This window comes from Aquitalea pelogenes (genome assembly GCF_001515305.1).
Lineage (GTDB): Bacteria > Pseudomonadota > Gammaproteobacteria > Burkholderiales > Chromobacteriaceae > Aquitalea > Aquitalea pelogenes.
The window spans coordinates 57,672-114,712 of the sequence record NZ_LNQV01000007.1 but is presented as its reverse complement, the minus strand read 5'-3'; the positions used below and the strand labels follow the sequence as shown (position 1 = coordinate 114,712).

The following is a 57,041-nucleotide window of genomic DNA, read 5'->3' as shown; positions in this document are numbered from 1 at the left end:
CTGTTTTCCACTGCCGCCGCGCCGGTTGACTGCAAGGAAGCTGTCGCACTGCTGTGGCAGCACTATGGCTTGCGTGGGGTTGCCAGCCCGCTCAATAGCGAGCGCGATGCCAATTTCCATATCCGGGCGGAGGATGGCCGCGAGTTTGTCCTCAAGCTCACTCATCCGGCGGAAAACCGTGCTGTCACCGACTTTCAAAGCCGGGCGCTGCTGCATGCACGGGCTGCGGACCCAGGCCTGCCCATTCCGCAGCTGATACCCAGGCTGGATGGCCAGCCTTATGCTGCGGTGAGCATGGCTGATGGCAGCCAGCGCGTGTTGCGCCTGCTGAGCTATCTGTCCGGTCAGCCTTTGCATCAGGTCAGCCGTTCGCCCGCCCAGCGCGCCCACCTGGGGCAAACGCTGGGGCGGCTGGATAATGCCTTGCGCGACTATGAGCATCCGGCGGCGCACCATCCGCTGCTGTGGGACATCCAGCATGCCGAGCGGCTGCAAGCGCTGCTGGCCGAAACCCCGGACAGCCCGCAAAAGGCAGTGCTGAGCGACTGGCTGGCCCACTTCATGCAGCAGGTGCAGCCACGGCTGGACGGCTTGCGCCATCAGGTGATTCATAACGACCTGAACCCCTACAATGTGCTGGTGGACCCGCAGGATCACATCACCACGGTCGGGTTGATCGATTTTGGCGACATGGTGCAAGCACCGCTGATCAACGAACTGGCGGTCGCCTGTTCCTACCAGCTATCGGAGCATGACAACCCGCTGGATAGCGCGGGCGAGCTGGTGGCGGGCTACCATGCCGTCTGCCCCCTGCTGGATGCGGAAATCGACCTGCTGTACGAGCTCATCCTCACCCGCCTGTGCATGACCGTCACCATCACCGGCTGGCGTGCAGCCCGCTATCCGGAAAACCGCACTTACATCCTGCGCAACCACGCGCTCAGCTGGGACGGCATGCAAAGGTTGTGGCTGCTGGGACGCGACTTTGCCAGCGATTACCTCTACCGGCTGTGCCGCACGAAAGGACAAGCATGAACCCGCCCGATCAACGCATGGTAAACGCCTTCGACCCGGCCACGGCAGGCGGTCTGCCAGCGCGCGAGCAGGCGCTGATCCGTCGTCGCCAGCAGGCGCTGGGCCAGGCTTACCGCCTGTTCTACCAGCAGCCTTTGCATGTGGTGCGCGCCGAAGGCGTGTGGTTGTACGACCCGGACGGCCAGCCCTATCTGGACGTGTATAACAATGTGGCTTCGGTGGGCCATTGCCACCCGCATGTGGTGGACGCCATTGCCCGCCAGGCCGCCGTGCTCAATACCCATACCCGCTACCTGAACGACGGCATTGTCGATTACGCCGAGCGCCTGCTCTCCACACTGGCCATGCCCGGCTATCAGGCCATGTTTACCTGCACCGGCAGCGAGGCCAACGATTTGGCCCTGCGGCTGGCGGGCAGCTTCACCGGCGGGCAGGGGGTGATTGTCACCGCGCATGCCTATCACGGCGTCACCAGCAGTATTGCCGCCTGTTCGCCAGCGTTTGGTGATGGCGTGCCGCTGGGGCCTAAGGTGCGTACCGTGCCGCCGCCGGATGCCTATCGCGGCAATGCGCAGGAGGTGGCAGCACGCTTTACCCGTGATGTGCAGGCCGCCATTGCCGACTTGCAACGCCATGGCATCCGCCCGGCAGCACTGCTGGTGGACACGCTGTTTACCAGTGATGGCGTGTTTGCCGAGCCAGCCGGATTTTTGCAAGGCGCGGTGGATGCCATCCACGCTGCTGGCGGCCTGTTCATCGCCGACGAGGTGCAGGCCGGTTTCGCCCGCAGTGGCAGCCATTTCTGGGGTTTTCAGCGCCATGGCGTGGTGCCGGACATCATCACCATGGGCAAGCCGATGGGTAATGGCCACCCGCTGGCCGGGCTGATGGCGCGCGCCGACATCATCGACTGCTTTGGCGCTCAGGTACGTTACTTCAACACCTTTGGCGGTAATCCGGTATCGGTGGCTGCCGGCATGGCAGTGCTGGATGTGATTGAGCGCGAAGGCTTGCAACAGAATGCCCGCGACACCGGTGCCTACCTCAAGGCCGGTTTCGAGGCGCTGGCAGGCAAGCACGCGCTGATTGGCGATGTGCGCGGTACCGGCTTCTTTATCGGTGTGGAAATGGTGAGTGACCGGGACAGCAAGACCCCGGCAAGTGCGCAGACCACGCGCATCGTCAATGCGCTGCGTGAGCGGCGCATCCTGATCAGCGCCACCGGCCCGGCTGGCAATATCCTGAAAGTGCGGCCGCAGCTGCCGTTTGGCCGCAACCATACCGACATGCTGCTGGGCGCGCTGGATGAGGTGCTGGCCGGGCTGTAACTACACAAATCAGTACTGATTGTCCTGTTGCATGCGCCGGGCGGTGTATTGCAGGCTGTCCAGCCTGTCCTGTGCCACGGTCATCACCACGCCCTGGGCGAACACCGGTTTGAGCAGGCGGCTGAGTGTGGTGCCGGGCAGCATTTCCACCGCCAGCCGTGCGCCGCGCTCCCAGGCCAGCCTGGCGCTGTCATGCCAATAAACCAGGCGGGCCATATTATTAGCCAGGTCGTCGCGGATCTGCTCCGTCTGGCGCAATACCCGTGCGGCATTGGCGCTCAGGTATTGGCAAGCCGGGGCATGTAGCGGCGTGTCACGCATTGCCTGCGCGAGGGTTTGCGCGGCTTGCTCCAGCAGGTGGCAGTGCGAGGGCACGCTGATGGCTAGTCGCCGGCAGCGGGCGGCACCCGCCTGCAAGGCGGCCTGCGCAATGGCTTGCAGCGCGGTATCTGCGCCCGCCACCACCAGTTGCTGCTCGGCATTGATATTGGCCAGATACACCTGTTTTCCCTCAACCTGTGCTTGGTTCAGCAGCGTTTGCAGCTGCGGCAATGCCAGCCCGGTAATCGCGCACATGCCATAGCCGTGCGGATAGGCCTGTTCCATCAGCTGGCCGCGCAATTGAACCAGTTGCACCGCATGGTGGAAATCCAGTACGCCAGCGATGACGGCAGCCGGGAAGGCACCAATGGACAAGCCAGCCACCATTTGCGGCTGGATGCCTTCCGCTTGCAGCAGGCGGGCGGACGCCACCCCGGCAATCAGCAGGCATAGCTGCACCGCCACCGTGGATTGCAGCGCTGTGGCGGAATCCAGCAGCAGTGGCGAGCGGCCCAGTACGGCTTCAGCCTCGGCCAGTACCGCCTGGCAGGCGGCATGTTGCGGTAGCTGGTGCAGCATGCCGGGGCTTTGGCTGCCCTGGCCGGGAAACACGAATAACACGCTCATGTGTATTGCTCCACCTGACTTTGCCTGCTGGCAGTCCATGCTGATGGTGGCTGATCCAGCAGCAGTGGCCCGCTACCGGTTTTGAGCAATACCCGGCCACCACGCAGGTATTCGGCCAGCGCCATCCCTCCCGCTGGGGTTTGCAGCTGGATATCCACTCGACAAGGCAAGTCCGCCAGCGCCGCAGCCAGGGTTTGCAATTGAGAGTCGTCCGGTGGCTGCGGGCAGCGCAGCAGCAGGTCCAGATCGCTACTGTTACTGAGGACGGGTTGGCCAGTGGCCAGTTCGAAACCGGCACTGCCGGTAATGCCCCAGGCAAGGCCGCTGGCTTGCAGGGCAGCGTGTGACTGCTGCAGGGCCTGCAGGGCGGGCAGGGCAGCAAGGCGCGGATGTTGCCGCCAATATTGCTGTGCCGCCAACTGCTCCGGGCTTAGCCGACGGCAAACATGCTGGCTGTCGGCCCACAGCGCGCAACGCTGGGTGCGCAGCGGGCCGCGTATTCCAATTGCAATCAGGCCGGGCCTGGCACTGGCGCGGCGCACCACCACCGGCAGGCCGGGGAGCCAGTGCTGTAGCAACCAGTCCGGCAGCTCGCTCTCTGCCACCAGCGCCGCAGCGCTGTCTAGCCACAGTAAATCGTGTGGCAAACAAGCACCTGTCATTGCTCACTCCTGAAAAAAGACGGCAGCGACCAGCGCTGCCGCGACAAATCTTTACTTCGGCTGAAGTAAAGAGGAGGTTGCTGTCAGGCCATGATGGCCTTGGTGGCGAGAAAGAGTGCCGATGGCCCCAGCAGGCAGCCAAGGCCGGTATGGAAGGTGGCCACCAGCGCGCCATAGGGCACCAGCCTGCGGTCGGTTGCTGCAAGGCCTGCCGATACGCCGCTGACCGTACCGGCCAGCCCGCCGAACACCATGGCCGAGCGCGGATTGTTCAGGCCGAGGAAACCTGCGGCAAACGGGGTGCCCACCATCACCATGATGGCCTTGAGCAGCCCGGTGGCAATGCTGAGCGCCATCACGTCCGAGCTGGCACCCAGTGCCGCCCCGGTGACCGGGCCGACAATATAGGTAATGGCACCGGCACCGATGGTGGTCATGCTGACCACGTCACGATAGCCAAAGGCATGGGCAATGCTGGCCCCGACGACAAAGGGCAGCACCGTCCCCAGCAGTAGCGAGCAGGCACCGATCAACCCCGCCTTGCGCGCTTCGGTCACCTGTACTTCAAAAGCGGTGGCCACGATGGCGAAGTCGCGCAGCATGGCACCGCCCATCAGCCCGATGCCGGAAAACAGCGAAATGTCCGCCAGCCCGCTTTGCTTGCCGGTGAGTACGCCGCCGTAATAGGCCAGCCCCAGGCCGATCAGGATGGCGATGGCCGAGCCGTGCACCCGGCCCAGCGTCAAGCGGCGTGACAGCCGGGCGGACAGCCAGGTGATGATGCCCACCAGCAGGAAGGCCGTTACCAGCCCGTTATGTGCCAATACTTTTTCCAGCATTTGCATGATGTTGCTCCTGTGTCAGGCCAGTGGGTCTTGCGGGGTTTCTGCTTCCGGCTGCCATGCGTGCTGGCTGCTGCCGCGATTGAGCAGGGCGATGACAGTGCCACATACCAGCACCGCACCCAGTGCGCCCAGCACGGCAACCGGGCCGCCACGCAAGGCGCGACCACGTTCTGGGTGGCCGCCATCGCCACCACCACCGGAATGTACATGGCACCCCAGAAGGCGACGCCCTGTTCGGTTTCCGCTGGCAACCAGCCGCGCTTGTGCAGGTAGAGCCGGGCGAAAATCAGCAACAGCATGGCAATGCCCACGCCGCCGACATTCGACTTGACGCCGATCAGGCTGCCCAGCAGGTCGCCCAGAAACAGGCCCAGCAAGTGGCAGGCTGCCAGCAAGGCAGTTCCGTAGATGATCATGGTGTGTCTCTCCTTTGTATTGTCCTGTTGTTTTCACCTGTTACTGCAGTCATGCCCATGCACCGTGATTGTTACCGTTTACCCTCCGTTCTGTGTCCATTGTTGTTGCAATAGCGCGCGTACCTGGCGTGTGGCCTGGCGGTGTTCGCCGTGCAGGCGCTGGCGCAGGTCGGGTTGCGGGTCGGTCAGGATGTCGTGCAAGGCCTCGGTCAGCGCGGTACGCACCAGCTGTACATCGGCCGGGGTGGGCTGGTCTGGCTGCCCGGCTTTCAGCAAGCGCCACAACAGGCCCAGGCTGGCGTAGCTGGCGATGTCATAGGCCATGGGAGCGATGCTGGCGGCCAGCTTTTCCAGTTCTTCCACCGTGCGCAGGGTGATGCGGGCGGCGGCCTGTTTGCCCATGGCGTGCACCATCACTCCGGCATCGTCCAGTGCCAGCAGGCGGTTGGCCTGATAGCCATGCGCCAGAAACGCCCCGGACATGGCCTTGCCGACGATCAGGCCGATCACCGGATGACCGGCCAGCCGGGCGCGGGCATAGGCAGCGGCGGCAGCGGCCAGCGCCTGATGGATGCCGTAGGCTTCCTCGCGTCGGCCATAAGCCTGGCTGGGGACATCGATAATGGCGACGATGGCGCGCTTGTGCTCTTGCTGCTGGTCGGCATCCACCACGGCGTCGATGGTGGCGGCCAGCGCCCAGCCTTCCAGCAGGCCGACTTCACCGTGGCGGGCGCGTTCAAACGGGTTGTGCGGGTCGGCCACCACGGCCACATAGCGTGCGGGCTGCCCGGCAAGTTCGCCATCCGCCACCAGCAGGGATGGCGGCAAGCCCTGTAGCAGGGGGATCTGCCCGCACAGGGCATGGAACCAGTCGCGGCCGCGCTGGCTGATGGTGGACTGGCTCATGGTTTTGCTCCTGACTGGAAAAGTTGACGGGCCGTGGCGGCATCGGCCTGGACGCTGCTGTCCATGGCCTGCAGCCGCTGCAGGTAATGCTGGCTGCGCCGATGGCGCGGCGTGGCGGGCAGGCCGCTGGCAATGAAGTGCAGCAGTTGCTGGCGGATCAGCGTGCTGTCGTCTTCCAGCAGGGCGTCGGCCAGTCCGCAGGCATGGCGCTGTTCGCCGCCGGTCAGGCTCCAGATGAAAGGCCGGTTGCGCGAGTCGTATTCCGCCACACCGGCTTCCTGTTCGATCACCTGCGGGCCGTTCAGCCCCAGCCTGGCTTCGCGGGTGACAATCAGGTAACTGCACATGCCGGCGGCAATCGACATGCCGCCAAAGCAACCCACGGTGCCGGCAATGATGCCGACCACCGGCTGATAGCGGCTGAGGTCGGCAATGGCGGCATGGATTTCGGCAATGGCGGCCAGGCCCAGGTTGGCTTCCTGCAGACGCACGCCGCCGGTTTCAAACAGGATGACGGCGCGGGTGGGGATGCCCTGGCGGTTATCGGCTGCCGCCAGTTCCAGCGCGCAGGCCAGCTTGGCGCCGCCCACTTCGCCCAGGCTACCGCCCTGAACCCGCCTTCGATGGCGGCAATCACAGCGGGCTGGCCATCCAGCAGGCCCTTGCAGATCACCACGCCGTCATCGGCCTGCGCCACGATGCCCTGGGCAGCGAGCCAGGGTGAGTACTGCCGGTCGAAGGGGCCGGCCAGCTCGCGGCTGCTGCCTGGGTCCAGCAGGCTGTGGGCGCGTTCGCGGGCACTCAGCTCGATAAAACTGTGGCCTTGCAGCAGACGGGCGATATCTTGTTGATGACTCATGCGGACAGTTCCTCCAGTGCCTGGGCCAGCCGCAGGCTGATCACGCCCGGCGTGGCAGCAAAATCATTGATTTCCATCTGCATGGCGGCAGCCTTGCCGTCGGCAAACAGGCGATCGAGCTGGGCGCGCCAGCGGTTGGCGCTGCCATCGGCAGAGCTGTGTATCACGATGTGGCAGCGCCCTGCGGCAGCCGGCGTGATCAGCACCTCCAGATCGCCGGAGGCCACCACGCCCACCAGCACGCGCTGTGTGGCCGGGGCCCCGGCCGGGTATTCCAGATGCAGTTTTTCCATGATTCCTCCTTCGATTCCTGCTTGTCAGATGGCTGGCATGTCCGGCAGCCGGTCCAGCAGCAGGGTGGCGGCCAGCAGGTCGGCAGCACCGCCCGGTGACAGGCGCTGCGCCAGCATGTCCTTTTCCAGTTGATTAAAATGGCGGCGGCCCGGCAGCGTGGCTACCCCGCCTGCATCCAGCACCGCCTGTGCGCCGCTTTGCACCAGGGTCAAGCCCGGCATGCCGCCGCGTGACAGCAGGCAGGTGTCGTCCAGCCGGCTCATGATGGCCAGCAAGGCATTGAGCCGGGCATGGTTCTCGCCATCACCGCGTGCACGGCTGGCTTGCAGAGTGGGCAGCGCCAGCCGGGTGATATGCGGAAAGCCCTGCTGTGCTTCACCGCGGGCACCACCCACGCCATAGCGGCGGCAGGCCAGTTCCCCCTTGCGTGGCTGTGCCGGTAGCAGGCGGTCGGGCAGTTTTGCCAGTGCGGCGGCACGCTGGCAGACAGCAGCGGCTTGTAGCTGGCTGATATCCATGGCGGCGGCGGCCACCAGCAGGCCGATGGCCCAGATGGCACCGCGATGGGTGTTGACGCCGCCACTGGCCTGCAGCATGGCGTGTTCTCCGCCCCGGCCCAGGCTGCCCAGCTGTTCGCGCAGGGTTGTCGATGGCTGCTGCTGCCAGGCCGCGCTGGCCATGGCAAAGAAGGCCGGTTGCAAGGCGCGGGCCGAGCGACACATCAGTTCCAGTGTCAGGTCCTGGTGTGCGCCGCTGCCACGGCTATCCACCAGTCCGGGTTTGGGGGCCAGATGTGCTTCGTCCAGCAGGCACTGGCAGGCGAGTAGCGCCAGCTGGCTGGCCAGTTGTCCGGCCTGGTCGGGAGCGAGAGCGGGCAGCATTACCAGCTCCTGAAGCGGGCCGGCGGCTGGTACAGCCCGTCCGACCAGCTCACCAGTTCGGCCATGCTCTTGGCTGCCAGCAGTGAGCGGCTGGCATCGCTGCGCCGGATGCCCAGGTCTTCCGGCAGGGCCACCAGCCCGGCCTTTCGCAGGTTGGCGGTGATGGCCGGGTCGTGGCGCAGGCCGATGGGGGTGATGCCGGCCACGGCGGCTATCATCTGCCGGCGCTGTTCCAGTGACTCGGCCTTGTACAGGTAGGCAATGCCTTCTTCGGTCAGCACGTGGCTGACGTCGTCGCCGTAAATCATCACCGGAGCCAGCGGCATGCCGCTGCTGCGTGCCACTTCCACCGCGTCCAGGCTTTCCACGATGGTGGGCTGGCCATTGCCCTGGAAGGTTTCCACCATCTGCACCACCAGCTTGCGGCCACGCGCCAGCAGGCTGTCGGTCTGGATCAGGTCCAGCCAGGCCGGGCTGGCATGCCGCCGGCCATGCGGGTCGTGCCCCATATTGGGGGCACCGCCAAAGCCGGACAGCCGGCCATGGGTAACGGTGGAGGAGTGGCCGTCGCCATCCATTTGCAGGGTGGAGCCGATGAACATGTCCACCGCGTATTGCCCTGCCATCTGGCAGAAGGCGCGGTTGGAGCGCAGCGAGCCGTCCCGCCCGGTGAAGAACACGTCGGGGCGGGCCGCCACATAGGCTTCCATGCCCAGTTCGCCGCCAAAACAGTGCACGCTTTCCACCCAGCCGCTTTCAATGGCCGGAATCAGCGTCGGGTGCGGGTTCAGCGTCCAGTGGCGGCAGATTTTGCCTTTCAGCCCCAGTTGCTCGCCATAGGTGGGCAGCAGCAATTCGATGGCAGCGGTATTGAAGCCCAGGCCGTGGTTGAGCGATTGCACCTGATGCCGCTCATAAATGCCGCGGATTGCCATCATCGCCATCAGGATGTGCACCGGCTTGATCAGGCGTGGGTCGCGGGTGAACAGCGGTTCGATAAAGAAGGGGCGGTCGGCCAGTACCACGAAATCCACCCAGTCGGCCGGTATGTCCACACGGGTGAGTCCGGACGGGTCGTCGACAATCTCATTCACCTGGGCGATGACAATACCGTCACGAAAAGCGGTAGCCTCCACCAGCGCCGGGGTGTCCTCGGTACTGGGGCCGGTGTAGAGATTGCCGTGGCGGTCGGCCTGATAGGCGGCCACCAGCGCGACATTCGGGGTGAGATCGACAAACAGCCGGGCATACAGCTCGACATAGGTGTGGATGGCACCGATCTCCAGACAGCCATCCTGCAATAGCTGGCCGATGCGCAGGCTTTGCGGGCCGGAGAAGGAGAAATCCAGTTTGCGGGCAATGCCGCTTTCGAAAATGTCCAGATGCTCGGGCCGGCCCACGCTGGGGATGATCATGTGCAGATCATGCAGGCGGGCCGGATTGGCCCGGGCCAGGCTGCGTGACAGGAAGTCGGCCTGTTTCTGGTTATTGCCTTCCAGTACCACGCGGTCGCCGGGGGCGATCAGGATTTCCAGCGCGGCGGTCAGCTGACTGGTGGGCAGAATGCGGCCATCGGCCAGATAGCCGGCCAGCTCGATACGACGGCGCTTTTCAGCTCGGCGGCGATTCCAGACCGGGGAGGGAGTTGAGTCTGCCAGCATGCTTGCTCCATATCGCAGATGAGAATGTCTGCAAGGTAGGCGCTGGCACGCTGGCCATCAATCAAGCTGACTGTGTGATTATTAGCCTGAAGCTAATGGTTGGCCGGCAAGGCCATGAGCAGACATCTGCTGTCCCAGCATGCGGGCTTCGGCCAGCAAGGCCAGCAGATTGGGGTCGCGCTCGCGGCATTCCTGCAGCAGCAGGCCGATACGCTGCGTGCTGTGCCACTCTTGGGCCAGAGGGGTAAAGCGGATGCGCCCGGCAAACAGCGAGCTGACCCGGCCGGGCAACAGGCTGAGGCCCACCCCGGCCGCCACCAGGTTCATCAATGAGAAAATGTCATCCACCCGCATCACCACATCCGGCTGATAACCGGCGCTGCTGAACAGGCGCTGGAAGTCGCGGCTGGTGGCAAAGCCGTCGCTGAGGGCGACGAATTTTTCATGACGGTAATCAGCCAGGTCGGCTGTGGGGCTGGCCGGCGCAGGGCTGGTCAGCGAGGAGGCCAGATACAGCTGATCTTCAAACAACGGTACGGCCAGCAGGCCCGGCAGGCTGCCCTCGTCCGGCAGCGACATCAGCAGGGCGTCCACGGTCTGGGTATGCAGTTTGTCCAGCAGCTGGGCGTTGGAACCCAGTTGCAATTCGATGGCCAGTTCCGGGCGGCGCAGCTTCACCCCCATCACCAGCCGAGGAATCAGCTCCACCGTCAGCGAATACATGGCGCCGATTTTCAGCTGTGCCGCGCCAAAACCGGCTTTTTCCCGCGCCTTGCGGATGCCGTTTTCCAGTGTCCGCTCGGCGTCCTCGGCTGCTTCGGCCAGTGCCAGCGCGGCGGGCAGGGCAATCAGCCTGCGACCCTCGTGGCGGAACAGCGCACAGCGCATGGCGTCTTCCAGCGAATGCAGGGCACGGTGCACGCTCACCGTACTCATCTGCATGCGTTCGGCGGTGCGCGGCAGGCTGCCGGTGGCGACAAAGGCGGCCAGGGTCTGCAGTTTGCGCAGGGTGATTTCTTCACTGATCATCGTGTTGCCTTGCCGGTGGTGGCTGCCGATGCCCGGAAACAAGAGGGCCGGGCAGGCTGCACATGTTTTGTCTGGATGAAATGGCGGTAATGGCCCGTCGCAGCGGAAGCAGAAAAAAGAGTGAGCATGGCAAGGGGCGGTATTCTGCCGGCGGCCTGAATAGGACAGCCCTGCCAGATGCAGCAGCAAATCTGACTGATTTGTACCGGAGCCTTACAGCCTGTGCAACCGGGGAGGAAGGCAAAAGCATCCGTGGAATAAAAATTGCCCACCCGGCAAGGGGTGGGCACAAGTTCCATAGGATGGAGGAGGATTAACGCAGGCAGTATCCCGGCCAGGGAAAATTGCGTCCAGCATGACTTTTGCAGAGTTTGCGTCATATCAATACCGGCATGTCGATTTGTGTTTCGACATGGTCTTGCGACGGATTTGTGCAGTCGATAGCAGATAAATGCATGTCGAATTGAAGATTGATGATTTTTCTTCTGCGGCGGTAGCGGCTAGAGTGCAGGGAGGCCGTGTCTGCGCCAGATGCTGTCATACACCAATACGTATTAATGCCTGCCGCCGGTCAGGCCGCTCATGAATCCATTGCTCACACGTTTTTTGCACACCATCCATCCCGCTTACTTCATGGAATTTCCGTTATGGAATACCGCTGATGGAGAAGTGGTGGGGGAGTTTCTCAAGGTAAGGCTCGCCAGCCGCTTTGCACCGGTCAGCGATGCTACCGGTGAGCCGCTTGGTGTGCTGGCCAGCCTGCATGCCGTTGCCCCGGGTGGCGAGCCGATTGGCGGTGAGGTGCTGTCCCGCCTGACCGGGGTGAGCGAAACGCCGGTCGTGCTGGACCGCTTCATCCGTTGCCTGCATCTGCTCAATTACCTGCACGGCCAGCATCAGGACAAAATCCTGTTATTGCCCGTTTCCGTGGCCTTGCTGGAACGGGTGAGCCAGGACCACGGACGGGTGTTTCGCCAGATTGTCGATCAGCTGGCCATGCCGGAGCTGCAAATCGGCTTTGTCCTGCCTGCTGACTATGCGCAGCAGCCCGACCGTTTGCAGGCCCTGCAGCAAAGTTATGCGCGCCATGGTTTTGCCACTTATGTTGCCAGTGCCGATGACGAAAGCATCCTGCACCGGCTGAAAGCTGCCTGAAACACGGTGCCAGGCCCGCAGGTGGTGATCTGGCCATCAGGCAGTGAAATCAAGATAGGACATGCATGCAGTTGAACCGTTTGCTGAGCTATTTCAATCAATGGCCAGCGGGGGTTGCCCAGCACCGGCCCACGCTCAGTTTTTCCGACCATGGCGCTTTCGCCATGTATGGTGGATTACGCTTGTACAGTGCATTCCAGCCCATCATGCATGCGCACTCCGGCCAGCCGTTTGCTCATGAGGCCCTGTTGCGGGTGACCGACCATGAGGGCCAGCCCATGGCCATCGACCGTTTTTTTGCCCGCGCCCGCGGTGCCGAGGAACTGGTGTATCTGGACCGGCTGAGCCGGGTGGTGCATGCGCTGAATTTTTCCAGCCAGGCCGCAGCCGGTGAATTGCTGTTCCTGAATGTACACGGGCGGCATTTGCTCAGCATTGCCAGCGGCAAGCATGGCACCACCTTCGAAACCCTGTTGAGCTATTGCGGCCTGATGCCGGAGCAGGTGGTGCTGGAGATTGTCGAATCGGAAATAGAAGACCTCGCCTTGCTGGATGCCGCCATCAACAGCTACAAACGCAAGGGATTCCGCATTGCCATCGACGATTTTGGTGCCGGTCATTCCAATTTTGACCGGTTGTGGCAATTGACGCCGGATCTGGTCAAGCTCGATCGCAGCCTGTTGACACAGTCCATGGTGAACCCGCGGGCGCGTACCGTTTTGCCGGGGCTGATCAGCATGATTGCGGCACTGGGTGCCCAGGTGGTGTGCGAAGGAGTGGAGACCGAAGCGCAGCACCAGCTAGTAGTGCAGTCAGGTGCTGCGCTGTTGCAGGGTTTCCATTACGCACGGCCCGCTGTTAGCCTGTTTTCAGCCCGCGAGGCCAGTCACGCCGCCTGATGCCGTACATGGCATTCGTCGGTTTGCCTCAAGACGGGTATAATCCCGCTCCATTCGCGTCATTCCGACATGACAAGCCAAGGTAACGGGAAGTAAAGATGACTGAAGATCAAATCAAATGTTGCTGGTGTGACGAGGTATCCAGCCGGGCCCAACTGACTGGGCCGGCCGGTAATCTGTGCCCGCACTGTGAAGAGCCGGTACTGCCATCGACGTTTGGTGAACTGGAACTGGGCCAGGATTTTGCCTGCAGCCTGGGTGGTTCCTGGAAGAAGATTTCCGACAGCAAGGCCGAGATGCACGACGCTGCTCCATCCGACAAGCCTTGCGAGTTCAAGCCGGCAGAAGTGGTTTACCCTTTCTGATCCGGCCATCACGCTGCTGATGCAGCCGGATGGACAAGAAGCCGCCGCCAGAGTGATCTGACGGCGGTTTTTCTTTGCCTGCAGTCCTTGTCAGGCATCGGGCTCCAGCAGGGTGATGCTGGCAATGTCCAGATGGTGCAGCAGCTCGCGCAAGATCAGCAGGCTGCCCATGGCTGCCTGTGTGCTTGGCAGCCCGCTGGCCAGGCCGCCCTCCACCGCATTGGCCAGACGCGAGAACAGGCTTTCCACCATCTGGCGTTCAAGCCGGCAGCTCGCCGTGTCTGGCAAGCCGCACAGGGTGGCCAGTTGCCGCAGTTCCGCATCGCTGCTGTACACCGTGTCCAGTGCCAGACGCTGTGGCCAGCTGGCACTGATGGCGTCTTCCACCTGCATGATGGCCATCTCCAGCCCGGCAGCCGTGGGCAGCAGGGTGTGACTGTCAACGGGCAGTGCCGACTGCCAGCCTGTCGGCATGCTGTGGGCCGGCTGTGCCGCCTGAGTCAGGCTGGTGTGCTGTGCGGCGATATGCAGTTGGTAGCGGGTCATGACGGGCGGCCTTGTCTGTCAGTACTTGTCGTTTAGTGATTGATTCCGGCGTTGTGCTGGTTTTTCTGCAGCAGCGCGGCCTGCCAGGCGGCATTGTCACGGGCGATTTCGGCCTGGCGCGCTGCCGGTAATTGTGCGTCGGCGGCGCGGATGGCGGCTTGTTCGGCTTGCCAGGCGCTGACATCGGCGCTGCTGGGGTAGTTGCTGTGGTGGGCGGCCAGGGCGGCGGTGCTGAAGCTCAGGGCCAGCAGGGTGAGGGCGAGGCGTTTCATGGTTTGCATCCTTGTCGGGTTTGCGCTGTCAGTCAGCGGATGGATGCAGTGTATTGATTACCCATAATGTGAAAAATACCAGTTTGTTCAAGAAATTGTTTCTTATTGGTGTTTAATCATGCAAAAGAAAACCCGCATTGGCCGGAGGTGACATGCGGGTTGTGGTGCTTGCTTCTGGCTTACAGGTGCTGCAGCAATTCCAGCGGATGGTTGATGCTGATGTCGGCACCCCATTGCTCCGGCTGGTCCTGCGCCGAGATATAGCCCCAGCTGGCCAGTACGGTTTTCATGCCCACCACACGGCCGGCCTGGATGTCGCGCTCGGCATCGCCCACATACAGGCAGTGCTCCGGGGCAATGCCGATCTGGCTGGCCGCATGCAGCATGGGTGCCGGGTCCGGCTTGGGCACGCCTACGGTATCGCCGCTGACGGTGACCGCGGGGCGGCTGGCAAAGGGCAGGGCAGGCACCAGCCGGTCGGTAAAGCGCATCGGCTTGTTGGTGATGATGCCCCAGGTCAGCCCTTGGCCGCAATGCCGTCCAGCATGCTGTTGATGCCGTCGAACAATACGGTTTCGTCGGCAAAGCTGTGCTCGTAGTGGTCGAGAAAACGCAGGCGGTATTCTTCGAAACGCGGATGTTCGCGATCAATGCCAAAGCCCAGGCTCACCAGTCCACGTGCGCCATGGCTGGCAATCGGGCGGATGGCGGAGTAGGGCTGCGGCGGCAGGCCTTCCTCGGCCAGCAGACGGTTGAGGGCGGCGCCCAGGTCGCGTGCGGTGTCGGCCAGGGTGCCGTCCAGATCGAACAATACGGCTTGAATCATGTGCAATGCCTGTAGCAAGAGTCTGCTGCCGGCATTGTGCGCCGGCAGGCAGGGTTAGCGGATGGTCTTGCCCAGGAACAGCTTGTAGGCCGGGTTGTCGGTTTCTTCCACATAGGGGTAGGCCAGACCATCCAGGAAGCGCTGGAACTCGGCATTATCGCTGGATGGCACCTGAATGCCTACCAGTACGCGGCCATAATCGGCACCGTGGTTGCGGTAGTGGAACAGGCTGATGTTCCAGTTGGTCTGCATGCCTTCCAGGAAACGCATCAGCGCGCCCGGACGTTCCGGGAATTCAAAGCGCAGCACGCGCTCGTCCTTCAGCTGCGGGGCATGGCCGCCCACCAGATGGCGGATGTGCAGCTTGGCCAGCTCGTTGTCGGTCAGGTCCAGCCCTTCCAGGCCATTGGCTTTCAGTTCGGCAATGATGCGTTCCGAATCCTGCTTGCCGCTGATCTGCACCCCGACAAACACATGGGCGGTGCCGGGGTCGGCAAAGCGGTAGTTGAATTCGGTGATGTTACGGTTGCCGATGACCGAACAGAACTGCTTGAAGCTGCCCGGTTTTTCCGGGATGGTGACCGCGATGATCGCTTCGCGGCGCTCGCCCAGTTCGGAACGTTCCGACACGTGACGCAGGCGGTCGAAGTTCATGTTGGCGCCGCAATTGATAGCCACCAGCGTCTGGCCGGTACAGCCTTCGCGCTCGATATAGGCCTTGGCGGCGGCCACGGCCAGTGCACCGGCCGGTTCCACGATGGAACGGGTGTCTTCGAAGATGTCCTTGATGGCGGCGCACATGGCGTCCGAATCCACCAGCATGATTTCGTCCAGCAGCTCGCGGCAGATGCGGAAGGTTTCCTCGCCCACCAGCTTCACTGCCACGCCATCGGCAAACAGGCCCACGTCTTTTAGTTCTACGCGCTCGCCTTTTTCGATGGACTGCTTCATCGCGTCCGAATCCACCGGCTGCACGCCGATGATCTTGATTTCCGGTTTCAGGCGCTTGATGAAGCTGGCCACGCCGGCAGCCAGGCCGCCGCCACCAATGGCGACGAACACGGCATCGATATGGCCGGGGTGTTGACGCAGGATTTCCATGCCGATGGTGCCCTGGCCGGCAATCACGTCCGGGTCGTCAAACGGCGGGATGTAGGTTTTGCCGGTTTCGGCCACCAGCTTCATGGCGTGCTGATAGGCATCGCTGAACGATTCGCCATGCAAGACCACCTTGCCGCCACGGCTGGTAACGCCGTCAATCTTCACCTGTGGAGTGGTTACCGGCATCACGATGATGGCTTCACAGCCAATCTTTTTGGCCGACAGCGCACGCCCTGCGCGTGGTTGCCGGCACTGGCGGTAATCACACCGTTGGCCAGCTGATCCGGCGTCAGCTTGGCCATCTTGTTGTAGGCGCCACGCAGCTTGAACGAGAACACCGGTTGCAGGTCTTCGCGCTTCAGCAAAATGGTGTTGCCGGTACGGCGGCTCAGGTTGTTGGCGGTTTCCAGCGGGGTTTCCACTGCGACGTCATAGACGCGGGAGGTGAGGATGCGCTCCAGGTAGTCTTGCTTGTCTTGCATGGTGATGCCGATGTCCTTGTCGTGCTTTTTTATTGAACTGTCAGAGTAGCAGGAACTCCAAGCCGCCGGGAAGCCGTGTCGCCATTTTCATGCTGCATTGCCGCAAGCAGGCTGTTATTGACGGCCAATTGCGCCAAAACCGGGCATTTACGGTCAACGTTGCAGTCTGGACGTGTATAATCACCGGCTATTGTTTGTACCCCTCACCCGTTGTCGATCTCAATGAAAACCACCATCACCCGAATTTTGCTGGCCGCCAGCCTGGCCATGCCTGTTGCTGCCTCCGCGACCGCTGCCTTTGTTCCGCCTGTGCCCGAGATTGCCGGCAAGGCGTTTTATCTTGTCGATTTCAATAGCGGTCAGGTGCTGGCCGCACAGGACCCGGATGCCCGCGTGGAACCGGCCTCGCTGACCAAACTGATGACCGCCTATCTCACCTTCAAGGCGGTGAAGGAAAAGCGCCTGTCGCTGGACCAGATGCTGACCGTGTCCAACCGTGGCTGGAAAACCGACGGCTCGCGCATGTTCCTCGACCCGAAAGTGCCGGTGAAGGTGGATGACCTGATCAAGGGCATGATCGTGCAGTCTGGTAACGACGCCTGCGTCACCCTGGCCGAAGCCATTGCCGGCAGCGAGGACGTGTTCGCCCAGCTGATGACCCAGCAGGCGCAGAAACTGGGCATGAAGAACACCCAGTTCCGCAATGCCACCGGCCTGCCGCATGCCGATCACTACACCACCGTGCATGATCTGGCCATCCTGTCCGCCGCGCTGATTCGTGACTTCCCGGAGTTCTACCCCACGTACTCCATCAAGTCCTTCACCTATAACAAGATTACCCAGCCCAACCGCAACCTGCTGCTGTACCGTGACCCCAACGTCGACGGCATGAAAACCGGTTACACCGATACCGCCGGCTACAATATGATTACCTCCAGCCATCGTGATGGCCGTCGGGTGATTTCGGTGGTGGTGGGCACGGCCAGCCCGGAGGCGCGCGCCAACGAAAGTGCCAAACTGCTGAATTACGGCTTGCAGTTTTTCGAAACGCCCAAACTTTACAGCGCATCCAAGCCTGTTTCCGAAGTGCCGGTCTACAAGGGCGCAGCCAAATCGGTACCGGTGGGCTTTGCCCAGGATGTATTCGCCACGGTGGCCAAGGGCCAGTCGGCCCAGCTGAAGGCGGACATGTCCACAATGCAGCCGCTGATCGCCCCGATCAAGGCCGGTCAGACTGTTGGCAAGCTGGTGGTGAGCCTGGATGGCAAGCCGCTGCTGGAGCGCCCGGTCGTTGCCTTGCAGGCCGTGGAAGAGGGTGGTTTCTTCAGCCGCCTGTGGGACAGCATCAAGCTGATGCTGGGCTGGAAGTAAACCGGCTTTTGATTGACGCCCCGCCAGGCGGGGGCCGGCAATGGCCTGCATCGGGTGATGCGGGCCTTTTGCCTTTGCAGAATCGAGTTGAACATGGCTGAAAACAGCACTGAAAAGCAGGAAATCATTGAATTTCCCTGTCGCTTCCCCCTGAAAGTGATGGGCGAGCGTCACGACGAATTTGTCGTCACCATGACCGAAGTGGTGCGTGTGCACGCGCCCGACCTGGCCGAGCACGATGTCACCCTGCGGGAAAGCTCGGGTGGGCGTTTCTACGCGCTCACCATTACCGTGAATGCCACCTCGCGCCAGCAGCTGGATAATATCTACCTGTCGCTCACTGGCCATCCCATGGTCAAGATGGTGCTTTAAACCAACGTGGAGCCAAGCGCGTGCAGCGTCTGATCAAGCATTTGGGCCTGGTGGACTATGAACCCACCTGGCGGGCCATGCAGGCCTTTACCGATACCCGCACGGCCGAAACGCCGGATGAACTGTGGGTGGTGGAGCACCATCCGGTATACACGCAAGGGCTGGCTGGCAAGCCGGAACACCTGCTGCGCCTGACCGACATCCCGGTGGTGAAGACCGACCGTGGCGGTCAGGTTACCTATCATGGCCCCGGCCAGCTGGTGGTGTATCTGCTGATTGATTTCAAGCGCATGCATATTGGCGTGCGCGAACTGGTGCGCCGCATCGAGCAGTCGGTGATTGACATGCTGGCCGGGCAGGGCATTACCGCCAATGGTGACGTCAATGCGCCGGGTGTGTATGTGGACGGGGCCAAGATTGCCTCGCTGGGCTTGCGTATCAAGAACGGTGCGGTCTATCACGGCCTGTCACTGAATGTGGACATGGACCTGACGCCGTTTGGCTGGATCAATCCCTGTGGCTACGAAGGCCTGAGGGTGACGCAAATGAAGGATTTGGGGGTGGATAAAACCCTGGCGCAAGTGGCCGATCTGCTGCTGCCCCAGTTGGAAAAACACCTGACCGTGGTGAAGGAGACAGCATGAAGTTGGATAACGAGGCAGGGGTCAAGCATAAAGGCGCCGCCAAAACCGCACGCATTCCCATCAAGATCGTGCCGCTGGATGAAAAGCTGAAAAAGCCGGAGTGGATTCGCGCCAAGCTGCCCACCGGTCAGCGTTTTCATGAAATCAAGCAGATTCTGCGCGACCAGAAGCTGCATACCGTGTGCGAAGAAGCCACCTGCCCGAATATCGGCGAGTGTTTCAGCAAGGGCACGGCCACCTTCATGATCATGGGTGATATCTGCACCCGTCGCTGCCCCTTCTGCGACGTGGGTCATGGCCGCCCGAACCCGCTGGACGAAAACGAGCCCAAGCACCTGGCCGAGAGCGTGGCCGCCATGCGCCTGAAGTATGTGGTGGTGACTTCGGTAGACCGCGATGACCTGCGTGACGGCGGTGCCCAGCACTTTGCCGACTGCATCAGCGCGGTACGTGCCGCATCGCCAGGCACCCAGATCGAAACCCTGGTGCCGGACTTCCGTGGCCGGCTGGATATCGCGGTGGACATTCTCACCACCACCCCGCCGGATGTGATGAACCACAATCTGGAAACCGTGCCGCGTCTGTACAAGCAGGCCCGTCCCGGCGCCGACTACGCGCATTCCTTGCAGTTGCTCAAGGATTACAAGGCCAAGAATCCGGAAGTGCGCACCAAGTCCGGCCTGATGGTGGGTCTGGGTGAGACCGACGAGGAAATCCTCGAAGTGATGCGCGACCTGCGTGCCCACAATGTGGACATGCTGACCATCGGCCAGTACCTGCAACCGTCCGACGGTCACTTGCCGGTATTGCGCTACGTTCACCCCGACACCTTCAAGATGTTCGAAGAAAAAGCCTATGAAATGGGCTTTGCTCACGCGGCAGTCGGTGCCATGGTGCGCTCCAGCTACCATGCCGATGTACAAGCGCACGAGGCCGGTGTGTAAGCAATGCACTGAGCCGTATGCGACTCAGGCGGGCTGCCTGTGCTGCCGACCTTCTGTCGGTGGTGCAGGCAGCCTTTTTCATTGCTTGATACCCCTTCTGTGCGGACTAGGCCGGCAGGCAGGGCAGCGGCATCACACGGGCCGGGTGGTGGCTGCTATCGAGAAAACGCAGCAAATCGCCAGTGTTGATGGCCAGCGTGCTGGTATTGACCAGCGGGTGGCAAAGTACCGTGTCATGCTGGGCTACGGCCTTATCAATAATGACGTCAACCAGCCCGGCGCTGTCGTTGACGACAGCCAGCAGGCTGACGGCACCCGGTGTCAGTCCCAGTGTGGTCAGCAGCCGCTCGGCCGAGGCAAACCCAAGGTTCTTGATGGCCAGCAATTCACCCAGGGCTTTGAGGTCCAGCCTTGCACTGGCCGGCAGGCACAGCAGCAGGTAACGCCCGGTTTTTCCAGCCTTGAGAAACAGGTTCTTGCTGGCCAGACTGCCGGGTATCGGTGCCAGTGTGCTGGCTTCTGCACAGGTAAAGACGGCAGGGTGATCAAAACGCTGGTAGTGGATGGCTTCTGTATCCAGCAGCTGGTACAGATCCTGAGGGTCTCTCATGCTTTTCCGTATCGAAATGACAGTTGTGTTAATGGTATCTTGCTAGTCTGTCCGCTTGAAGAGGTGTGAGCTCCAGGATGAAACGTGCATTCACAACCGTAATGCAGTGCATCAGCAGCGTCTGGCCATGCCTGATGTTCGTGCTGCCAGCAGAGGCGGCAGTGGTGGCTTGTGGTGGAGATAACCAATGGCCGCCGTCGTCTTACCAGCTTGCATCCGCTGCGGATGTGCAGGGCTTTTCTCCGGATGTGCTGCGCACCATCCTGGGGCCGGAGGCCGGCCTGCAAATCCGGCTGATGCCGTTTGCCCGTTGCCTGGCGCTGGCCGAGCAGGGTAGTCAGGTGCAGATCGTGATGGCTGCGAGCCGTGCGCCTGCGCGGGAGAGTCAGTTCCTGTTCACCCGCCCTTATCTGCAATTGCATCCGGTGAGCCTGACCATGCAGCCCATGCTGGCAGGTAGCGACCGGCTGCCATGGTGTGGTCTGAACGGTTTCAATTATCAGGCCTTCGGCTTGCGTGCGGAGGAAGTGGACCGGGGCTCGGCCAATTATCCGGACCTGCTGCGCAAATTGCGCGCCGGGCATTGCCGTGGTTTTGTCGAGTACCGGGAGGTTTGGCAGGGTTTGTTGCGGCTGGGCGTGTTGCAGCCGGATCAACTGCCGCCGCTGGTGCTGCGCCCGCTGCCGGGCAGGCCGGCGGTGGAAGCTTCATTCATGATTTCGCGCCGCATGCCGGGGGCGGAATTACTGCGTCAGCAGCTGGACAAGGGTTTGCAGGCACTGGCTGCGCGGGGGGAGCTGACTGCCTTGCTCAAGCGGCAGCTGCCCTGAGACTCAGGGCTGACGTCCTGCTTTCAGTTGCTGGTAATCGGCCAGCACGCCATCAATCAGCGGCAATATTTGCTGCAGGCCGGCACTGTCCGGCAACTGGTCAAACTGCAGGCTGGCATCCAGTTGCTGCAGGCAGCGCCGGGCAGCGGTGCACACTTCCACCGCGGCATTGAAGTCGGCCGGACCCAGCACCTTGCCATTGCGGACTTTGCGATAGTGGATGCCGGCCATCACAGCGTATTTTTCAGCCAGCTCGCCTTCGGTAAAACGGTTGGCGCGCTGCATGGCAAACAGCTGGTCCATGATGCGGCGGCAGGCTTCTTCAGTACGCTGGAAGCGCTTTTGTTCGGCCAGACGTACACCCTGGGCAGTGTTGGGTTTGCCTGCTTTGCTGTTCTTGTTGGCCATGGCTGTGTCTCCCGCTGGATGGTGCCGCTGCAGACGGCATGCAAAAGGCCCGAACGCAATGTCGGGCCTTTTGGGAATACTGGTGGAGGGAGAAGGATTCGAACCTTCGAAGGCTGAGCCGCCGGATTTACAGTCCGGACCCGTTGACCGCTGGGGTAACCCCTCCAAAAGAGATCGGCATGATAGCGAGGCTCATTTTCAGCGTCAAGCCCCCGGTAAAAATTTTTGCATGGCCTAGTCAGGCTACTGCCTGCCGCCGCGGGCGGGCGTGAGCCAGGTGATGTGACAGCGATGGCCGAGTGGGTTTTATTGTCGGGATGACATTGGTAAAAAGCGGCAGCCAGCATGCTGCAGTCCTTCTGAAACAGCCAAATGGAATGAATGGATATTTACCGTACCGTAATTTATTTTGCTGATTTGTCAGATAGTGTTTGACCGATGGCTGTGAGGTGCGTATAACGGTCCTGCAGGATTTCAAGCGTTGTGCCTATTTCGTTACAGTGGTGTCCCTCCTTCCAGAGTGCCTAATTGTTCAAATATCTATCCCTTGAAGTTCTTGTTGTTTGAGCATTTGCTCTGTTTTTAATGTTTTTTATGTCAGGGATATATCATGGAAACCGGCACCGTTAAATTTTTCAATGACGCCAAAGGCTTTGGCTTTATCACTCCGGATGCAGGCGGCGACGACCTGTTCGTACATTTCTCCGAAATCAAGGTAGACGGCTTCAAGTCGCTGCAAGACGGTCAGAAAGTAAGCTACGTTAAAGCTGCTGGCCAAAAAGGCCCGGCTGCTACCAACGTACAGCCGCAGTAATTCACGGGCTTTGCCTGTGTGATGGCTGAAGCCCGGTGCTTCGGCTGCTGAAAAACCCACCCGACTTACAGTCCGGTGGGTTTTTTCATGGGCTGCGGCCGTGTATTTGTCATGCATGCGGCTTTCCCAGGTGCTGGAGCTGTTAAGCTGGGCAATCAATTCCGGTGGAGTATTGCATGCAGCCATTTCTTATTCCTGACAACAGCCTGTTACTGCTGGTCGATCTGCAATGTGCGGTGGATGACCCCAGCTGGGGGCCGCGTAACAACCCGCAGGCAGAAACTGTTGCCGGCGCATTGTTGTCGGCATGGCGCCAACAGCAGCGCCCGCTGTGCCATGTGCGGCACGACTCGCAAGAGGATAGCTCCACCTATCGGCCAGGTCAGGCCGGTCATGCTTTCAAGCCCGAAGTCATTCCGCTGCCAGAGGAGTGGGTGCTGGCCAAACAAACCAACTCGGCCTTTATCGGTACCGACCTGCATGCGCGTTTGCAGAAGATGGCTTGCAATACCCTGATTGTTGTCGGGGTGGCCACCAGTAACTCGGTGGAAGCCACCGTGCGCATGGCGGGTAATCTGGGCTATCGCGTGTATCTGCCGGAAGATGCCTGTTTTACATTTGGCCGAAACGATTGGGCCGGCAACTGGCGTACAGCCGATGAAGTGCATGCCATGTCTTTGGCCAATCTGCATGGTGAATACTGCCAGGTCTGTCATTCCACTCAGTTGCTGGCAGCACTGACTGCCGCTTAGCGCGGAGCGGGGTCGGCAGCGGCCAGGGGTTCTCCCTCCTGCCACAGGCGCTGCCATTGTGATTCGTAGCGCGCAGCCAATGCCGGTGCATTCCAGATGATCAGCACGTTTTCAGCATTCTTGCTGGCGGCCGAGGCAGTGTAGTTGAAGCTGCCGGTCTGCACATGCTGCTGGTCAATAATCATGAACTTGTCATGCAAAATCGCGTATTTCCCGTTTAGTCTTACTGGAAGCTGCTGATTGGCCAGATAGCGCGTTGCGCTGTACTGGCGCTGGTTTTCCTGCATGTCGGCCACCACCGCAACTTCCACGCCGCGTCGTTTTGCTTCCAGCAACGCGGTGGCCACCGGTTTGCTGGTGAATACGTATGCAGCCAGGTGGATGGAGCGCCGGGCTTGCGCAATGCCCTTGAGTACCAGTTGCAATGCCGCCGGATCGGGAGCGAATGCAACTTCGGTCGTCATGGTTGCAGTCGGGCTTTGGAGGGTAGTGTCGGCGGCTGCGTTGAGGCTCAGGACAAGCAGGCCAAGACATATCGCGCGGTGTGCAGGCTTCATGCGTTTATTTCCGGTTGGAAGTGGTTGCTGGTTTGCAGCCTGTGCCTGCCCCCAGCCATGCTGTTGTCGCTGATTATTGTCTTTCATCATGAATTCTTTGTTTGTGCGCCTCATTTTTAAATTATTTACTATTCTTTATGCATGTTTGGCATGTGTAGCTGACTGGGTAAAGCATGAAGGGGAGCAGATGAAAACGACAAAACTGGCGGCTTTGGCTGCTACAGGACTGGTGCTGGGCTGGGTGCTGGTGCTGCCCGGCATCGTGGGTGTACGCACCGAAGACAAGATCCGCAATGATATCGACAGCCTGCAGCAAAACAAACTGATGCCATGGACAGTGAAGGTGGATCATTACGACCGTGGCTGGTTCGGCTCCAGTGCCCGTGTGAGCTACAGCCTGCCGCTGGCTGGCCAGACGCTGCGGTTTGCCGTGGATTACAAGGTGAACCAGTTTGCCATTCCCCTGCAACGCTGGGCACGTACTGACTACACCATCACCCCGCTGGATGCCAGCGGCAATAATAGTGGTAATCCTCTGGCCGTCGAGGCGTGGAGCATCAAAACCTTCTTCGGTCGCACCGACACCACGCTCAAAGCGGATGAGCTGCATTGGGCCAGCCCGGATGGCAATGCACTGGATCTGCGCAAACTGCTGGCCACCATCCAGACTGAAGACGGCAAACCCATGCAGTACAGGGTGAACATGGCTGGCGCCACCTTGCGCGTGGCCGTACCCACTGGTGCCGGTGGCGTGGTACAGCTGGTGCTGGGCAATTTGCAGGCGGATGGACATCAGGCCGCCATGGCATCGGTCAAGGACAGCTGGCAGATGGATGCGCGGCAAAAGCTGGAGTCCATGGAGCTGCTGGTCGACAACAACTCGGTGCTGCGGCTGAATGGCTTGTCGCTGGATGCCGCCATGCAGGACAAGGGCAGTCTGGTGGACATGCTGTATCACAGCCGGGCGGAAAAAGGGCAGCTGGGGCCGATCAACCATGCCTTTGCCATCAAGGATGCCCGGATGGACTTCTCTTATGTCAACATCAACAAACAGGCTTATGCCGACTGGCAGGGCAAGGCCAATCAGCTCTATGCCAACCCCGGTAATGCGGATGCGCTGGCCATGCAGCAGGCCAGCGCACAGGCACTGCTGGACAGTGCCAGCAGCCTGCTGGCTAGTTCGCCTGCCTTCCGGATCGACCAGTTTGGCTTCCAGACCGACAAGGGCGGACTGCATGGCAGTCTGGAACTGCGCTTTGATGGCAATGGCATGCCGACCGGGGTGCAGACCGCGCAAAGCATTCTGCCACTGCTGCGCGACCGCCTGAGCGGCAGGGCAGCCATGCAGCTGGATCGCGGCCTGCTTAACGAACTGGCTGGGCAAGCCGCCGGCAGTGCCGACACCGCCCGGACCGCCCAGATGATGGACGCCAGCATCTCAAGCGCGGTGCAGCAGGGATGGCTGAGTGATAACGGGCAGCGCCTGAGTGCCGACTTCAGCTTCAACCGGGATGGCGCGGTGCTCAATGGTCACCCGCTGCCGTCCATGGCAGGCTTGCTGGGTGGAAATCCGGCTGCCGCAGCGCCGCAGGTAACGGCACCGGCTGCTGCTCCCGCTGAGGAAAATGCACCGGATCAGGCTCCGGCCAACTGAGCGGGCAGGACAAGAGCCGCGCGTGTTGCGGCGGCTCTTGCTAGAATGCGCTGTTTTCCGGCAAGAGCGATGGCATGCGCATTCTTCACACTTCGGACTGGCATCTGGGCCAGCATTTCATGGGCCGCAGCCGTCAGGCCGAACATCAGGCACTGATCGACTGGCTGTTGCAGCAAGTACAGCAACAGGCGGTGGATGCAGTACTGCTGGCGGGCGACATTTTCGATACCGGCGCGCCGCCCAGTTATGCACGGGAACTCTACAACCAGCTGGTGGTGCGCCTGCATGATGCGCACTGCCGGCTGATCCTGCTGGGCGGCAATCATGACTCGGTGGCCACGCTGGAGGAAAGCCGTCCCTTGCTGGCCTATCTGGGTTGCACCGTCATTCCGGCAGTACAGGAAGACCTGTCGCGCCAGCTGATTACCCTGCACGATGCCGCAGGCAACCCTGCGGCTCTGCTGTGCGCGGTGCCCTTCATCCGCGCCCGTGATGTATTGCAAAGCCAGGCTGGCCAGAGTGCCGAGGAAAAACAGCTGGGCTTGCAACAAGCGATTGCCGCGCATTATCAGTCCCTCTACCAGCTGGCCCGTGCGCACTGCGAAGCGCTGGGGCTGCAACTGCCCATTCTCGCCAGCGGCCATCTGACTACCGTGGGGGCCAGCAGCAGCGAATCGGTGCGGGACATTTACGTCGGTGCGCTGGATGCCTTCCCCACCAATGCCTTCCCGCCGTTCGACTACATCGCGCTGGGGCATATCCACCGCCCGCAACGGGTAGGTGGCCATGCACATATCCGTTACAGCGGCTCGCCCTTGCCATTGAGTTTTGATGAACTGGGTCAGGACAAGCAAATGCTGCTGATCGAAACCGGTGCGAGGGCAGAACTCAACATCACTGTGTTGCCGGTGCCATGCTTCCAGCCGCTGGCCAGCCTGCGCGGCACGCTGGCGCAGTTGCAGCAGGCCATACCGCAAGCCCTGGCCGGGCTGGCTGCCGACCAGCACCTGTGGCTGGAAATCACGGTGGAGGGCGATGATTACCTCTCTGACCTGCAAGGCCGTATCCAGGCCATACTGGACGGACAGCCTGCCGAGCTGCTTCGCCTGCGCCGTGCCCGCAGCCAGCAAGCCGTCAGCATGCAATCCGAACGCAGCACGCTGGACGAACTGAGCCCGCAGGAAGTGTTTGAACGCCGCTTGCAGCTGGAAGAGCTGGAAGCGCCACTGGCCGAGGCATTGCGCCAGCGTTATCAGCAAGTATTGCAGCAGCTGCAGGAGGAACAGGCATGAAAATCCTTACCCTGCGGCTGAAAAACCTCAACTCGCTGCAAGGCGAGTGGAAAATCGACTTCACCCGCCCGCCATTCCGGGATAACGGGTTGTTTGCCATTACCGGCCCCACCGGTGCGGGCAAATCCACCTTGCTGGATGCCATCTGCCTGGCGCTGTACCACGAAACCCCGCGACTGAAGACCATATCGGCCAGCAGCAACGACATCATGACCCGCCATACCGCCGATTGCCTGGCCGAGGTGGAGTTCGAGGTCAAGGGCAAGGCCTATCGTGCGTTCTGGAGCCAGCGCCGTGCCCGCGACAAGGCGGATGGCGCCTTGCAGGCAGCACGGGTGGAGCTGGCCGAGGCCGATGGCACCATCATCACTACCCACAGCAACGAAAAGCTCAAACGGATTGCCGCCATTACCGGGCTGGATTTCGCCCGTTTCACCAAATCCATGCTGCTGGCACAGGGTGGTTTTGCCGCCTTTCTCAATGCCAGCCCGAATGAGCGGGCCGAATTGCTGGAGGAACTGACCGGTACCGAGCTGTACGGCGAGCTGTCGCGCCGCGTATTCGAACAGGCAAGGGACAGCCGTCAGGCTCTGCAACAATTGCAGACCCAGGCTGGTGCGGTCGATCTGCTGGATGAAACCGAGCGCAACAGCATGCAGCAACAGCTGGCAAACGCACAGCAACAGCAGCAGCAACTGGCGGTGCAGCAACAAAAGCTGGTGCAGGCACTGGACTGGCGTCGTCAGCTGGCCAAGCTGGAAGAACAGGCGCAGAGCGCCAGTCAGCAGCTGGATACCGCCCGCGGGGCACAGCAGGCCGCAGCCGGGCAGCGCCAGCAATTGGCAGATGGCGAGGCCGCCAGCCAGATCCTGCCGCTATACCAGCAATGGCAGAGCAGACAGCAGCGGCTGGAGCAGATCCGCAGCAGCCTGAATACACAGGAAGAAGCGCTGCAACAGGGGCAGCAGCAATGGCAGCAACTGAACTGGGATGGTTTGTGTCATGCCGGCGCACTGGTCGACAGCTTGCAGCAGAAGCTGCAACAAGGCCGCTTGCGCTGGCAGCAATGGCAGGCCCGGCAACAGTCGACTCCGCAACTGGCCAGCCTGGGCAGTCAGCTGCCCTTGTGGCGCAGCCAGTTTGGCCAGCTAAGCCAGTTGCAACAGCGCGTGGTGCAGGCCGGGCAAGAACACGGCCATTTGCAAGCGGCCATGGTCAGCCAGCAGCAGAAAATTGACCAACAGCAACAGCTTTGCACGCAGGCCGACGCCAGTGTGCAGGCTGCCATGGAGGCAGAAGCGGCAGCAGCGGCGGCCCAGCCGGCAGACTTGCCAACACTGCGCCAGCACTGGCAACAGGCCGGGCAAACGGTACAAGGCTGGCAACAGGCCGAGCAATTGGCCGGGCAGTTGCAGCAAGGAGAGCAGGTGCTGGCCACCCTGCAGCAGGACATGGCCAGCAGGCAGGCACTGTTGCCTGAATATGAACAGACCTTGACTGCACTGCGTGCGCAATACCGCCAGCTACAGGAACAGCTGCTTGACCGCCAGCGCCTGCTGGAAATGGAGTTGCGCATCCAGGGGCTGGAGGCGCAGCGCGCCCAGTTGCAGCCCGGCCAGCCCTGTCCCCTGTGCGGGTCGGAACACCACCCGCTGGTGGAAAGTTATCAGGCGGCTGATGCGTCGACGGCCCGTCAGGGCGTGGCAGAAATCCAGGCCAAGCAGGAAAGCGTACAGGCGGAAGGTCAACAGGCCAGTTTGCGGCTGAGCACTGCGCAGCAACAGCTGGCCAGCTTGCAGCAGCAATGGCAAGCGCAGCAAGAACGGCAGCAGCAGGCTTTGCAGCAGTGGCAGGCGCTGGCAGCTCCGCTGGCCTTGCTTGCGGATGACTGGCAACAGCCAGTCCGTCTGCAAGCCGGTGTGGCGCAGGCGATGCAGCAGCTGCAACAGGCCGAACAAGCCATGCAGCAAGCCGAAGCCGCCGCCCTGTGCTGGCAACAGGCGGTGCAAGACAGTCAGCAGCGCCAGCAGCAATCCCAGGCAGCCCAGGCCGAGCTCGCCTTGTTGCAACAGGCCAGACAAGCCATGCAGCAGCAATGCCAGCAGGCGGAATCTGCGCTGGCTGATCTGCAGCGTCAGTACCTTGCCTTGCAGCAGCAGTTGCAACAAGCCCTGGCCGACGCTGGCCATGCCATGCCGGAGGATGTCGATGCCTGGCTGGATGCGCGTCAGCAGCAATGGCAGCACTGGCAACAGCAGCAGAGCGACATGCAGCAGCTGGAGCAGCAACTGGCCCGGCTGGAAGAGCAGCACAGCCAGGCCCTGACCCAGCAGCAGCACTGGCAACAGTGGTGGCAGCAGCTGGCATTGCCCGACATGACTTTGCCTGCACAGCAAGCCGACCCGGCAGCGGCGCTGGAACACTGCCTGCAACAGCGTACTGCGCTGGCAGCCGCACTGGCGCAGCGCCAGGGGCAGTGCCAGCAATTGCAGCAGGATATGGCCGAACAGCAGCTTCAGCTGCAACAGGATGCCAGCCAATGGCAGCAGGCTTTGCAACTTAGCCGCTTTGCCAGCGAGGCGGATTTTGTTGCGGCCTGCCTGAGCGCAGAACAACGCACTGTGCTGCAAAGCCTGCAACAACAACTGGACAAGGCGGTGCAGCAGGCCGAGGCCTTGCTGCAAGCGGCGCAGTCGCAGTTGCAGGTATTGGCGGCCACGCCGCTCAGCCCACTGACGGCGGCCGAGCTGGAAGCACAACTGGCTGCGCTGGATGCCGAGCGAGCAACTGAGCGGGCAGGCCGGGGCCTGGCAGGCCTTGCTGGATGGAGATGCAGCCCGCCGGGCCGGTCTGCAGCACTTGCTGGCACAAATCGACCGGCAGCAGCAGGACAGCGAGTTGTGGCAGCGGCTGGACGGGCTGATCGGCTCGGCCAAGGGCGACAAGTTCCGCCGCTTTGCCCAGGGCCTGACGCTGGACCACCTGGTGTATCTGGCCAATCGTCAGCTGGCGCGCCTGCATGGGCGCTATCAGCTGCGGCGCAAGGCCGAGGGTGAACTGGAACTGGAAATCGTCGACAGCTGGCAGGCCGATGTCAGCCGCGATACCCGTACCCTGTCAGGTGGAGAAAGCTTTCTGGTCAGCCTGGCATTGGCGCTGGCTTTGTCCGATCTGGTCAGCCACAAAACCTCCATCGACTCGCTGTTCCTGGATGAGGGCTTTGGCACGCTGGATGCCGAAACGCTGGAAATTGCGCTGGATGCACTGGACAGCCTCAATGCCAGCGGCAAGATGATAGGCGTGATCAGTCACGTGGAAGGCATGAAGGAGAGGATTGCGGTGCAGATCCGCGTGGCGCGTGCCGGTGGTGTCGGGCTGTCCGCGCTGTCGCTCAGCGGTGGCTGAACCTCAGTCAGTGCCAGCGATGCGTCCCAGCCAGGCGAGGATGCCGGGGATGGCAGCACCTGGCGCTTCCAGATGGCTGCCGGGTGGAATCAGCAACTGGCTGGCCGGGTTGGCCGGCAGGGCATTGAACATGCTCTGGCGCACACGCTGCAAGGCCGGGTAGTCGCCGTCCGGCGAGATATACAGTACCGGCACGCCGGCCTGCACCTGCTGCACGGCCTTGCTCTGGTTCATGGCTCCATCCGGGTCGAACCAGTCCAGATAGATGCGCGGAGTGGTCATGACAGGGTACAGCCCCTTGCTGCCCTCAAAGTCGGCCAGCCGGGTTTTTTCCTCGCCGTGGCCTGACGCCTGCAGGCTGCGGGCGCTGGTCACCGTGTCGGCCAGCCGGTCGTGCAGCAAGCCGGCACCCACGTTTCCGCCCGGAGCAATGGCAATCACGCCATCCACAGGCAAACGCCCGGCCAGATACAGTGCAAACAGCCCACCCTGGCTGTGGCCGGCTACCACCAGCTTGCGCGCACCCTGTTGGCGCAGCGTTTCCAGTGCAGCATTCACCTGCACCACCGCGCTGGCGACATCAGCATCGTATTCACGCCGGCCCGACCATGGCATTTCCAGATTCGCCACCAGCACGCCTTGTTGCCGCAGTGCATTGGCCAGCACGGTTACATGCTTGTCCGGGTTGCCACCCTTGCCGTGCATCAGCACCACACCCACAACCGGGCCTGGGCCGACAGCCAGTGCGGAGGCGCTCAGCAGTAGCAGGGGAAGGAGCATCAAGCGTAGCAGTCGCAACATGGCCGGGGCTTTCTATGGTGACAATGCCTTTGTTATAGCAAGGTCTGGTAGCCGTTGACGATGACGCCCAGCGCCAGATAGGCAAACAGCGCGGCCGACGCGGCATTGCAGTACAGCAGCAGGCGGTGGCCAACCAGCTTCTGGCCATGACTGGCCAGCCAGGCCAGAAAAGACGACCACACCACGCCGCCCAGGAAAAAGCCGCTGAGGAATACGCTGGCCGACAACGAGCTGCCGTCGGTGGACTGGGCGATGATGCTGCCACCAACGGCGGCAAACCACAGCAAGGAGGAGGGTGAGGCCAGTGCCATCAACAGGCCGCGCCAGAACTCGGCCTGGCTGCTGCGCGGTGTGCCGTCTTCGGCCTGGCTTGCAGCATGGCTGCTGGGCTGGTGGAATTCGCGCCAGGCGGCACGCGTCATTTTCCAGGCCAGCCACAACAATACTGCGCCGCCTCCCAGCCACATCACCCAGCGCACCGGGGTGAAGCTGAACAGCAGCGACATGCCCAGCAAGGACAACAAGGCATAAAACAAGTCACCAAAACAGGAACCCAGCCCCATCAGCAAGGCCGGGCGCAGCCCCTTGCGCAGGCCGGTGTTGATCAGCGCGGCATTGACGATGCCAATGTCCAGACACAGCGAGATGGAAAGCAAAAAACCCTTGGTGGCAATGGCCAGCATGACGACAAATCCGTACGAAATAAAAAAACAGCCCCGATGATACGGGGCCGTTTGCGTGACGTCTTGTCAAAAATTGATCTGGCGGTAGCGGCCGGGCGACATGCCGCAAAAACGGCTGAACGCCTTGCTGAAATGCGCCTGATCGGCAAAGCCGGTGGCCAGCGCCACGTCGATGATGGGCCTTCCGGCGCGCAGCAGGCGTCGCGCCAGTGCCATGCGCTGTTGCATCTGCCAGGCCAGCGGTGGCAAGCCGGTGGCCTGCTGGAAGCGGCGTACCAGGTGGGCCGATGTCACTCCGGCTGCATCGGCCAGCTGTTGCAGGTGCGTCCCCACCGACAGGTCATCCAGCAAGCGCTGGCGTACATGCTGTACCAGCTGGCTGCCGCTGCTGTCCGGCCGATGGGTCGCAGCGGCGCGACCATCCAGCAGGGTTTGCAGCAACTGCACGACGGCCTCCTCGCGCAAGCTGGCTTCCAGCCGGGCAATATGCTTGAGCTGCCTGGCAAACACCGGCTGTTGCAGATGGCTGGGCAAATCGGGTGGCGGGCAGTCGAACAGCTGGCCGAAGGCTGCCGGGTCGACATACAGCGACAGGCAGTCCCAGCCTGCATCGCTCAGGCTGTGGCTGGATTGCACCGCTTGCGGCGGGTAGATGGTGAGCATGTCCGGGCTGACGACAAAGCTTTCGCCTTCCAGCCATACCTGCTCCTGCCCTCCGAGATTGGCGCTGATGACGTATTCGTCATGGGTGTGGCGGGGAAAGCCGCTGGCGCTGGCAGTGATGCGGGCCAGCTCCAGCAGCGGGGTACGCAGCAGAATCATGCAGCGACTATAGCGATGTCATGCGTCGGCTGCCAGTTGCTTGTGCTTGCGCGCTTCAGTCCTGCAAGGCTTTGGCCAGTCTGGCTACTTCGGCCACATTGGCATTCAGCGCCTTGCTGATGGCCTGGCCATAGCCGCTGTCAGCCTTGTAGAAGTAGGACAGCATGGTGTTACGGATGGTCTCGTTACGTACCTGGCCCAGGTCGGCGGCCAGATTGGCAATCAGCCGGGCCTGGTCCTGCTTGCTCAGGCTGCGATAGAACTCACCGGCCTGGCGGAAGTTCTGCGTTTTGCCAATACCCGCCTGCTGGGTGCTGCCACCAAGCGGCAACTGGCTGCTGCGTGCTGACGGGTCCTGCTTCAGCGGGCTGAAACGGCTGGGTTCGTAATTGACATTACCACTGCGCTGAACCTCGTTCATGGCGCCGTCCTGATTATTGTTGTCCACCTTCACTTGCGGACGGTTGACCGGCAGTTGCAGGCCGTTGGTCCCCACCCGGTGCAGCTGGGTGTCGGCATAGGCAAAGATGCGGCCTTGCAGCAGGCGGTCTTCCGACGGCTCGATGCCGGGCACCAGGTTGGACGGGGCAAAGGCGCTTTGCTCGGTTTCCTGGAACACGTTTTCCGGCAGGCGGTTCAGCGTCATGGTGCCGATTTTCTGTTCCGGAATGCCCGGCCAGATCTTGGTGGCATCCAGCGGGTTGAAGTCCAGCTTTGCCATGTCCTCCGGCTGCATCACCTGGATGAACAAGTCCCACTGCGGGTATTGCTTGCGCTTGATCGCCTCCAGCAGGCTGCGGCTGGCATGGTTGAAGTCATGCGCCTGGATGGCTGCAGCTTCCTGCATGGTGAGGTTGTGCTGGCCCTGACGGCTGGCCCAGTGGAATTTGACGTACGCGTATTTGCCTGCATTGTTCACCAGCTTCCAGGCGTGCACGCTATTGCCATCCATGAACTGGTAACCCTTGGGGATGCCGTAGTCCGAGTACAACCGGGTCAGCATGTGGGTGGCTTCCGGCTGGTGCGAGAAGAAGTCGAAAAAACGGTTCGGGTCTTGCAGATTGGTGTCCGGGGCCGGTTTCAGCGAATGCACCATGTCGGGAAACTTCATCGCATCGCGGATAAAGAACACCGGCAGATTGTTGCCTACCAGATCCCAGTTACCTTCGCTGGTATAGAACTTGGTGGCAAAGCCGCGCGGGTCGCGCAGGGTTTCCGGCGAGTGCAGGCCGTGAATCACGGTGGAAAAGCGGACAAACACCGGGGTCTTGCTGCCTTTGGCAAACACCTTGGCGCGTGACAGGGCACTGATGTCGGCGCTGGCTTCAAACACCCCATAGGCGGCCGCGCCACGTGCATGCACTACGCGCTCCGGAATGCGTTCGCGGTCGAAACGCTGCAGCTTCTGTACCAGTTGCACGTCTTGCAGCAGCACCGGGCCGTTGGGGCCGGCGGTTTGTGAGTCCTGGTTGTCGCCTACCGGCGCACCATTGTCACGGGTCAGTGTGCTGGCTGTGGCAGGCTGGCCCAGCAGCAGGCCCAGGCTGATACCAAGCAGCAGGCAATGTGTTGTTGGTTTCATCACGAAAGTCCTGAGAGTTGTAGGGACGCTCAGTCTAGGGATGGGGGCTGCTGACCAGAATTTTGAAAATGCTATGGGGTGGATGGCGACAGGCTATCGTCTGTGCATGGTCTTTGTTTTTGTGTTTAATTGTTTTAATACAATGACTTGCTGATGTTTTGCATGGTGGGTTTTGAATGGATTTTACTTTATCCATGCAGGCAAGAGACGAGGGCCGTACCAAGGAACTGGGCTGGCCTGATGAGTTCGCGGCCAGCCGTGCTCAGGCGGTTTCCTCGGCGTAGCGCCGCTGGATGGCATCGACCTCCGGCACGATGCGTAAGAAGGTTTCTACCAGCTGCGGGTCGAAGTGATAGCCGCTTTCCTGTTGCAGGTAGTCCAGCGCAGCCTGTTGGGTCCAGGCCGGTTTGTAGGGGCGGGAGGACACCAGGGCGTCGTAAACGTCGCAAATGGCGGCAATGCGGCCTTCCAGCGGAATTTCCTCGCCGCACAGGCCGGCGGGGTAGCCGCTGCCATCCCATTTTTCGTGATGGGTGAGGGCAATGCGTCGTGCCATGCGGATCACCAGTGCCGGATGCTCCGGAATGATGGTGCCGCCAATGCGCGGGTGTTCGCGCATGATCTGGAATTCTTCCTCGTCCAGGCGGCCGGGTTTGAGCAGGATGCGGTCCGGCACGCCGATCTTGCCCACATCATGCAGCGGGCTGGCCATGCGCAGTGCATGCGCCCAGGTGGCGTCCTTGCCCAGTGCCAGAGCCATCTGCTCGCACATCTTGCTCATGCGGGTGATGTGCTTGCCGGTTTCGTTGTCACGGTATTCGCCGGCGCGGGCCAGGCTGAGGGTGACTTCCTGTGCCATGTCTTCCAGCGCATTGAGCAGGGTGTCGTAATAGGCATAGGTGGCCAGGCCCATGTCGAGGAAAATTGCGCGATTGATGGCAGTCAGGTAACGGCTGCGGGTGGCGGCATCCTGCACCAGCCCGTCCAGCAGTTGCACCAGCTGGTTGAGCACTACCACGTAGGCACCGGAATAAAACCGCAGGTCCACTCCCAGTCGCTGGTGGGTGTGGCCGATGGCCAGCGTGGCTTCCAGATAGTCCTGGTTGAAATTGCCGGCAAATACATGCTCCAGCCAGTGATGCTGCTGGTGCGCGCGGGCGCGTTGCAGGGCGGCTTCGTCGCTGAAGGTGGCACTGGCTGCGGCATTGGCCCGGATGTAGGCATAGACCGCATCCATCAGCACGTCCATATGCGGGCGGATCAAGCCCGAAAACTCACGCAGCGTGTTGACGCTGTCTGCATCTATATCGAGAAAATCACGCCATTGTTCGAAACGGAGCCGCACGCTGGTTCTTTCTTGCTGTTCTGTTTAACCGGACGGGATATTGTCCGGCAAATAACCATTCTAACAAGAAGGATAATTATCGTGCCAATGAAATCTCTCAGCCGGTTTGGCCCTGACGCCGGCGCAAGCGGCTGGTATCGATGACATCCGCTGCGCGGGCGCGCAGCTGGCCACAGCCGCCGTCGATGTCCTGTCCGGCAGAATCGCGAATCTTGGTCAGCACGCCATGGGCGTGCAGATAGTGCTTCATGTGGCGGATATGTGCGTCATCCGGACGCTGGAAGCTGTCGCCTTCCATGCTGTTGTACGGAATCAGGTTCAGCACGCCATACTTGCCCTTGAGCAGGGCGATGGCGGCGTCCATCTCCTGCAGGCTGTCGTTGATGCCCTTGAGCAGCGTCCACTGATACTGGATGGGGTAGCCCACCGTACGGGCATAATGCTCGCCCAGATTCACCAGTTCCGCCGGACTGATGCGCGGTGCGCGCGGCAGCAGGCTGGCGCGCAAGTCGTCCCGCGTGGTGTGCAAGGACAGTGCCAGCGCCGGTTTTACCTGCATGGCGGGCAGGCGCTCGAATACCCGTGGGTCGCCCACCGTGGAGAACACCAGGTTTTTGTGGGCGATATTGCCTTCACGCCCCAGAAAGTCGATGGCTTCCAACACGTTGTCCAGATTGTGGGCCGGTTCGCCCATCCCCATGAACACCACTTTTTTTACCGGGCGGATGCGCCGTGCCAGCACCACCTGGGCGACAATTTCCGCGCTGCCCAGCTGGCGCAGCAAGCCGGATTTTCCGGTCATGCAGAAGGTGCAACCCACGGCACAGCCAACCTGGCTGGAAACACACAGCCCGTCACGTGGCAGCAGCACGCTTTCCACCATCTGGCCATCGGCCAGTTCCACCAGCAGCCGTTGCGAGGCATCCGCCGCCTCATGCCGGGTGTGGATGCGTGCCAGCGCTTCCAGCTGCGCACTGATGGCGGGCAGGCCCTGCCGCACCGCCAGCGGAAAATAATGCTCGCTTTGCTGGTGGCGGGTGCCGTGATCCAGCGCCAGGCCTTGCAGCCAGGCGCGGTTGATACGGCCGATGTGACAGGGGCGAGCACCAAGATCGCTCAGGGTTTGCTGGAGTTGCTGAATGCGCATGAAACGGCAGGGCAGTATGTGGTTGAACAAAGCCGGCTAGGGTAGCGCAATGTGCCATGGCTTGTAAGTGTAATTGTTTAAAAAATGGTGTAGGTGAGGCTGATCAATTTGACGGGTTACTCTGCGAGAGTGTGAGAACAAAATGAAAGCCGTTGCCTTGATTTTGTCTGGATAAAAATGGCAGCGTAAGCAATTGAATTTTAATGACTCTGGAGGTTGTGTAATGAAAAAGACCATTCTTCTTGCCATGCTCTTGTCTGCGCTGAGTTCCGTTTCATTTGCTTCGTGCTTTGTTATCGGTCCGCAGCCACCTTGTGGTGATTTTGTTATTGGGCCTAGTGATCCCTGCTGTTAAGCAGTGCTAATCAGCATTCCGTTATCACATGATGACGGAATGTTTTGTGATGAAAGCCGCCCGCGTGGCGGTTTTTGTTTTGGGCTCAAAATTTTGCCACTCAGTTTGAAGGGGTGTGAATGAAAAAATTGGCCTTACTATTGTTGTCGTTGGGAATGCTCAGCGACCTGGCCCGTGCTGTTAGTGATGGAGGAATGTGGTTTGGTGCGGCGACCTATCTATGTGTTGCGCAGTATCCCGCTTATGCCGATTTGCCTGTCTTCCAGATTGATGAAGGTAGCCGTTCAATGCTGAGAGAGATGGGCAGGCTGCGTCCAATCTTGCTGCAATGTCAGCGTGACCGCACCTTGCCACTGCTGCCAGTTGCTCTGTGTGACGCCATAATGGCACACCAGCCGACAAGCAGAGTTGATTGGGATGCCGCCTATGACTTCGGCAGTCTGATCAGGCAACGCTATGAGCCAGCTATCCAGCAATGGCTTGACTGCATCCCGCGTTAGGCTGGCCTGAAATGCAGGCCAGCCTGTACATGCCCACCAAATTACTGATAGTGGCTCAGATCAGCTTGTGGTCGATGGCGTAGCGCACCATGTCGGCCACCGAATGGGCTTGCAGCTTTGCATCAGCCGCACCTTGTGGGTGCTGACAGTCTTGGCGCTGATGTTCAACTGCTGGGCAATTTCGTTGACGTTGGTGCCGTGCACCAGTCGCTCGAACACCTGGTATTCACGTTCGGACAGCTGGGTGTGTGCCGGGCGTGAGTCGGTCAGGCCGACTTCAAACACCATGCGGTCGGCCAGCTGCGGGTCGATGTAGCGGCCGCCGCTGGCCACCTTGCGAATGGCGGTCAGCAGCAGTGCCGGGTCGCTGTCCTTGGTGCTGTAGCCAGCGGCACCGGCCTTCAGGGCGCGGGCGGCAATCTGCACTTCGTCGTGCATGGACAGCATCAGGATGGCGGGTGGATTGTCCAGTGCGCGGATGCGCGGAATGGTTTCCAGCCCGTTGGTGCCGGGCATGGAGATGTCCAGCAGCAACACATCGGCACTGGTCTGGCGCAGTTGTTCCAGCAACTGGGTGCCATTGGTGGCTTCGCCCACCACGCTGATGTCTTCGGCTAGCGAAATCAGTTGCTTGATGCCTTCGCGGACGATTTTATGATCTTCGGCAATGATGACGCGAATCATGCGATTTCCCTTCCTTCTTCAACCGGCAGGCGGATGGTCAGGGTGCAGCCCTGATCCGGTTGACTGTCGATATCCAGTTTGCCGCCCAGCAACAGCACCCGCTCGCGGATGCCTACCAGGCCAAAGGAGCGCAGCTGGCGATGGGCTTGCGGGTCGAAACCCTTGCCGTCGTCGGCAATGCTCAAGGTGATGATGTCCTGCTGGCAGGTCAGCCCCACACTGACCGTGCTGGCCTCGGCGTGACGCAATACATTGGTGAGTGCTTCTTGCAGGATGCGGAACACGCCGATGGCGCGCGCATCGCTCAGGGCGATGGGGCTGTCCGGCACCGATACCAGGCAGGGAATGCCGCTGCGTTTTTCAAAACGCCGCGCCTGCCATTCGATGGCCGAGCCGATACCGGCATCCAGCACCGGCGGGCGCAAGGCGGTGGCGACGTCACGCACGATCTGGAAAGTCTGCTCGATCAGCTTTTTCATTGCCTGCAGGCGTTCTGCCAGCTTGCTGTCCTGCTGGCCGAAGCTCAGTTCGCACATCGAGGTTTCCAGCCGCAATACGGTAAGAATCTGGCCCAGTTCGTCGTGTACTTCGCGGGCGATGCGGGCTTTTTCTTCTTCGCGTACCGACTCCAGATGGGCCGACAGGCTGCGCAGCAAGCCACGCGATTCCGCCAGTTGCAGTTCGTTGTGCTTGTTGGCCGAGATATCCCAGACAATGCCGTCCCATACCACGTGGCCATCATCAAAGCAGCGCACGGTGGCCTTGATGTCTACCCAGCGCAATTGCCCGTTCTGATGCTGCATGCGGCCCTGCCAGGCCAGGTTGCGGTTGTGTGCGGCGGCATCCTGCCAGGCTTGCTGGTAGCTGCTGCGGTCCTCGCTGGCCACCACGTCCTGCCAGCCTTCCGGCATGCATACCAGGTCCAGCGGGCTGTAACCCAGCATGGCCTGGCTGGCGTCACTGACAAAAGCCAGCCGCACCGGGTGCTCGGCAGCGGGGCGCTCCAGCCGAAACACCATGCCCGGCACATTGCTGGCCATGCCCTTGAAGCGGGCTTCGCTTTCTTCCAGCGCGGCGCGGGCTTTCTGGCGCTCGGTAATGTCATTCAGATAAACCACCAGATATTCGGTGCGGCCAAACTTGAGAAAGCTCAGGGTGACGCCCACCGGCAGTACCTGGCCGTCGGCTTTCAGGCTGGTGGTTTCAAAACTGCTCAAGGCCTTGCTGCCGCGCAGCTGGTTCCACAAGTCCAGCCAGCTGCTGTTGTCCAGCGAGGGTTGCAATTCCGGCAGGGACAGGCTGAGCAGCTGCTCGGTCGGATAGCCCAGCATGCTCTCCACCGCGCGGTTGGCGTACTGGATGCGCCCGTCCCAGTTCACCCACAGAATGCCCACCGTACTGTTGTCGATGGAAAACTGGGTGAGGCGCAGCGATTCCTCGGCCAGATCCCGCGCTTCCAGTTCCATTCTTGCGGCCAGCAGGCGTTTTTCCGCCCAGCGCCGTTGCCGACGCTGGTGGCCGAACAGGCCGGCCAGCAGCAGGGCGGCCAGCAACAAGGCCAGGCTGGTGCGGTGCCAGAAGCTCAGCGAGTCGATCAGGCGCGGGTAGCTGGGCAGCATCCAGCGCGCATACAGCTGCTCCATGCGGATGCCGGGGATGTCCTGCAGCTGACGGTCCAGCACCGGCGGCAGTTCGGGCCAGTCGCGCCGTACCGCAATACGCAGCAAGTGGGTGTAGCCCAGGTCGCCCACCACCGCCAGGCGGGAGAATTCCGGTTCCTTCAGCAAGGTGGCCAGCTGTGCCTCATCCACGATGGCGTATTCGGCATATTGCTGTTGTACGGTTTGCAGCGCGGCACGGTCACTGGCTACCTCTACCCGCGGCAGTTCCGGGTAATTGCGTCGCACAAAGCGCAGTGCATCGCTATTGGCGTCCAGCGCCAGCCGCTCGCTGAGCGACAGCCGGTCCAGGTCTACCGCATTGCCGCTACCATCCGGGAAGCCGACAATCTTGTGTGGTACCCGCAGGTAGGGCTGGGAGAACAGCCAGTGATGCAGGCTGGCTGGCGTTTGCAGCATGCCGGGGGAGATATCGACTTCGCCATTTTCCACTGCACGGTCCAGCGCCTGCTGGTTGCTGAAGGTACGCCAGCTCAGGCTGACATCCATCTTGCTGGCCAGCAGCACCATCACTTCGACATCGGCCCCTTCCAGCAAATGGCTGCGCGGGTTGAGCTGGGCATAAGGCGCTTGCAGCACCACGCCCACCCGCCAGTTGCGGTGAGCAGCCAGCCAGTTGTGGGCGGCAGGCTGGGCGGCCATGACCAGTGAACAGAACAGGCTGATCCAGAGGGCGGTCAGGGCCAAAAGCAAATGTCGAAGGCGAGGAGCCGGTTGCATGTGAAGCCTGTATGCAATGGGGTAAGGGGAGGCCATGCCTGTTGCGCAACAGGTAGCGGCTGGCATGAGTGCGGCATACTTTACCCTGTAGTACGGGTTTTGCCAAAAATGCTGGAGGAAACCGGCTATTTATTGGCCGGAACCGTCTTTACGGTAATTAACACCAATTTACAGTGCATTAACCGCGAGGCAGGGGGCAAAGCCGGATACTTCGGTATCAAAACAGAAAGTATTCTTGTCCCTTCATGCCCCGTTTCATTGCATTGCATCGACGCAGCCTGCTGATTGTCACCGGTTTGCTGCTGGCTGTTGCCGCTTATCTGCTGTACCCCCGCCCGCCTGTGAATCACTATCTGACCGCCACGGTCAGCACTATGGATCTGGAAGATACCGTACTGGCCACCGGCACCATCAAGGCGCTGCGTGAAGTCAGCGTCGGTGCCCAGGTGTCCGGCCAGGTGAAATCACTCAAGGTGGCCTTGGGCCAGAGTGTGAAAAAAGGCGATTTGCTGGCGGAAATCGACCCGCGTACCCAGGAAAACTCGCTGGAAGATGCCCAGGCCTCGGTCAGCAGCTATCAGTCCCAGCTCAAGTCCAAACTAGCTGCCTTGCTGAAAGCGCGTCAGGACTTTGCCCGCCAGCAGCAGATGTTGGGGCAACAGGCTACCTCACAGGAAAGCTATGACAGCGCCAAAGCCACGCTGGATGGTGCAAACGCGGATGCCGAGCAGTTGCAGGCGCAATTGCAGCAGGCGCGCATCAGCCTGAAAACCGCCCAGCTGAATCTGGGTTACACCCGCATTCTTGCCCCGATAGACGGCGTCGTGGTGGCCTTGCCGGTGGAGGAAGGGCAGACGGTGAATGCCAGTCAGTCCACGCCGACGATGGTCAAGCTGGCGCAGCTGGATACGGTGACGGTAAAGGCGGAAATCTCGGAAGGGGATGTGGTGCGGGTGAAACCCGGCCTGCCGGTGTACTTCACCATTCTGGGCGAGCCGGACCGGCGCTATCAGGCGCGCTTGCGTTCGATTGACCCGGCACCGCAGTCGTATAGCGATTCCAGTGACAGTACCAGTACCAGCAGCACCTCCACCAGCAGCAGCTCCAGCAGTTCGTCCTCGACCGCCATTTATTATTACGGCCTGTTTGATGTGCCCAATCCGGGCCATAAACTGCGCATCAACATGACGGCACAGGTCAGTGTGGTACTCAGCCAGGCGCACGCCGTGCTGGCGATTCCGGCCAATGCGCTGGGTGTGCATGGCAAGGATGGCCGCTATGCGGTGCGGGTATTGCAGCCGGATGGCAGTGTGCAGCCGAGGGCGGTGAAGATTGGCCTGAACAATAATGTGCATGCCCAGGTGTTGTCCGGACTGCGTGCCGGCGAGCAGGTGATTGTGGGTGAGGCCAGCGCCACCGCCAGCAGCAGTAGCAGCGGCCACAACGGCCCGCCGCCGATGGGGATGTAAATCATGCACACCCCCTTGCTGGAACTGTCCGGCGTCAGCCGTGACTTTGTCTCGGGCGAAGACACGGTCACCGTGCTGGACAATATCAATCTGCAGATTCAGGCCGGTGAGATGGTGGCCATCATCGGCGCCTCCGGCTCCGGCAAATCCACCCTGATGAATATTCTGGGTTGTCTGGATGCCCCGTCGCGCGGCAGCTACCGCGTGGCCGGTCAGCCCGTGGCGGACATGGCCCCGGACCAACTGGCGGCACTGCGGCGTGAACATTTCGGCTTCATTTTCCAGCGCTACCATCTGCTGGGCGAGCTGGATGCCCTGCAGAATGTCGAATTGCCTGCCGTCTATGCGGGCAGCCCGGCAGCCGAGCGCAGTGCACGTGCTGCCAGCCTGCTGGCGCGCCTTGGCCTGGCTGACCGTGCCGGGCACAAGCCGGGACAGTTGTCCGGCGGTCAGCAGCAGCGGGTGAGCATTGCCCGTGCGCTGATGAATGGCGGCAAGGTGATTCTGGCCGACGAACCCACCGGTGCGCTGGACAGTGCCAGCGGCCAGCAGGTGATGGCCATCCTGCGCGAACTGCATGCCGAAGGCCACACCATCATTCTGGTGACGCACGACAGCAAGGTGGCGCAGCATGCCGACCGCATCATCGAGATCGGGGATGGCAAGGCTGGTGGCCGAACACGCGCCGTGCGGATAGCGTCGCGCCCATGGCGCTACAAGCGGACGCTTCCCGGCCGCAAGCCAGTAGCTGGCGGCTGCTGCGCGAGCAATTTGCCGAGGCCTTCGGCATGGCCTGGCGCGCGCTGATGGCACACCGGCTGCGCTCGGCGCTGACCATGCTGGGCATCATCATCGGCATTGCCTCGGTGGTGTCGGTGGTGGCGCTGGGTACCGGTTCCAGCCAGCGCATTCTCAGCGACATCAGCTCGCTGGGTACCAATACCATCAATATCTATCCCGGCAAGCATTTTGGCGACCGCAAGGCCGACGCCATCCATACGCTGACCCCGCGTGATGCCACGGTGCTGGCCGAGCAGCCCTTTGTCGACAGTGTCACCCCGGAAGTCAGCGACAGCGTGACGCTGCGCTATCGCAATGTGGCGGTTACCGCCCAGGTGAAAGGCGTGGGCGAGCAGTATTTCCGCGTGCGCGGCGTGTCCATGGCGCAAGGCCGACCATTCGACGCGGTGGCGGTCAGCCAGCAGGCGCAGCAGGTGGTGATAGACGAAAACAGCCGCAAGGCCCTGTTTGCCGATGGCGACGACCCTATCGGCAAAGTCGTCCTGCTGGGCAAGCTGCCCTGCCGGGTGGTGGCCGTGACGCAAACCCAGAAAAGCGCCTTCGGCACCGACGAAAACCTCAATCTATGGCTGCCCTACAGCACGGTGATGTACCGCATGCTGGGTCAGGATTACCTGAAAGCCCTCACGGTGCGGGTAAGTGACAATGTGTCCACCGCTGCCGCCGAGCAAAGCCTGGTGGCGCTGATGACCCGTCGGCACGGCACGCAGGACTTTTTCGTGATGAATACCGACAGCATCCGCCAGACCATTGCCAGCACCACCGCCACCATGACACTGCTGGTTTCGATGATCGCGGTGATTTCGCTGGTGGTTGGCGGTATTGGCGTGATGAACATCATGCTTGTATCCGTTAGCGAGCGGACCCGTGAAATCGGCGTGTGCATGGCCGTGGGTGCGCGCCAGCGCGACATCATGCAGCAGTTTTTGATCGAGGCCGTGCTGGTATGCCTGCTGGGTGGCGCGCTGGGCGTGGCGCTGTCGCTGGGCCTTGGCGTGCTGGTGGCCCGCCTGGCCAGCTTCAATATGGTTTACTCGCTGTCGTCCATTGTGGCGGCCTTTGCCTGCTCCACCCTGGTGGGCGTGTTGTTCGGCTATCTGCCGGCCCGCAATGCCGCACGGCTGGACCCGGTCGTGGCGCTGTCCCGTGAATGAGCGTTGCTTCAGAACAGAATGACAGAATGAAAGCATCAAACCCCATCTTGCTGGCCTGCCTGCTGCTTGCCGGCTGTGCCAGCATCACCGCTACGCCGTATCAGACACCGGCGCTTGCACTGCCCGCACAATGGCAAACCAGCACGCAAGGAACGACCCGTCCCGCGACAGCAGGGGAGTGGTGGCAACAGTTTGGCGATGCCGAGCTGGACGCGCTGATCAAACAGGTGCTGGCACGTAATAACGACCTGGCCGCCGCTGCCATCAAGGTGCGGCAGGCCATGCTGCAGGCAGACCTGGCCGATACCGACCTGGCACCCACGCCATCCTTCAGCCTGTCCAGCACGGCCAGCCGGCGTGTAGGTGGCGATGCCGTCAGCAGCCAGAGCCACTCAGCCAGCTTGTCGGTCAGCTATGAACTGGACTTGTGGGGCAGGCTGGCACACCAGAGTGATGCCAAGGCCTGGGAGGCGCGTGCCACGGTGCAGGACATGGCCAGCAGCCGCCTGAGCCTGATCGGCAGCACCATCAAGCTGTACTGGAAACAGGCCTGGCTACGCCAGCGGCTGGCGCTGGGGCAGGCCAGCATCGACTACCAGCAGCAAGCCTTGCGACTGGTGCTGGCCAAACAGCAGGCCGGTGCGGCGGCCGAGCTGGATGTGCTGACCGTGCGGCAAAGTCTGGCCAGCCAGCAAGCCAGCCTGCACGACTACCAGCAGCAACTGGCCGAGACGCAAAACGCACTGGCGATACTGCTGGATGGCCCACCCAAGGGTGACATCGCCTTGCGCGCCAGCCTGCCAATGGCGGATCTGCCAGACGTGCCTTCCGGTTTGCCGGTGGCGCTGCTGGCGCGCCGTCCCGACCTGCGGGCTGCCGAATTGCGCCTGCGCGAAACACTGGCAACAGGCGACGCCACCCGTGCTTCGTACTATCCCGATTTTTCCCTGACCGGCAGTCTGGGCAGCAGCAGTACCCGCTTGGCGCAGGTGCTGAGCAACCCGCTGGCCACGCTGGGTGCAGGCATCACCTTGCCGTTCTTGCAGTGGCGGCAGATGAAGCTGAACAACAGCATCAGCGAGGCTGACTACCAGCTGGCGGTGGTGAACTTCCGCCAGACTTTGTATTCGGCATTGGCTGACGTGGACAATGCCTTGTCCGCCCGCCAGCAGTACCGGCAGCAGGGCGAACGGCTGACCCAGGCTGCTATGCTGGCCGCGCGGGCGGAAAAGCTGTACCAGCTGCGTTATCAGGCGGGTGCGGCTCCGCTGAAGGACTGGCTGGATGCGCAAGAAACGCGCCGTACCGCCGAGGTAAGCCTGCTGGAAAACCGTTACAACCGGCTGGTGAATCAGGTAACGCTGTATCAGGCTCTGGGTGGGGGCACGCAACTGCGCTAATCGGGAACGTGCCAGAACAAGCTCCAGCCAATGACCACCTAAAGATGCGATTGCTCTGGTCGTTGCCCTCTCTGGAGGCTTCGTCCTTAGCCAGCATGTGGGGAGTGTTGAGTTGTCAGTATCCTCTTTTGCAGCTTGCCCGGCTGAATTCTTCTACCATAGAAGCCAACTGGGGCTTGTGATAATGAGAGAAGTGATCTCCGTACTCATCGACTACTACATTTCCGGTGGCTCCTCGAATCATTTTTGCCAGTTCGAGAGCATTGGAAAAGTGAGCAATGTTGTCGTTTTTGCTCGTATAGATCATTACGGGTTGCTCGATATCATTGCAAAGCAACTTAAGGGCGCGTTCGGTGATGTTCGTATATTCAATCAGCGTATTGGCATAATTGAAAATAGTTTTTGGATTTGAAAAGGGAGCACTTATTAGTCGCATTAACGTCATGTTGTCTGTAAGGTTGACAAAATTTGAAATTAGACTTGCTGCCTCATTCGACTCTATCAATTTCGTAGGCGAAAACATCAGTTCATAATAGAACTCTGCTGTATCCATGCTCTCAGCAATTCGGGGCAGAACCCGCTGTGTGCTTGTCTGAAAGGCTGTCATTGAAGAACTGATCTTTCCAGAATTTAAGGTATCTGGATTCAACAGGACACCAGCTTTAAACACGTCTGCTTGGCTGGCTAATGCGTGAAGACAAATGATCACCCCAGTGCACCAGCTGACTAGAGTTGCCTCCTTTACGTCTAGAGCCGAACAGATATCGCAGAGGTCTTTCAAATGTGCTGACGTTGCGATGTGCTGATAATCGGATTGTGTCGCATGCATAGGCAGGCGCATATTCCATGTAATGACGCGATGGCTCTTAGACAAGACTCTCGCAAAGGGCAAAATAATCTCTGGTGTCATGCCAACCGCATTCACTAAAACGATGGTACTTGGCCCATTCCCCATCACGTAAGCGGGTAGATCTATTCCATCACGGTTTTTTAAGGAGACAATCTCGAAGTCACTATTAAATTCGGCCTGCTCATTAAGTCCATCAACAAAGTTTTTGACATAACTTGACAAGTCTTCAGATGAGAGTTCAGGTTGCGGGGCGATTTCTCGGAGAAATTCTTTCCTATGACTTGTATATTGAAGATAGAAATTACTCCTTCTAGCAAAGAATCGCTCAATGCCAGAAGGGTCGGTGGGGTTCGCGCCGAGTAAGAACGAGAATGTGTAGCAGGAAGTTATGACATTAAATAATTCCTGGCAGTTGAAATTGGTCGAGTTTGACAGGTGAAATATTTTTCCGGACTTAAAGTATTTATTACGAATGGCTATGGCATCGTTAACAACATAGTCGACTGGGGCGAAGTTGATGTGACTATCCTGGGTGCCAGTGCAACGTATCGGCGCTGTAGCTCTACGTAATAGATTGGCAGATAGATGAATAGCTTCGATCAGCCCATATAATCCGGTATTGTTGTTTCCACATTTGTGTGTCGTTGTCGGGCCAACCACAACTGATGGGCGCAATAGCGCATATTGAATTGCATGTTCGGAACAGAAATTTGAGACCTCGTGTTCTGCCTGGCATTTCGAAAATTCGTACCAGTTATTGAAAGGCCCGTCCGTGGAGTGAAGGGATTCTTCGATAGGCCCCGTTTTTTTGCCTGAGGTATAAGCGGTAGAAATATAGAAGAAGCGTTTTGCACGTATTGCCAGTGCAGTCTGTAGTGCGTTTTTTGTGCCACCAAGATTTGCTAAAATGATCTCTTCTTTATTTTTGTCTTCGTATTTTAGACTTGCTGCATAGTGCCAGAAGTCACTTATGCTATTTTCTCGTATGATTTCCAGTGTTTTTTGGTTAATTCCACAAATGCTGTCGACCATATCGCCAACAACTATTCTGATTTTTGCTAAGTCATTGACGTTGAGTGCAAGGCCGACGTCAGCTGCTGCAAGCTCAAGCGATCGGATCACGCGCTCTCTCCCTGCGTATGCATTGGCGGCCCTTACCAGAACGTAGATATCTCCGAAATCCGACTTTAAATATCGAAGCAAAAATTGTCTCCCCAGAAAGCCTGTCGCTCCTGTCATGAAACTGATACCCTTGTTTTCAATACCAAATGCTTGAGATTGAATGTCGCTCACGGAGAATATCCTATCTTCTAAATAATCAAACTATTAACTGAACCATGGCTTGGCAGTCATGCCTCTTGAGAACGAATAAATGTACATCTTTGGAAGGTCCGGGCAAATAGTGCTTAAGCACGGGTCGTTATAGGTGAGAAATACAGAGTCACTAAATTCATCAGCATATAGTTTTTTTTCAATACTGCAAGTGTGGAGGTAATTGCGTAATCCATCTTCGATGTTTCCAGATTCGACATGGCGTTGGGCTGATTTCTTCAGCATTTCAACAGCTATATAACCTAAACCAAGCTTACTTGTTAGTTCTGCCAAACTTAAAGTTGTGCTTCTTTTTAGTAAGTCGTCAGGATTTATTCCATTTTTATTCCAGATGTCAGATGCGCGTACGCAGTTGAATCCATGCTGCGCAGCTATTTCTTCTATTTGTCGAAAGTACTGGTTAACTCTGATGGTTGATTTTCCGTTCAATTTTGCATGTATATCTGTAAAAATAAATGTGATTTCGGCTTTCAGGGGTTGGTGTAAACATGTAACTTCCAGTATTTCCTTAATTTTTTGCATGGCACGCACGTCGTTTTCATTAATTTCATTGCGTTGCCCTGCGCCCCAATATGTCAAAAAGTGTAATGGCAAGTCACGTAATATTCGTGATTGAAATTGATCTATGATTTCATTTTGATTGCTACAATTTGCCCGTTTGAATCTGTTCGTGTCTATGGCCTGGAGCGCGGCTCGCGCGTAATCGCCACCAGCTTTTTTTCGTAATTCGATTATGGAAATTTTTCCTACGTCATTCATTGGGAATGAATTAAGCCGAACAAATGAGTTGGGCATGTAGTCAGCCTGAAGTCCATTGCGTATGAATCGTCGGAGATCAATTTCATTAGGTGGGCAAGAGTTGCGAGAAATGTAAGCTGTGACTACTCTTTCGCCGAGCAGATCATCGTGAATTCCTACGGTCTTGCAGGCGTATATGTCGGGGTGTCTTCGCAGCAGAGAATCTATAACCTCCGGCATGATATTTATACCAGCTCGAATAATTATTTCTTTCTGCCTTCCGATGATACGAATATTGTTGTTTCCATCAATATAACCAATATCACCTGTGTCGAAATGTGCACCATCCTGGATCGACTCTCGAGTCTTGCCTCTGTATCCCTTGAACAGGAGTGGACCTTTATAAAAGATTGGACCTAACTCCAGTTGATTTTTATTACTATTGCTAAGTTCAGTATTTTGGGTAATAACACATATGCCGTCCCGCTTTGGAATGTGGATTTCACCCAGGAGTATTTTTCCAACGGCCTCATAATCGGGCATCTCCTGCGGTACGGTGGAGGCGATCCAGCAAGTTGTTTCGGATAAACCATAGCCTTGGTATATTCTGCATCCGAGGCTATCCTCTGCCTCTTTCCACAAAATGGAACTTAGCGGTGCTGCACCGCAGAAGATAAAACGCATCGATTTAAGATTTTGCTTACTCTGTTTTTTCCTTAAAATAAATGACAGCAATGTTGGTGTTAGGCTGGAGATGCTTGCATTAATTTCATGAAGAGCTGATATTGGATCTGCTTCTTTTACGATATTTTTGTAGACGACTGTAGCACCTGCAAGTAATGCCAGGCAGCCAGTCATCATTATTGCGTTCATGTGTGACCATGGTAATGTGCAATGAATTTTGTCGTTTGTTTGGCATTGATATCGCGCTTGAATAGCTGCAGCATTAAAGACTAGTGATCTTTCGCTCAGTTGTACATATTTGGCTTTTCCTGTAGTGCCTGAGGTCTGTATCAGAAGGCAGGTGGCCTCTGATAAGTCATTATTTTCTTGAATAGCCTCGATGTGGGTGTCACGGACGTCGTACACAATTGGGTTAAATTCATATTCTGAGGGTAACTCAATGTAATTATCAATATTTGCCTGTTCGATGCATGCGGTAGCCAAGTCACTAGTAGATATTACGAGTCTGGGTTTTAGTAATTTGATTGCTTCTTTGATCTTGTGGGTGTCTTCTCCGATCGGTGCCAGAACCAGATTGTTTTGTATGCACGCCGCTAATAAGGGAAGAAAATCTTTTGATCTTGTCAGAACCAGACAGATTACGCTTTTGGCTGGCAGGCTAGACAGGCAGACCATCAGCTGCTTGGCCCTCTCGTTTTGCTGGCTGAATGTGATACTTTCATCGCGCTCCGGATCTTCCCATGCAATACATGAGCCACTGCGGACAGCGTGCATTTTGAGCTGCTCTCTTATGGTCGGTGGATACTGTGCTAGTTGTTTAATTTGCCTGTCGACACCAAGGTGGACCAATTTTTCTTCTCCTTATTCTGGAAAGGATTAATTGCAAAACCGAATTCGTTCTTTTGATTGACGTCATTGTATGGTGCGATTATTTGCCCCCCAGCTTTAAAGCTATTTGCTGTATAGAGAATCTCCGGTCGATGTCGTCGGGGTTGATTTTTTTCCCCAGTTTTTCTTCCAGGGTGAGACTTAACTCGAGTGCTGCAAACGAATCCACACCCAGCGACCCCAAAGTATCAGACTCCATGATCTGTGCTTTCTCTATGCCAACGAGATCTGAAATAATGGTTATCAATGTCTGCGTCACGTTGTGTGGGTTTCCGGCTTGTAGCTCAGCTTGTACATGATCATTAGATGATGAAGAGTTGGGAACGAATTTTCCAGAAAGCCTTCGCTCGGTGACGCCCTTGATTACGCCGATCACTTCACCATTCATCTCTGAGAAAAATATATAATCGGTGACGAATTCATTTTCGCTAATTGAATGGGCTCTAGCAGACCCAAGACACCAGAGCGTTTGTACATCACGCCAATCGATATCATTAATGTCTATATAGTCAGCTGAAGTCAGTAAAAAACCATCATTAGCCAAAATATTCCGATCTGCATGGTCAATGCGAAAAACATGCAGGCAGGAATCAAGCAGGCAAACCTCTCTATCGCTTCGATCCTTCAGATTTCCGGTTAGATCTGAAATCAATCCGAGTGCGCCATATGGGGTTCGAACTGCATGCCTGAGATTCTGAAATGCAATGCCATGGCTGATGATTTGGCCAGAGGTGTATTCAATCGCGACGGGTTCCTGACTGAGTTGTAATAGGGTGTTTAGTGTGATTTTTTCATCAATGCTCTTTTTGTTGATGATAATTGCAGTGGCATGCACACTCGGTTCCCATTCATCTGTATTCCGGCTTTCTATACGCAAAGACCATGAGTCGTCGAGTTTGTTAGCAATAAGCCTTAGAGATACAGGTCCAGTCAAGATCAGCTTTTTCTGAACTCGTACGGATGAGAGTGCCCATTCGGATGGTAGATCGAGATTGGCAGCGATCGATCTAAACAGGTGTATATAGTAGGTCGCAGGTATTAGGGGTTGATTGTTCAACTGGTGGTCGTTGATCCAAGGATAGCTCTCTTCCTGAATTACTATTTCATAGACTTTCAATGCAACTTCATCGGTAACATGCACGCCAAGATTTTCGTGAGCTTGGTATTTTGCCAAACTGTTAAGGCCGCTCCACAGCAGTTTTTCGTGTGGCTGGGATTGTGTGGACTGAGGTTGATGATTCTCCACGCTGGCACGCATGGCTATCGAAGGCTCTTCAAGTAGAACAAATGCATTTGTTCCACCCATGCCAAATGAGCTCACACCGGCCCGACGTGGCTGCAAGTTGGATGAATACCAGTCTGTCAATCGGGTCGGCAAGTAAAAAGGGCTCTCTTTCGTTTGCAGCCAGTCGTTGCCTACGATGTCTGGCGTATGCACGCCATCCAGCATCGAGTAACAGGCCTTGATGAGGCTGACCACTCCGGACGTGGCTTCAAGATGTCCGACGTAGGGTTTACTCGCGCCTAGGGCACAGTAGGAAGTTGCAGGTGATAAACCGGAAAACATCGATTCAAGTACCTGTAATTCAACCTTGTCTCCCACGGTGGTTCCTGTGGCATGAGCCTCCAGCAGCCCGATCGACGTAATGTCGATGTCTTTTAATACGCGTCCAATCAGTTCTTTTTGCCCTTCAGTGCTGGGGGCAGTAAATGAAGACTTTCTGGCTCCGTCACTATTCAGTCCAGTTGCCTTAATAATGCCAAACACTTTGTTGTTGTCATTTATAGCCTTGTTCAATTTTTTGAGTACAACTACGGCTGCTCCGTTACCGTGCACGGTGCCGTCTGCAAGTGTCGAGAATGGGTAACAAGCTCCGGAGCGTGAAAAAATGCTGCCGTCTATCCATTTGTATGCCCGCAATTGGGGCCACATTATTGTTGCGCCACCCACTACTGCCATGTCACAGTCATCGTTTTCCAATGCCAGACAGGCTTGGTGCAGACCGATTAATGTACTGGCGCAGGATGCTTGCACATTAATGGCCGGCCCCCGGAGGTCCAGCATATAAGCGCATCTGAGCGCAATATAGTCCTTGTCGTTGGTGAGTGTTGATTGCAGACCGTCAAGCGTATGTAAGCTGGTATCGATATGTCCACGAGTAGTTGGCAGATACGTGTTCATCGGCATGGAGGCATAAATACCTATATGTCGGTTGAATGAGCTATCGGTAAATTTTTTCTGCTCCACGGTTTCCAATGCGTCAGCCACGCATTCGGCAAACTTCCTGTGTTGCGGGTCAATGAGTGTCGCTTCTTTTTTTGTAATTGCGAATCGTTCATAATCGAATTCGTCGGATCCTTCCAGAAAGCCGACAGCCATGTGCATTCCCTGTTTATCGGCTTCTTGAAGTCTGGTTATCATTCTCTTTCCCATTTTTATGTTCTGCCAAAAATCTGCTGCATTCTTCGCTCCTGGCAGTTGGCAGCTAATTCCTACGATTGCAATGGGTGAGTTCATTTGGCTTTCTCCGGTTGTGTGAATTTCAATTTGAGTAATTTGATCTTTATTTCCATTTGATTATAAATACTCCGGCAATCAAAAAAATGATGCCGACAATTCGATTGGTATTTAATAGTATTGGCGGCGTGCTGAACGCGCCAAAATGGTCTAGAAGTGCAGCAGAAATGATTTGTCCTGTTAATACCAGAGCAGTGCTTTGACCAAGTCCTAGTTTTGGAGTCGTAAATGCAAGGGTGCTGATGTAAAAGACAGCGATAAAACCGCCACCCCAGGCAGTTATGGGTGCAGAGCGAAAATTGTCTAAGCTCAGACTAGGGCGCTGAATGCAAATAAGAAGCAACATTCCAATAGTTGCTGCGATCATGAAAACTATTTGTGCAGTAACAAGTGCATTGCCAGTAATTTTAGTCATTTGGACATTCATGGCGGTCTGAATGGGAATCAACATTCCTGCTGTAAATACGAAGCCAATATAAATTAAGTAATTCACGCATTACCTCCGATATTTCATTTGCCGATTTGCAGTGATTCATCAATTTCGTTGACTTGCCTTATTGGTTTGCTATGCTGCGAATAGCATTGTTGCATAAGACGGTATTGATCAATTGAGGGCAGAGGTATCGCGCCAATCGACCCAATTTGAGAATCAAATGCGATTCTTCAAATCCCTCAGGCTGGACTCGCCAGAGACTTAACAGGGCGTCAGACTGTCAAGTAGACCGTCTGCGCCGGGACGCGCGTAGTGCGTTTGGCCCATGGGTAATAGACAAACGTCGTCACCAGTAAACCCACAATCCAAGAAATATCTGTATTGCCCAGAAGCTTGACGGCAAAGCCGGTGTACATGGCCTGGTTGATGAAAGGCACCTGCGATAGGATGCCTACCCCGTAACTCACGAGCGCCGGCAAGTTGTAAGTGCCATAACGACCATCTGGTAGATACAGTGCGGGGATGTCCACCTTTTCACAGGAGATCAGGTAGTAATCAATTAGATTCACCGCACTCCAGGGCACAAATGCCACCAGCAAGAGCAAGACGAAGTTCTTGAAGTTGGATAGAAAATCATGACTGGCAAATACTGCCAGTACGACGCTCAGCGCAATGAACAAGACAATTACCAGGGAGCGTGCCTTAGTCGAAAAACTTCTTGCGCCGCTCATGCCGCTGACGATGGTGAGCGAACACATGAGCCCACCGTAGGCATTCAGGCAATTCACCGTCAGCTTGCCCGCCACTATGGCAAAGTAGATCACCATGGCCAGTACCGGTCCGGCTAGCTCGCCCATGAAACCCACTTGGTTCTTGATGAATGAACCACCTGCGCCCACTACCAGCACGCCAAAGCTCATCGCGCACTGCGCGCCAATGGTTGTGCCGAGAAACACAGGCCAGAAGACCTTGCCGGTAGGCGTATCCGCCGGCAGATAGCGCGAGTAATCGGCCACATAGGGTGCAAAGGTCAGTTGCCAGCCAGCAGACAGCGACATTGCCAGTAGTAACTGGCCGATATCACCAGTCGGGCCGACAAGCAAAGTGTCCAGCGGATGTGTAGACAGCAAGCGCCAGGCAAGAAAACCGAAACCGAAGATACTCACCGCACTGGCGATGCGACCCAGCTTGTGGATCACGTTGTAACCGGCAATGGCGATCACTCCGGTAATCAGGCCAAATACCACCATGCCCAAAGGCGAACCATCCGTACCAAGGATGCGGTTGATGGCCTGGCCGGACAATACGGTGCCTGTAGTGGCAAAGCCCAGATACATGAGAATGGCTAGTAGTAAGGGCAGGGCCGCACCTTTCACGCCAAATTGCACCCGGCTGGTAATCATCTGCGGCAAACCCAGCCGTGGCCCTTGCACGGCATGCAGTGCCATCACAGCCCCGCCCAACAGATTGCCCAGCAGCAAGCCCAACAAGGCGGTAACGCCATGCACGCCAAACACTACCGCCAGCGCACCATCCACAATGGCGGTGATTTGTAGATTAGCGCTCAGCCACAGTGTGAATTGCTGAAAAGGCTGACCGTGGCGCGCGGTGTCCGGCACCCAGTCAATCGAGTACTTGTCTTTCATGCTTTCCTCCTGTGATCAGGTGCATGGCAATTCCCGTTTTTCACGCTACGAAATCCGTATGCATCGAGCTGCGGGCATGCCATTTGATAATTCTCTGAGCGAATACCTCGAATGAAAAACTGCCTACCTTGCCAGGTAGACAATAGGTGAAATCACGCTCCCGCCGCCGGTTTGGACGATCTGCCTTGAGTTGTCCCTTTACCCATTTCTAATAGGCATAGTCCTTTAGCATTGTTGCTCGTGGTGCGTACTACCTTGCCGCTCTGGGTGCCGGCATCACCTTGCCGTTCTTGCAGTGGCGGCAGATGAAGCTGAACAACAGCATCAGCGAGGCTGACTACCAGCTGGCGGTGGTGAACTTCCGCCAGACTTTGTATTCGGCACTGGCTGACGTGGACAATGCCTTGTCCGCCCGCCAGCAGTACCGGCAGCAGGGCGAACGGCTGACCCAGGCCGCCGTGCTGGCGGCGCGGGCGGAAAAGCTGTACCAGTTGCGCTATCAGGCGGCGCTGCACCACTGAAGGACTGGCTGGATGCACAAGAGACGCGCCGCACCGCCGAGGCAAGCCTGCTGGAAAACCGTTACAACCGGCTGGTGAATCAGGTAACGCTGTATCAGGCCCTGGGTGGTGAGGCCAGTGCACAGTAAGGGCGACCTTGCACCAGCAATGTGGTGAGCCACTCTTGGCAAAGATATGGAAAGAAAAAGCCCGGTGCATGCACCGGGCTTTTTGCTGCGTGTAGAACTGCTCAGTGTGCCTGACTGGTATCCGCCACACGGGTGGGGCGGGGTGCCAGCCAGATGGCGCAGGCGGCCACCACGAACGACAGGCCGGTCAGCCAGAAAATCTGGTTGGTGGAAAGCATGATGCTTTGCGACTGCAACAACTGGTTGAGCTGGTTGCTGGCTGCATCCAGGCTCATGCCGCTACCCTGCAGGGCGCGCAGGGTGTCGCCACCGGGGTCGATGCTGCCTACCAGGTCGGCATGGTTGTAGCTGGCCTTGTCTTCCCAGGCGGTAGTCACCAGCGAAGTGGCAAAGGCACCGGATAATGTCCGCATGAAGCTCATCAAGCCTGCGGCCGAGGCCATTTCCTCCGGCTCCACGCTGGCCATGGCGAGGCCAGTGAGCGGCACAAAGAAGAAAGGCATGCCCACGCCCTGGAACAGCAAGGGCAAGGCCACCTGCCAGAAGCCCATGTCGGTGGTGGAAAAGCTGCGGTACAGGGTAACGCCGCCCAGCCACATCACTCCCATGAATACCAGCGGGCGGGGGTCTACCCGGGTGGACAGCTGCGCCACCAGTGGAGCCACCAGCACCGCCAGAATGCCGCTCATCGCCGTGGCATGGCCTGCTTCGGTGGCGGTGTAGCCCATATAGCTTTGCAGCCATTGCGGGGTCAGCACCGTTGCGCCAAAGAAAGAGCCGAAAGCCAGCGAGATGGTGAGCACACTGGCCCAGTAGCCGCGGTGCCGGAATACCCGCAGGTTCACCACCGGGTTTTTCTCGGTCAGCTCCCAGATCAGGAAGGCGGCAAAGCCGATGGCAGCGATCACCGCCAAGGCCACGATCTCGGCGGAATTGAACCAGTCCAGGTTCTTGCCTTCATCCAGCATGATTTGCAATGCCGCCACCCACACCACCAGCAGGCCAAGGCCAACGGCATCCACACGGATGTTCTCGCGCAGGCTTTCCTGGCTTTTCAGCAATTGCCAGCCGGCATAGCCGCACAGCATGGTGATGGGGACGTTGATCCAGAAAATCCACGGCCAGCTCACCTGGTCACACAACACGCCACCCAGGATCGGCCCCATGATGGGGGCGATCAGCGTGGTCATGCTCCACAGGCCAATGGCTGCGCCGGTTTTTTCCTTGGGGAAAATCCGCAGCAGCAGGGTTTGCGACATCGGCATCAGCGGGCCGCCGGCCAGGCCTTGCAGCACGCGGAACAGCACCAGCGTTTCCAGCGAGCCGGCCATGCCGCACAGCAAGGAAAACAGGCCGAACAACACCATGGAGCCGATGAACAGCCGCACCGTGCCCAGCCGCGCAGCCAGCCAGCCGGTGAGCGGCACGGTAATGGCCTCGGCCACGGCATAAGACGTAATGACGTAAGTCCCCTGACTGGAAGATACCGCCAGGCCGCCGGCGATATTGGGCACCGACACATTGGCAATGGTGGTGTCCAGCACGGCGACAAAGTTGGCGGCGGCCAGCACCAGGGCGGCCAGCCACAGGGTGCCGCCTTCCAGTGGCTTGGGTGAAGCAGTAACGGAGCTGTCAGTCATGATGGCTTACTCGCTGGCGGTATCGATGGTGACTTCCATCGACAGGCCCACCTGCAGCGGATGGGCGCGCAGTTCGGCCGGGTCCAGTGCAATGCGTACCGGCAGGCGCTGCACCACCTTGATCCAGTTGCCGGTGGCATTCTGCGCCGGGATGGTGGCAAAGGCCGCGCCAGAGCCGCCAGCCAGGCCGGCCACCTTGCCGTGGTAGGTGATGCGGCTGCCGTAGAGGTCGGCGGTCAGCGTGGCGGGTTGGCCGATGCGTACCTTGTCCAGCTGCACTTCCTTGAAGTTGGCATCCACGTGCGCCTGCTGCAGCGGCACCACCGACAACAGCTGGCTGCCGGCCTGCACGCGCTGA

General features: G+C 59.0%; 50 protein-coding genes, 1 tRNA gene and 3 pseudogenes (2 of these 54 cut by a window edge). 21 read left to right on the top strand and 33 right to left on the bottom strand.

Going from position 1 to position 57,041, the window contains the following annotated elements; all coding sequences use genetic code 11:
* Both AWT75_RS04740 and AWT75_RS04735 read left to right on the top strand, forming a co-directional pair.
* Window positions 1–1,035, top strand: partial view of a phosphotransferase gene (locus AWT75_RS04740; protein WP_062787774.1) — the 3' portion only. It extends 36 nt beyond the left edge of the window; 1,035 of the gene's 1,071 nt are visible here — the last part of the coding sequence; the start codon falls outside the window, past its left edge; it ends in the stop codon at window positions 1,033–1,035.
* Complete coding sequence (locus tag AWT75_RS04735; protein ID WP_082695955.1) at window positions 1,032–2,363, top strand: aspartate aminotransferase family protein; 1,332 nt, start codon at window positions 1,032–1,034, stop codon at window positions 2,361–2,363. The genes AWT75_RS04740 and AWT75_RS04735 overlap by 4 nt, the downstream gene beginning before the upstream one ends.
* Window positions 2,364–2,372: 9 nt before the next feature.
* Here the strand turns inward: AWT75_RS04735 and mdcH are convergent, their stop codons facing one another.
* The 10 genes from mdcH to AWT75_RS04685 all read right to left on the bottom strand — a co-directional run bounded on the left by mdcH (window position 2,373) and on the right by AWT75_RS04685 (window position 10,864).
* On the bottom strand, window positions 2,373–3,311 hold the full coding sequence (mdcH, locus tag AWT75_RS04730; RefSeq protein ID WP_062787772.1) for a malonate decarboxylase subunit epsilon: 939 nt from the start codon (window positions 3,309–3,311) through the stop codon (window positions 2,373–2,375).
* Window positions 3,308–3,973, bottom strand: a complete 666-nt coding sequence (locus AWT75_RS04725) for a malonate decarboxylase holo-ACP synthase (RefSeq protein WP_062787770.1) — start codon at window positions 3,971–3,973, stop codon at window positions 3,308–3,310. Before AWT75_RS04725 ends, mdcH begins: the two co-directional genes overlap by 4 nt.
* 83 nt (window positions 3,974–4,056) lie before the next feature.
* Entirely contained in the window at window positions 4,057–4,818 is a 762-nt protein-coding gene (gene madM, locus AWT75_RS04720) for a malonate transporter subunit MadM (protein ID WP_239689466.1), read from the bottom strand.
* On the bottom strand, window positions 4,776–5,234 hold the full coding sequence (gene madL, locus AWT75_RS04715; RefSeq protein ID WP_239689465.1) for a malonate transporter subunit MadL: 459 nt from the start codon (window positions 5,232–5,234) through the stop codon (window positions 4,776–4,778). Before madL ends, madM begins: the two co-directional genes overlap by 43 nt.
* A gap of 78 nt (window positions 5,235–5,312) precedes the next feature.
* Window positions 5,313–6,140 carry a biotin-independent malonate decarboxylase subunit gamma gene (gene mdcE / locus AWT75_RS04710; protein ID WP_062787766.1) on the bottom strand — a complete coding sequence of 276 codons (828 nt, stop codon included), beginning with the start codon at window positions 6,138–6,140 and terminating at the stop codon, window positions 5,313–5,315.
* Complete coding sequence (locus AWT75_RS04705; protein WP_239689464.1) at window positions 6,137–6,730, bottom strand: biotin-independent malonate decarboxylase subunit beta; 594 nt, start codon at window positions 6,728–6,730, stop codon at window positions 6,137–6,139. The genes mdcE and AWT75_RS04705 overlap by 4 nt, the downstream gene beginning before the upstream one ends.
* A gap of 265 nt (window positions 6,731–6,995) precedes the next feature.
* Window positions 6,996–7,292: a malonate decarboxylase subunit delta gene (locus AWT75_RS04700; RefSeq protein WP_062787764.1), complete on the bottom strand. Its 297-nt coding sequence runs from the start codon at window positions 7,290–7,292 to the stop codon at window positions 6,996–6,998.
* A gap of 24 nt (window positions 7,293–7,316) precedes the next feature.
* A complete protein-coding gene (locus AWT75_RS04695; RefSeq protein WP_062787762.1) occupies window positions 7,317–8,174 on the bottom strand; it encodes a triphosphoribosyl-dephospho-CoA synthase in 858 nt (285 codons plus the stop codon).
* Complete coding sequence (gene mdcA / locus AWT75_RS04690; protein WP_062787760.1) at window positions 8,174–9,835, bottom strand: malonate decarboxylase subunit alpha; 1,662 nt, start codon at window positions 9,833–9,835, stop codon at window positions 8,174–8,176. Before mdcA ends, AWT75_RS04695 begins: the two co-directional genes overlap by 1 nt.
* An 81-nt stretch (window positions 9,836–9,916) precedes the next feature.
* A complete protein-coding gene (locus AWT75_RS04685; protein WP_062787799.1) occupies window positions 9,917–10,864 on the bottom strand; it encodes a LysR family transcriptional regulator in 948 nt (315 codons plus the stop codon).
* A gap of 633 nt (window positions 10,865–11,497) precedes the next feature.
* Here AWT75_RS04685 and AWT75_RS04680 point away from each other — a divergent pair.
* From AWT75_RS04680 to AWT75_RS04670, 3 genes are all read left to right on the top strand, one after another.
* Window positions 11,498–12,019: a hypothetical protein gene (locus AWT75_RS04680; protein WP_153013240.1), complete on the top strand. Its 522-nt coding sequence runs from the start codon at window positions 11,498–11,500 to the stop codon at window positions 12,017–12,019.
* A gap of 65 nt (window positions 12,020–12,084) precedes the next feature.
* Window positions 12,085–12,918 carry an EAL domain-containing protein gene (locus tag AWT75_RS04675; protein WP_204376877.1) on the top strand — a complete coding sequence of 278 codons (834 nt, stop codon included), beginning with the start codon at window positions 12,085–12,087 and terminating at the stop codon, window positions 12,916–12,918.
* 98 nt (window positions 12,919–13,016) lie between these two features.
* Window positions 13,017–13,283 (top strand): hypothetical protein, encoded by a 267-nt coding sequence (locus tag AWT75_RS04670; RefSeq protein ID WP_045844841.1) that lies wholly within the window; start codon window positions 13,017–13,019, stop codon window positions 13,281–13,283.
* Between the two features lie 90 nt (window positions 13,284–13,373).
* Here the strand turns inward: AWT75_RS04670 and AWT75_RS04665 are convergent, their stop codons facing one another.
* The 4 genes and pseudogenes from AWT75_RS04665 to ilvA form a co-directional block, all read right to left on the bottom strand.
* On the bottom strand, window positions 13,374–13,829 hold the full coding sequence (locus AWT75_RS04665; RefSeq protein ID WP_062787758.1) for a hypothetical protein: 456 nt from the start codon (window positions 13,827–13,829) through the stop codon (window positions 13,374–13,376).
* Window positions 13,830–13,861: 32 nt separating this feature from the next.
* Window positions 13,862–14,101 carry a hypothetical protein gene (locus AWT75_RS04660; protein WP_153013239.1) on the bottom strand — a complete coding sequence of 80 codons (240 nt, stop codon included), beginning with the start codon at window positions 14,099–14,101 and terminating at the stop codon, window positions 13,862–13,864.
* Between the two features lie 179 nt (window positions 14,102–14,280).
* A pseudogene (locus AWT75_RS04655) lies at window positions 14,281–14,927 on the bottom strand (HAD family hydrolase).
* A 54-nt stretch (window positions 14,928–14,981) separates the two neighbouring features.
* Window positions 14,982–16,510: pseudogene (gene ilvA, locus AWT75_RS04650) on the bottom strand (threonine ammonia-lyase, biosynthetic).
* Window positions 16,511–16,732: 222 nt separating this feature from the next.
* On the opposite strand from ilvA, the gene AWT75_RS04645 reads away from it, so the two are divergent.
* The 4 genes from AWT75_RS04645 to lipA all read left to right on the top strand — a co-directional run bounded on the left by AWT75_RS04645 (window position 16,733) and on the right by lipA (window position 19,841).
* Window positions 16,733–17,881, top strand: a complete 1,149-nt coding sequence (locus AWT75_RS04645; RefSeq protein ID WP_045844837.1) for a D-alanyl-D-alanine carboxypeptidase family protein — start codon at window positions 16,733–16,735, stop codon at window positions 17,879–17,881.
* Between the two features lie 93 nt (window positions 17,882–17,974).
* Window positions 17,975–18,253, top strand: a complete 279-nt coding sequence (locus tag AWT75_RS04640) for a YbeD family protein (RefSeq protein ID WP_045844888.1) — start codon at window positions 17,975–17,977, stop codon at window positions 18,251–18,253.
* Window positions 18,254–18,273: 20 nt separating this feature from the next.
* Window positions 18,274–18,897 carry a lipoyl(octanoyl) transferase LipB gene (gene lipB / locus AWT75_RS04635; RefSeq protein ID WP_062787754.1) on the top strand — a complete coding sequence of 208 codons (624 nt, stop codon included), beginning with the start codon at window positions 18,274–18,276 and terminating at the stop codon, window positions 18,895–18,897.
* Window positions 18,894–19,841, top strand: a complete 948-nt coding sequence (lipA, locus tag AWT75_RS04630) for a lipoyl synthase (protein ID WP_045844835.1) — start codon at window positions 18,894–18,896, stop codon at window positions 19,839–19,841. Before lipB ends, lipA begins: the two co-directional genes overlap by 4 nt.
* A gap of 106 nt (window positions 19,842–19,947) precedes the next feature.
* Here lipA and AWT75_RS04625 read toward each other — a convergent pair whose 3' ends face one another.
* On the bottom strand, window positions 19,948–20,451 hold the full coding sequence (locus AWT75_RS04625; protein ID WP_045844834.1) for a prolyl-tRNA synthetase associated domain-containing protein: 504 nt from the start codon (window positions 20,449–20,451) through the stop codon (window positions 19,948–19,950).
* A 77-nt stretch (window positions 20,452–20,528) separates the two neighbouring features.
* Between AWT75_RS04625 and AWT75_RS04620 the strand changes: the two genes are divergently transcribed.
* The gene (locus tag AWT75_RS04620; RefSeq protein WP_082695954.1) at window positions 20,529–21,281 is read left to right on the top strand and encodes a substrate-binding periplasmic protein; all 753 of its coding nucleotides are present in this window, start codon (window positions 20,529–20,531) and stop codon (window positions 21,279–21,281) included.
* A gap of 3 nt (window positions 21,282–21,284) precedes the next feature.
* Here AWT75_RS04620 and AWT75_RS04615 read toward each other — a convergent pair whose 3' ends face one another.
* Both AWT75_RS04615 and AWT75_RS04610 read right to left on the bottom strand, forming a co-directional pair.
* Complete coding sequence (locus AWT75_RS04615) at window positions 21,285–21,689, bottom strand: hypothetical protein (RefSeq protein WP_062787750.1); 405 nt, start codon at window positions 21,687–21,689, stop codon at window positions 21,285–21,287.
* A gap of 80 nt (window positions 21,690–21,769) precedes the next feature.
* Window positions 21,770–21,855: transfer RNA gene (locus AWT75_RS04610), tRNA-Tyr, on the bottom strand.
* 444 nt (window positions 21,856–22,299) lie between these two features.
* Here AWT75_RS04610 and AWT75_RS04605 point away from each other — a divergent pair.
* A complete protein-coding gene (locus AWT75_RS04605) occupies window positions 22,300–22,503 on the top strand; it encodes a cold-shock protein (protein ID WP_045844829.1) in 204 nt (67 codons plus the stop codon).
* Window positions 22,504–22,679: 176 nt separating this feature from the next.
* Window positions 22,680–23,255 (top strand): cysteine hydrolase family protein, encoded by a 576-nt coding sequence (locus tag AWT75_RS04600; protein ID WP_062787748.1) that lies wholly within the window; start codon window positions 22,680–22,682, stop codon window positions 23,253–23,255.
* Here AWT75_RS04600 and AWT75_RS04595 read toward each other — a convergent pair.
* Window positions 23,252–23,719: a phospholipase D family nuclease gene (locus AWT75_RS04595; RefSeq protein WP_052693664.1), complete on the bottom strand. Its 468-nt coding sequence runs from the start codon at window positions 23,717–23,719 to the stop codon at window positions 23,252–23,254. The two genes, AWT75_RS04600 and AWT75_RS04595, sit on opposite strands and share 4 nt — an antisense overlap.
* Window positions 23,720–23,999: 280 nt before the next feature.
* Between AWT75_RS04595 and AWT75_RS04590 the strand changes: the two genes are divergently transcribed.
* From AWT75_RS04590 to AWT75_RS22635, 4 genes are all read left to right on the top strand, one after another.
* A complete protein-coding gene (locus AWT75_RS04590) occupies window positions 24,000–25,466 on the top strand; it encodes a DUF945 family protein (protein ID WP_062787746.1) in 1,467 nt (488 codons plus the stop codon).
* Window positions 25,467–25,540: 74 nt separating this feature from the next.
* Window positions 25,541–26,758 (top strand): exonuclease subunit SbcD, encoded by a 1,218-nt coding sequence (gene sbcD / locus AWT75_RS04585; protein WP_062787744.1) that lies wholly within the window; start codon window positions 25,541–25,543, stop codon window positions 26,756–26,758.
* On the top strand, window positions 26,755–29,814 hold the full coding sequence (locus AWT75_RS04580; RefSeq protein WP_239689463.1) for an AAA family ATPase: 3,060 nt from the start codon (window positions 26,755–26,757) through the stop codon (window positions 29,812–29,814). Before sbcD ends, AWT75_RS04580 begins: the two co-directional genes overlap by 4 nt.
* On the top strand, window positions 29,744–30,163 hold the full coding sequence (locus AWT75_RS22635) for an SbcC/MukB-like Walker B domain-containing protein (protein WP_239689470.1): 420 nt from the start codon (window positions 29,744–29,746) through the stop codon (window positions 30,161–30,163). Before AWT75_RS04580 ends, AWT75_RS22635 begins: the two co-directional genes overlap by 71 nt.
* 3 nt (window positions 30,164–30,166) lie before the next feature.
* On the opposite strand, the gene AWT75_RS04575 is transcribed toward AWT75_RS22635, so the two are convergent.
* The 6 genes from AWT75_RS04575 to AWT75_RS04550 form a co-directional block, all read right to left on the bottom strand.
* Window positions 30,167–30,964 carry an alpha/beta fold hydrolase gene (locus AWT75_RS04575; RefSeq protein ID WP_062787742.1) on the bottom strand — a complete coding sequence of 266 codons (798 nt, stop codon included), beginning with the start codon at window positions 30,962–30,964 and terminating at the stop codon, window positions 30,167–30,169.
* Between the two features lie 32 nt (window positions 30,965–30,996).
* Window positions 30,997–31,647, bottom strand: a complete 651-nt coding sequence (locus tag AWT75_RS04570) for a LysE family translocator (protein WP_062787740.1) — start codon at window positions 31,645–31,647, stop codon at window positions 30,997–30,999.
* Between the two features lie 66 nt (window positions 31,648–31,713).
* On the bottom strand, window positions 31,714–32,469 hold the full coding sequence (locus tag AWT75_RS04565) for a helix-turn-helix transcriptional regulator (protein ID WP_062787738.1): 756 nt from the start codon (window positions 32,467–32,469) through the stop codon (window positions 31,714–31,716).
* Between the two features lie 55 nt (window positions 32,470–32,524).
* Window positions 32,525–34,051 carry a catalase gene (locus AWT75_RS04560; RefSeq protein WP_062787735.1) on the bottom strand — a complete coding sequence of 509 codons (1,527 nt, stop codon included), beginning with the start codon at window positions 34,049–34,051 and terminating at the stop codon, window positions 32,525–32,527.
* A 262-nt stretch (window positions 34,052–34,313) separates the two neighbouring features.
* A complete protein-coding gene (locus AWT75_RS04555; protein ID WP_062787733.1) occupies window positions 34,314–35,396 on the bottom strand; it encodes an HD domain-containing phosphohydrolase in 1,083 nt (360 codons plus the stop codon).
* Window positions 35,397–35,493: 97 nt separating this feature from the next.
* The gene (locus tag AWT75_RS04550; RefSeq protein WP_062787795.1) at window positions 35,494–36,543 is read right to left on the bottom strand and encodes an RNA methyltransferase; all 1,050 of its coding nucleotides are present in this window, start codon (window positions 36,541–36,543) and stop codon (window positions 35,494–35,496) included.
* 474 nt (window positions 36,544–37,017) lie between these two features.
* Here AWT75_RS04550 and AWT75_RS04545 point away from each other — a divergent pair, with 474 nt between their 5' ends.
* On the top strand, window positions 37,018–37,398 hold the full coding sequence (locus tag AWT75_RS04545; protein WP_062787730.1) for a hypothetical protein: 381 nt from the start codon (window positions 37,018–37,020) through the stop codon (window positions 37,396–37,398).
* A gap of 60 nt (window positions 37,399–37,458) precedes the next feature.
* Here the strand turns inward: AWT75_RS04545 and AWT75_RS04540 are convergent, their stop codons facing one another.
* Together AWT75_RS04540 and AWT75_RS04535 are read right to left on the bottom strand one after the other, a co-directional pair.
* Window positions 37,459–38,082, bottom strand: a complete 624-nt coding sequence (locus AWT75_RS04540; RefSeq protein ID WP_239689462.1) for a response regulator transcription factor — start codon at window positions 38,080–38,082, stop codon at window positions 37,459–37,461.
* Complete coding sequence (locus AWT75_RS04535; protein ID WP_204376876.1) at window positions 38,079–40,448, bottom strand: PAS domain-containing sensor histidine kinase; 2,370 nt, start codon at window positions 40,446–40,448, stop codon at window positions 38,079–38,081. Before AWT75_RS04535 ends, AWT75_RS04540 begins: the two co-directional genes overlap by 4 nt.
* A 278-nt stretch (window positions 40,449–40,726) precedes the next feature.
* Between AWT75_RS04535 and AWT75_RS04530 the strand changes: the two genes are divergently transcribed.
* The 3 genes and pseudogenes from AWT75_RS04530 to AWT75_RS04520 all read left to right on the top strand — a co-directional run bounded on the left by AWT75_RS04530 (window position 40,727) and on the right by AWT75_RS04520 (window position 45,305).
* Window positions 40,727–41,950: an efflux RND transporter periplasmic adaptor subunit gene (locus AWT75_RS04530; protein WP_062787728.1), complete on the top strand. Its 1,224-nt coding sequence runs from the start codon at window positions 40,727–40,729 to the stop codon at window positions 41,948–41,950.
* A 3-nt stretch (window positions 41,951–41,953) separates the two neighbouring features.
* A pseudogene (locus tag AWT75_RS04525) lies at window positions 41,954–43,905 on the top strand (MacB family efflux pump subunit).
* Between the two features lie 26 nt (window positions 43,906–43,931).
* Entirely contained in the window at window positions 43,932–45,305 is a 1,374-nt protein-coding gene (locus tag AWT75_RS04520; protein ID WP_062787726.1) for an efflux transporter outer membrane subunit, read from the top strand.
* A gap of 115 nt (window positions 45,306–45,420) precedes the next feature.
* Here the strand turns inward: AWT75_RS04520 and AWT75_RS04515 are convergent, their stop codons facing one another.
* The 5 genes from AWT75_RS04515 to AWT75_RS04495 form a co-directional block, all read right to left on the bottom strand.
* Window positions 45,421–47,448: an SDR family oxidoreductase gene (locus AWT75_RS04515; protein ID WP_062787724.1), complete on the bottom strand. Its 2,028-nt coding sequence runs from the start codon at window positions 47,446–47,448 to the stop codon at window positions 45,421–45,423.
* Window positions 47,449–47,481: 33 nt separating this feature from the next.
* Entirely contained in the window at window positions 47,482–49,758 is a 2,277-nt protein-coding gene (locus AWT75_RS04510; RefSeq protein ID WP_062787721.1) for a class I adenylate-forming enzyme family protein, read from the bottom strand.
* A 79-nt stretch (window positions 49,759–49,837) separates the two neighbouring features.
* The gene (locus AWT75_RS04505; protein ID WP_082695950.1) at window positions 49,838–52,315 is read right to left on the bottom strand and encodes a beta-ketoacyl synthase N-terminal-like domain-containing protein; all 2,478 of its coding nucleotides are present in this window, start codon (window positions 52,313–52,315) and stop codon (window positions 49,838–49,840) included.
* Between the two features lie 46 nt (window positions 52,316–52,361).
* A complete protein-coding gene (locus AWT75_RS04500; RefSeq protein WP_153013238.1) occupies window positions 52,362–52,808 on the bottom strand; it encodes a DMT family transporter in 447 nt (148 codons plus the stop codon).
* Window positions 52,809–53,020: 212 nt separating this feature from the next.
* Window positions 53,021–54,394 carry a purine-cytosine permease family protein gene (locus AWT75_RS04495; RefSeq protein WP_062787714.1) on the bottom strand — a complete coding sequence of 458 codons (1,374 nt, stop codon included), beginning with the start codon at window positions 54,392–54,394 and terminating at the stop codon, window positions 53,021–53,023.
* Between the two features lie 305 nt (window positions 54,395–54,699).
* On the opposite strand from AWT75_RS04495, the gene AWT75_RS04490 reads away from it, so the two are divergent.
* Window positions 54,700–54,915, top strand: coding sequence for a hypothetical protein (locus AWT75_RS04490; RefSeq protein WP_062787712.1), 216 nt, complete (start codon window positions 54,700–54,702; stop codon window positions 54,913–54,915).
* 229 nt (window positions 54,916–55,144) lie between these two features.
* Here the strand turns inward: AWT75_RS04490 and AWT75_RS04485 are convergent, their stop codons facing one another.
* Together AWT75_RS04485 and AWT75_RS22630 are read right to left on the bottom strand one after the other, a co-directional pair.
* Complete coding sequence (locus AWT75_RS04485; protein WP_062787709.1) at window positions 55,145–56,683, bottom strand: DHA2 family efflux MFS transporter permease subunit; 1,539 nt, start codon at window positions 56,681–56,683, stop codon at window positions 55,145–55,147.
* A gap of 6 nt (window positions 56,684–56,689) precedes the next feature.
* A protein-coding gene (locus tag AWT75_RS22630; protein WP_239689461.1) for an HlyD/EmrA/EmrK family protein crosses the window boundary here: on the bottom strand, window positions 56,690–57,041 show its 3' portion. Its footprint extends 86 nt past the window's final position; the window shows 352 of its 438 coding nt (coding positions 87–438); its start codon lies off the right edge, out of view — the gene reads right to left on this strand; the stop codon is at window positions 56,690–56,692.

Coding starts and splice junctions, on each gene's coding strand:
- AWT75_RS04735 (WP_082695955.1), top strand. CDS start 1,032: ATGAACCCGCCCGATCAACGCATGGTAAACGCCTTCGACCCGGCCACG.
- mdcH (WP_062787772.1), bottom strand. CDS start 3,311: ATGAGCGTGTTATTCGTGTTTCCCGGCCAGGGCAGCCAAAGCCCCGGC.
- AWT75_RS04725 (WP_062787770.1), bottom strand. CDS start 3,973: ATGACAGGTGCTTGTTTGCCACACGATTTACTGTGGCTAGACAGCGCT.
- madM (WP_239689466.1), bottom strand. CDS start 4,818: ATGCAAATGCTGGAAAAAGTATTGGCACATAACGGGCTGGTAACGGCC.
- madL (WP_239689465.1), bottom strand. CDS start 5,234: ATGATCATCTACGGAACTGCCTTGCTGGCAGCCTGCCACTTGCTGGGC.
- mdcE (WP_062787766.1), bottom strand. CDS start 6,140: ATGAGCCAGTCCACCATCAGCCAGCGCGGCCGCGACTGGTTCCATGCC.
- AWT75_RS04700 (WP_062787764.1), bottom strand. CDS start 7,292: ATGGAAAAACTGCATCTGGAATACCCGGCCGGGGCCCCGGCCACACAG.
- AWT75_RS04695 (WP_062787762.1), bottom strand. CDS start 8,174: ATGCTGCCCGCTCTCGCTCCCGACCAGGCCGGACAACTGGCCAGCCAG.
- mdcA (WP_062787760.1), bottom strand. CDS start 9,835: ATGCTGGCAGACTCAACTCCCTCCCCGGTCTGGAATCGCCGCCGAGCT.
- AWT75_RS04685 (WP_062787799.1), bottom strand. CDS start 10,864: ATGATCAGTGAAGAAATCACCCTGCGCAAACTGCAGACCCTGGCCGCC.
- AWT75_RS04680 (WP_153013240.1), top strand. CDS start 11,498: ATGGAATTTCCGTTATGGAATACCGCTGATGGAGAAGTGGTGGGGGAG.
- AWT75_RS04675 (WP_204376877.1), top strand. CDS start 12,085: ATGCAGTTGAACCGTTTGCTGAGCTATTTCAATCAATGGCCAGCGGGG.
- AWT75_RS04670 (WP_045844841.1), top strand. CDS start 13,017: ATGACTGAAGATCAAATCAAATGTTGCTGGTGTGACGAGGTATCCAGC.
- AWT75_RS04665 (WP_062787758.1), bottom strand. CDS start 13,829: ATGACCCGCTACCAACTGCATATCGCCGCACAGCACACCAGCCTGACT.
- AWT75_RS04660 (WP_153013239.1), bottom strand. CDS start 14,101: ATGAAACGCCTCGCCCTCACCCTGCTGGCCCTGAGCTTCAGCACCGCC.
- AWT75_RS04645 (WP_045844837.1), top strand. CDS start 16,733: ATGAAAACCACCATCACCCGAATTTTGCTGGCCGCCAGCCTGGCCATG.
- AWT75_RS04640 (WP_045844888.1), top strand. CDS start 17,975: ATGGCTGAAAACAGCACTGAAAAGCAGGAAATCATTGAATTTCCCTGT.
- lipA (WP_045844835.1), top strand. CDS start 18,894: ATGAAGTTGGATAACGAGGCAGGGGTCAAGCATAAAGGCGCCGCCAAA.
- AWT75_RS04625 (WP_045844834.1), bottom strand. CDS start 20,451: ATGAGAGACCCTCAGGATCTGTACCAGCTGCTGGATACAGAAGCCATC.
- AWT75_RS04620 (WP_082695954.1), top strand. CDS start 20,529: ATGAAACGTGCATTCACAACCGTAATGCAGTGCATCAGCAGCGTCTGG.
- AWT75_RS04615 (WP_062787750.1), bottom strand. CDS start 21,689: ATGGCCAACAAGAACAGCAAAGCAGGCAAACCCAACACTGCCCAGGGT.
- AWT75_RS04605 (WP_045844829.1), top strand. CDS start 22,300: ATGGAAACCGGCACCGTTAAATTTTTCAATGACGCCAAAGGCTTTGGC.
- AWT75_RS04600 (WP_062787748.1), top strand. CDS start 22,680: ATGCAGCCATTTCTTATTCCTGACAACAGCCTGTTACTGCTGGTCGAT.
- AWT75_RS04595 (WP_052693664.1), bottom strand. CDS start 23,719: ATGACGACCGAAGTTGCATTCGCTCCCGATCCGGCGGCATTGCAACTG.
- AWT75_RS04590 (WP_062787746.1), top strand. CDS start 24,000: ATGAAAACGACAAAACTGGCGGCTTTGGCTGCTACAGGACTGGTGCTG.
- sbcD (WP_062787744.1), top strand. CDS start 25,541: ATGCGCATTCTTCACACTTCGGACTGGCATCTGGGCCAGCATTTCATG.
- AWT75_RS04580 (WP_239689463.1), top strand. CDS start 26,755: ATGAAAATCCTTACCCTGCGGCTGAAAAACCTCAACTCGCTGCAAGGC.
- AWT75_RS04575 (WP_062787742.1), bottom strand. CDS start 30,964: ATGTTGCGACTGCTACGCTTGATGCTCCTTCCCCTGCTACTGCTGAGC.
- AWT75_RS04570 (WP_062787740.1), bottom strand. CDS start 31,647: ATGCTGGCCATTGCCACCAAGGGTTTTTTGCTTTCCATCTCGCTGTGT.
- AWT75_RS04565 (WP_062787738.1), bottom strand. CDS start 32,469: ATGATTCTGCTGCGTACCCCGCTGCTGGAGCTGGCCCGCATCACTGCC.
- AWT75_RS04560 (WP_062787735.1), bottom strand. CDS start 34,051: ATGAAACCAACAACACATTGCCTGCTGCTTGGTATCAGCCTGGGCCTG.
- AWT75_RS04550 (WP_062787795.1), bottom strand. CDS start 36,543: ATGCGCATTCAGCAACTCCAGCAAACCCTGAGCGATCTTGGTGCTCGC.
- AWT75_RS04545 (WP_062787730.1), top strand. CDS start 37,018: ATGAAAAAATTGGCCTTACTATTGTTGTCGTTGGGAATGCTCAGCGAC.
- AWT75_RS04540 (WP_239689462.1), bottom strand. CDS start 38,082: ATGATTCGCGTCATCATTGCCGAAGATCATAAAATCGTCCGCGAAGGC.
- AWT75_RS04530 (WP_062787728.1), top strand. CDS start 40,727: ATGCCCCGTTTCATTGCATTGCATCGACGCAGCCTGCTGATTGTCACC.
- AWT75_RS04520 (WP_062787726.1), top strand. CDS start 43,932: ATGAAAGCATCAAACCCCATCTTGCTGGCCTGCCTGCTGCTTGCCGGC.
- AWT75_RS04505 (WP_082695950.1), bottom strand. CDS start 52,315: ATGAACTCACCCATTGCAATCGTAGGAATTAGCTGCCAACTGCCAGGA.
- AWT75_RS04495 (WP_062787714.1), bottom strand. CDS start 54,394: ATGAAAGACAAGTACTCGATTGACTGGGTGCCGGACACCGCGCGCCAC.
- AWT75_RS04490 (WP_062787712.1), top strand. CDS start 54,700: ATGAAGCTGAACAACAGCATCAGCGAGGCTGACTACCAGCTGGCGGTG.
- AWT75_RS04485 (WP_062787709.1), bottom strand. CDS start 56,683: ATGACTGACAGCTCCGTTACTGCTTCACCCAAGCCACTGGAAGGCGGC.